This window comes from Nocardia sp. NPDC051463, assembly GCF_040681975.1.
Lineage (GTDB): Bacteria > Actinomycetota > Actinomycetes > Mycobacteriales > Mycobacteriaceae > Nocardia.
Genome location: NZ_JBFBAB010000010.1, coordinates 172,454 through 215,717, shown reverse-complemented (window position 1 = coordinate 215,717; position 43,264 = coordinate 172,454). Strand labels below are relative to the sequence as shown.

Below are 43,264 nucleotides of genomic sequence, written 5' to 3'. Positions count from 1 at the left end.
GAACAAGCAAGTCACAACATTCAACGGCGGCAGCGCCATCGCAACACTCCACGGGGTTCAAGGGGTGGGTGTTGCATCCACCCCTTGAACCCAGGCCCCGAACCAACCACCATTCGACTACCGTCGCCACCGAAATGCTTGGAGCGCAACCACAGCCAGTCCGAACGCTGGAAGCCGTTGCCTGTCTGCCCAGGCTGCGGAAGAGAAGGGCGGGTACGGCACACGACGTGCCCAGCACTGCCCGGAACACCGCTGAGACGTGAGTTTGCTAGTCGAGCCGGGCACGCGACCCAGCTTCCGCTCACCAGTACACGGCACTGTTCTGGGTGGGCTTGCCTTCCGAACCGGAGGCACGCCAAAGGGTCTCCGGACCAGCTCACGGTGATGTCATGGGAGGTGGGCTCGCCTTTCGAACCCCAGGGTGTGCTGTCCAGTTACGGTTGCCCTCCAGGGTTTCGCCGGGGCGGTGTCGGGTGCGTCGGGTGGGCTCCCCGGCTTCCTCTTCCGCAACCTGAGCAGGCAGGCACACGGCTTTCAGGGTGAAGACTGCCCGTGGTTGCGTTCTCGGTCCCAAATCAATCCTGGCAGTCGATCACTCACTGGCCCGGCCTCGATGGCAGCCGCACCCCATCCACAACCCCTGCGTAGCAACCGGGCACTCCGTGTGATGGCTTCCCGTTGTGACACTGGCGTGCGGAAGTGGCGATGGTGATGGCGATGACGGCGGTCGATCCTGTCGAAGGATGTGCGGATTATCGGGTCACATCGCGCGCACCGCGCCGGGGGTGAGCGGTTCGTCGAGGAGGCGACGGAAGCGTTCGACTCGGTCATCGGAGGTCGACGCGCGATCGAGCCAGCCGCCCAGTAGACGATAGCCCTCTACGTAGGTACTGATGTATGCCCGCCACAGCGGCGAGGACAGGAAGCGCAGCGACTGGCGAGCGCGCTCGGGGGTGCTCAGGTTCCAGCGCTGTAGGAATTGTGCGACCTCGTCGGCGTCGCGGTGCCGGTCGTGCAGCAACAGCGCGGCGTCTTGTCGCACGCCGAGCAACTTGCTCGACGCAGTCGCCAGGCGTTCGGCGCGCTCACCATCGAAGCGCAGGCCGAGGTCGGCGTAGATCTCCTGCGCCCATTTCCCCCAGCCGGGCCCGACGATCGCACCGAGCGCGAGATCGGCGAGACCTTCCGCCATGAGGCACTGCGGCGTGTTCACCAGGAACAACGTCTGCTCGGCCTGACCGGCCGCGACCAGGCGTGCCTCCTTGCGGCAATGCTCGGTGTGATGGCCCGGGTAGGACTCGTGCGCGATGAGGTGCGGCAGGTTCGCCATGTGCTGTTTGAGATCGGAGTTGATCGCCACCGTGGACCGGTAGTTGCCCAGGTAGTAGTTGAACCCGGACCACGGCTTGTCGCCGACCACCTCATAGGTGACATGCTCGTTGTCGGGCAGTGGGTAACGCGCACGCACCAGTTCACGCAGGGCGCCGGAGAACTCTTCGACGCAGGCGCGTAGCCGCTCCGGTGGAATCTCGTCGGCCTTGCGATGGGCCGCGACCCGCTCGGCCAGCGATCCCGTGCCTGCCAGCACCTCGTCCATCTGCCGGTGTGCGTCGCGGTAGGCCGCTTCGTCCTCGGGCGCGATGTCGACATCGAAGTACGCCCGCACCTCCTCGACGAATCCGATGTCGTCGCCCGCGAACTTGCGACCGGAACATTCCAGCGCGCGCAGGTGCACATCGAGAAACTCGGTCCGCTCCGGCGCGAGTCCCGCGGTAGGCAGTTCGGCCCGCAACGCTGCGGCCCGGCGAGCCAGCGCACGCGGTTCCGGTGCGGGTGCGTTCTCGACCTCGCGACGCAGCACCGGATCGCCGGTATAGGCGTCGACGAAACCTTCCTCCAACCGGTCGAAGGCCAAACCGAGTCGCAGGTACTCCGTCACGAGCGGATGCGCTTCCATGCCGTCCGACATTAGCCGCTGTCAGCACCGGTTTCGACCCGGTTACCAACGGGTAGTGGCACCCCGCTTTTCGCACGCTGTTGACGCAGAGCAGAATTCGGCTATGCGGCCAGAGCTAGACCGAATCTCACAGCGGCGCCACGTTATGTGTGCGTGTTTGCCTAACAGGAGCGTCGGGTAAGTGGCACGAATGAGCGAGCCGAGCCCATATGTGGAATTCGACCGGAAACAGTGGCGCACGCTGCGGAAGTCGACTCCACTCGTGCTCACCGAGGAAGAACTGATCGGGCTTCGCGGCCTCGGCGAACAGATCGACCTCGAAGAGGTCGCCGAGGTCTATCTGCCGCTCGCTCGCCTGATCCACTTGCAGGTTGCCGCACGTCAGCGACTGTTCGCCGCGACGGCGACCTTCCTCGGCGAGAAGCATCCCGACCAGCAGGTTCCTTTTGTCATCGGCGTCGCGGGCAGTGTCGCGGTCGGTAAATCCACCACGGCACGCGTGTTGCAAGCGTTGCTCGCCCGCTGGGATCATCACCCACGTGTGGATTTGGTCACAACCGACGGATTCCTCTACCCCACATCCGAACTGACCCGACGCGGCATCATGCATCGCAAGGGTTTTCCGGAAAGCTACGACCGCCGTAAACTTCTGCGCTTCGTCACCGAGGTGAAATCAGGCGCACCCGAAGTGTGCGCACCGGTGTATTCGCATATCTCCTATGACATCATCCCCGACAAATTGCACTGCGTGCGGCAGCCGGACATTCTCATTGTGGAAGGCCTCAACGTCCTGCAAACAGGTCCGCGACTGATGGTCTCGGACCTGTTCGACTTCTCGATCTATGTCGACGCCCGCATCGAGGACATCGAGAAGTGGTATGTGCAAAGGTTTCTCACGCTCCGAGAAACCGCGTTCGCCGACCCGAACGCACACTTCCACCACTACTCCGGATTCACCGACGAGCAGGCGACCACCACCGCACAGGAGATCTGGAATTCCACCAACCGCCCCAACCTGGTCGACAACATCTTGCCGACCCGCCCCCGCGCCACCCTCGTGCTGCGCAAAGATGCCGACCACACCATCAACCGGCTGCGCCTGCGCAAGCTGTAACCCGATCGGTGTACCAGCCGGTCGCTAGAGTTTCCAGGCCGCGTCGAGCCGCGCGGCGACATCGATATCGCGCGCCGCGGCGATATGTGGTGTGCGAATTTCCTTGGCGATGTAGCGGGCGACGAAACGACGGATCTCGTGGTCGACGCTGGCGAGGATGCGCAAGAGCTGGCCGCGCTTGGTGGCAGCGGCCACGTTGATCCGGACGTCGCTCGGGCGTGGCTCGGCGATATCGATGATCACCCGAAGCGGCTGCGCTGTGCGTGCGGTCAGGTGCAGATGGACATAACCCTCGACCTGGAAGCGGTGCCGGTCGACTGCCAGGTCGATGAGCATGTCGACGCTCAGCGGGATTTTCAGCTCGAAGGAGATGTACTCGTCGACATCACGACGCACCCGTGGCTGTCCGAGCTGGACCTGGGCACTGGCCTTGACCAGGTGGCCCGGCCCAACTCCGATCGGGCCGAAATCGAATGCCGCACCGGCCAATTGACCGAAGGCGGCGGCGATGCGTGCTTCCGAGGCGGCGTACTCCAGGAACCGCCTGCCGAATTCCTCGTAGCTGATGTGGGATACCGGAGCCCGGCGCTGCCCTGCCGGCTCGTCGAGCGCGAATTCGCGTGGGCCGTCGGGCCGATCGTCGTACGCACTCATAAGACCGCACGGTAGGCGAGAAGCGGCGAGGCGGAACTCGATGCGCGCCGCGATCGAGGCCTCAGGCCCCGAAGCGGCGATGCCTGGCAGCGAAATCGCGCAGGGCGCGCAGGAAATCCACCCGCCGGAACTCCGGCCAGTACGCCTCGGTGAACCATATTTCCGAGTATGCGCTCTGCCACAGGAGAAATCCGGAAAGTCGCTGCTCACCGGAGGTGCGGATGACCAGATCGGGATCCGGTTGGCCGGAGGTGTACAGGTGCTGGCCGATGGCGTTGACGGTGATCGACTGCACCAGGTCCTCGCCGGTCTCGCCCGCCGCCATCTCCTGACGGACCAGCTTGCGGACCGCGTCGGCGATCTCCTGCCTGCCGCCGTACCCGACTGCCACGTTCACATGCACCCCGTCGCGACCGCTGGTGCGTTCGGCGGCGGTGCGCAGGCGCTTGGCGATCAGCTCGGGGAATCCGTCGAGCGAGCCGACAATGCGCACGCTCCAGTTCTGCTCCGGATCCGACAGTTCCTCGACGACATCGGTGATCACCTCGAAGAGGGTCTCCAGCTCGTCGGGATCGCGCTGGAGGTTCTCGGTCGAGAGCAGGTAGACGGTGACCATCTCGATGCCCTCGGCGGCACACCAGCCGACCAGTTCGGCGATCTTCAGCGCACCCACTCGATGCCCGTGGCTGACATCGGTGAAACCGTTCTCCCGCGCCCAGCGCCGATTACCATCGCACATCACCGCGACATGCCGGGGATGTTGTTTGCCGGCCAGCTGCTTGGACAGCCGCGCCTCGTAGATGCGGTATGGCAAACCACGCACCCGACTCGGAAACTCCACGGCGACCTACAGTACGCCTCACCGGCGGGATCCCGGCAGCGACCGCGAATCCAGTACAGTAACGGAGAGCCATAACTTACGGTCCCGTAGGTTACTGGGCGGTACAAACTGGAGGTAACTGGTGTCCGAATCGGTCGCCGCCGACGCGGCATCCAGCACGACCCCGGGCACGGCAGGCGAATCCTTCGCGGTGGCGCTGAGCAAGCCGCGGCTGCGCGGCTGGATCCACACCTGGGCCGTCGGCATCGCGGCGATCGCGGTCATCGTCCTGGTCGCCACCGCCGCGACCATCTCGGCGACAGCAGGCTGGTCGACGCTGGTCTACGGGCTGACGGTGTGCGGACTGTTCGGGATCAGCGCCGTCTATCACCGGGTGACCTGGCCGACCGCGAAGGCGCGCATCCGGATGAAGCGCGCGGACCACTCGATGATCTTCCTGTTCATCGCGGGCAGCTACACCCCGTTCGCCCTACTCGGGCTGCCGGGGCGGACCGGACAGACCCTGCTGCTGGTGGTCTGGATCGGCGCGCTCGCGGGTGTCGCGCTGAAACTGCTGTGGCCTACGGCACCGCGGTGGGTCGGCGTGCCGCTGTATCTGCTGCTCGGCTGGGCCATCGTCCCGGTCGCCGGGCAACTGAACTCGCAGGTCGGTATCGCGCCGCTGATCCTGTTGTTGATCGGCGGGCTCGTCTACAGCGGTGGCGCGATCCTCTATGCCACCAAATGGCCCAATCCGTGGCCCACGGTATTCGGCCATCACGAGTTCTTCCACGCCGCGACCGTGCTCGCCGCCCTATGCCACTACATCGCGATCTGGCTGGTTGTGCTGCGTTGATCGGCCACCACGGCCGAAGTGAGCAATCCGACCGTCCCATTCTCTCGGTTTCAGCAATACAGTCGAACACGAGGTAATCGATTCGGGGCGGCAGAGGATGGCACAACAGACGACCGACACCGACAAACAGACCGCGGCTCGGCCACCGGACCGGCAAGCGGCCTATCGCTGGGGCGTGGCCATGGCGCGACACCGCCGCCCGATCGCGGCGCTCTGGCTGTTGGTCATCGTCGCCTGCGCGATCGCCTACCCGAAACTCGACGGCAGGCTGGAGGCCGCCGAATTCCACGCCGACAATGTGGAATCGACCCGAGTCACCGCTCTGCTCGCCACGCACTATCCCGATCTGGGCGCCGAAGAGCTTGCGCTGGTGTTCTATTCGGCACAGCGGACAGTGGACGACCCGCAGTACCGAGCCGTCATCGAACGAGCGGTCGAGGATATGGGTGGCGTTACGGGTGTCCGGATCGCGCTCGGTCCCTTCCAGGGCGACCAGCAGTCCCAGATCTCCGCGTCCCGGCATGCCGCGCTGGCGGTCATCGGGATCGACGGTGATATCCCGACGCGGGCCCTACTCTCGGCCCAGCTACAGGAACTAGCGGGCCGCCACTCCGATAACGAGGTCACCGTCGGCCTCGCCGGGTTCTCCCCCGGACTGCGCGATCTGATGGAAATCGAGGTCGCCGATTCCGGCCGGGCCGAAGCGATCGGTCTGCCGGTCGCGTTCGTGCTACTGATCGTCGCTCTCGGCACCGTTGTCGCGGCGCTCGTGCCGGTAGTGGTGGCGCTGAGCGGGCTGCTGCTCGCATTCGGCGGGCTTTTCCTGATATCGCATGTGATGGGCACCAGTTCCCTGCTGCTCGCGGTCGCGACCATGATCGGCACGGGCATCGGATTGGACTATGCGATGTTCGTCGCCAGCCGGTTCCGGGAAGAACTCGCCAAGCAGCCTCCCGGTGCCTCGCCAACGGGCATCGCGCATGCCTGCGGCGTAGCCGTCGCCACCGCGGGCAAGACGATCATCGTCTCCGGGCTGATCGTGATGATCTCGCTGTGCTCGCTGATGGTGGTACGCGCGCCCGTGTTTCGTGGGATCGCGGTCGGCGTGGTTGTCGCGGTCATCGCGACGCTCACCGTGGCCTTGACGCTGCTGCCCGCGCTATTGGCGCTGCTGGGTCCGCGGGTGAATCGTGGCGCGCTCCCGGCCCGCTGGCAGCCGCTGGAGACACGGCCGGGTGTGGACGCCGTCGATCCGGCCACCGGCCGGTGGGCGCGCTGGAGCCAGACGGTGATGGCACGGCCCGCACTGTTCGGCATTGCCGCCACAGTGGTTCTGCTGCTGGCGGCGGCACCCCTGGCCGGCGTGCGCTACGGCGTCGACATGGGCACCGCGGCCTTGAGCGAGACCGCCTCCGGGAAAGCCGGTGCCATCGCCACAGACAATTTCGCGCCGGGATTGCTGGCGCCGATCACACTCGTCGCGACCGGCCCCGACGACGCGGCACTCTCGGCCGACGCGGCCGGACAGGTTCAGACTTTCCTGACCGAGCTCGGCCACGACAAGCGTGTCGACCGGGTGCTGCCGTTCCAGCGCGATGGGCGGATCTTCGCGACAGTCATCGCCAAAACACCGTTCGATTCGACCGAAGCTACCGTGCTGGTGCGGGATATCCGCGCCGATGCCGCGGATGTGCCGCAATCGCAGGTGCTGGTCGGCGGCGTGACCGCGGAATTCGCCGATATGTCCGACGAGATCACCAGGAAACTGCCGTTGGTGGTCGCACTGGTTCTATGCTGCTCGTTCGTGTTCCTCGTCGCTGCCTTCCGCAGCCTCGTCCTGCCGGTGAAGGCGATCGTGATGAATCTGCTGGCCACCGGAGCCGCCCTCGGTATCACTGTCGCGGTGTTCCAATGGGGTATCGGTGAGTCGCTGCTCGGGTTTCAGAGCACCGGGTTCATCCAAGTGTTCCTGCCGGTCATGGTGTTCGCCATGCTGTTCGGACTGTCGATGGACTACGAGGTGTTCCTGATCCGGCGGATCAAAGAGTTCTGGGAGAACAGTCCGCGCACCGCCGCCGACAACGAGCACGCGGTCGCGGCGGGGCTACAGCACACGGCACGGCCGATCAGCGCGGCCGCGGCGATCATGGTCGTCATCTTCGGCAGCTTCCTCACCGCGAGCGTGCTGGAGCTCAAGCAGATCGGGCTGGCGCTCGCCGTCGCCGTCGCCATCGATGCGGGGCTGGTGCGGCTGATCCTGGTGCCCGCGCTGATGAAGCTGTTCGGCACCTGGAACTGGTGGCTGCCGGCACCCTTCGGACAAGATTCGCGACAGCGGTGATCGCCAAGCTCGTCGTCTGGGCACTGCGGGCTCGCTGGGGTCTGGCCGCGGTCGTCATCACCTGCAACCTCAGTGGCCTCGCCGTCATCGTCACCGAGCTGTGGCTCAGCGGCTTCTTCAACAGGCTCGGCCCCGACACCCTGCGCGCTATGGCACTGGTGGCCATCTACCCAGCGGTCGGGTTCCTCGCCGGTATCGCACTCGCGATCCGCGATCGGACCGTCTACTTCGGTTGGCTCGACAGCGGACGCACACCCACGCCGGAAGAGGCCCGCCGCCTACTGCGGCTGCCGATCGCCATCACCTCGCGGGCCCTTGCCCTGTGGCTGCCCGGTGTGATCATCTCTGCCGTGGCGCTATCGCGGGTGACGCCGCAGCACGACCTTGCCGTCATGATGGCATTGTTCGTCCTCGGCGGATTCGAATCTGCGGCGTTGACCTTCCTGATCGTCGATCGGCTGATCCGACCAACCATTCCGATCGTGACCGCGGTGCTCGGCGCGACGATGCATTGGAGCTCAACGGTATTCGTCCGGGTCGTGCTCACCTGGGCGGTGTCGGGGGCGATGCCGCTGTTGATGCTCATCGTGGTGCTCGCCGACCCGGTGTCCGGTACGTCCGACCGCATCCGCACCGGCATCTACGTCGCCGCGGTCGGGATCGGCGTCGGCGCGCTCGCCACCGCGACGCTGGCCCGCGCCGTCGCCGCGCCGCTGCGAATGCTGCGCCGGGCGCTGGACCGAATCACCCATGGTGAGCTGGATGTACGAGTGCCGGTCGGCAGCGCGAGTGAGATCGGGCGACTCGAGCATTCGGTCAACGAGCTCGCCACGAATCTGCGCGAACGGATGCGGATGCGGGAAGTGTTCGGCAGGCATGTCGGCGCGGAAGTCGCCGAACGAGCCCTGGCCCGTGGCGTCGATCTGACCGGCGATGTGCGCGTGGTGGCAGCACTGTTCGTGGATGTCACCGGCTCCGTGGAACTCTCCACCGGGCTACCACCGCAGGAGTTCGTCGCCAAACTCAACCGGCTGCTCTCGACCGTGGTCGCGGCGACCGAGGCGAACAACGGGCTGGTCAACAAGTTCGAGGGCGATGCGGCGCTGTGCGTCTTCGGCGCACCGATCGCCTTGCAGGACAACGCAACCCCAGCCTTGCGGGCCGCTCGCCAGATCCGCGACGAAGTGGTCGCCGCCGGCGAACTGGATATCGGCATCGGCGTCGCCCTCGGCCTGGTCTTCGCGGGCGACGTGGGTTCGGATACCCGGCTGGAATACACCGTCATCGGCGACGCGGTCAACGAGGCCGCCCGGCTGACGTCCGAGGCCAAAGCAGTCCCTCGCCGAATCCTGGTGAGCGGCAAGGTGATCGAGTCCGCCGCCGATCACGAGAAGGCCGAATGGACCCTGTACGAATCGATCCGGCTGCGCGGCATGAAGGAACCCACCGCCTGCTGGACCGATATCGGCTCCAGCGGCAGCTCGGGCCACCTCGCCGACGACGGCACCGAACACGCCGCAGCGACGATCACCACCGACGGCGCCACGCCCGTGAGCGCGGTCACCGAAATCCGCTGCACCGCACCGGAGACCACGGTACGCAACGCGGACCCCACGCCGCCGGCACGCAGCATCGACCCGACGGCAGATCGCGGTCCGATCGCCGAGATCTACACGCCGGCAACGGAAGACGGGTCCGACCTGCCCCACGTGCGCGCAGCGGAGTCCGACGCGGTCACCACTAGTCGCACACGCGGCGAAAAGCCCTGACTTCCCTCACTGCCTGCCCAGAGCCGCGTGCACGTCCGCAACGCCGCTGACCGGGAGGTCACAGACCGAGCCGCGACACACGTATACAGCGGCCGCGCCGTCGACCAGAGGGCGGTCGGCCAGCAGCGGCACCGAGTCCGGTTCGCCCGCAACGATTATCGAGCCGCCGGGTGCCGATTTTCGTGCGGCCGACAGCAATCTCCGCTCTTCCTGGAACTCGGCCTCGCCCGGCGCAGCGAGCGCCAGTTCACTGCCGCCGGGATAGGCACCGCTCGGACCGACGATCGCAACCTGAAGCGGACCACGCAGCGCCGCCTCGGCGACTGTCAACCATTGCCCGGCCGAGCGCGGTGCGCGAGCGAGCACCACCGCGCCTCGGGCGAGGGTCTGGTCGGCCAGCTCGCGGTAGCGCACCGCGCGGGCCGGATCGCTTGCGGCGCTCGCGGTCAGGAGTGCTTCGGCAAGCGCGGAGGCGCCCGCCGGGGTAGCGCCGTCGATCGGGTCACGCGGGCGGGTGACGAGCGTTTCCGCATCGTCGGCGGTGTCGAACCAGCTGCCCGGCGCCGCCGGGTCGGCGAAGTGCTCGATGGCCTTGTCCAGCAGGCGTTGTGCGTCGGCGAGCCAATTCGGTTCACCAGTGGCTTGGTGCAGGGCGAGCAGCGCGACAGCCAGCCACGCGTAGTCCTCCAGCACCCCGGGCGCCGTTCCGGCGACGCCACCGAGCGAGGCGCGCAGCACCCGGTCATCGACGACGTGCTGCGCGAGCAGATAGCCTGCGCAACGCGCCGCGGCCGCGATCCAATCGGGGCGCCCGTGCGCGGCTCCCGCTTCGGCGAGCGCGGTGATCGCCATCCCGTTCCATGCGGTCACCACCTTGTCGTCGCGGGCGGGCTGCGGGCGGCGGGCGCGCGCGTCGCGCAGCACGGTCCGAATGCGCTCGAAACGGGCCGGCGCATCCGGATCGACAGGCCCCGTGGCTTTGATGGCGTCGGGATCGGTGTATCGGGTGAGGATCGAGGTGCCCTGCTCGAAGTTGCCCGCGGTGGTTACTCCGAAAACCTCTGCGGCCCAGGCGCCGTCGGTCGGTCCGAGCTCGCCGATCAGCTGGGCGGGTGTCCACACATAGGTGGCGCCCTCGACCCCCGGACCGCCCGGTTCCAGGTGAGTGTCGGCATCCAGCGCGGAGGCGAAACCGCCCTGTTCGGTGCCGAGATCATCGAGCAGGAAGCCTGCGGTCTCCTCCGTGATACGCAGGGCGAGCGGCGACGCGAGGGCGGCTTCGCCCGATGCCGATCCTGTCCGGCGCGCTAGATGCGCGTAGGCGCGCAGCAATTGGGCGTTGTCGTAGAGCATCTTCTCGAAATGCGGTACCAGCCAGGCATCGTCGACGGAATAGCGCGCGAAGCCGCCGCGCAGCTGGTCGTATATGCCGCCACGGGCCATCGCTTCCGCGGTGTGGGATACCGCCTCGAACACCGCGGGATCGCCGGTGCGCTCCCAGCTCCGCAACAACCCCTCCAGCAGCGCCGACGGCGGAAACTTCGGCGCACCGCCGAAACCGCCGTGCTTATCGTCCACCTCGCGCAGCACCGCGGCTACCGCGTGATCGAGCAGTTCGGCGGTAATGCTGAGATCGCCGCCGGGCAGCCCCGCCGCCTGCGCCCGCAGCGCCTCGGTCACCTGCGCGGACGCCTTGTTCACCTCGTCGCGCCGGTTGAGCCAGGTGTCGGTGATCGCAGTGAGCAGTTGGGTGAACGACGGCATGCCGCCACGGGGCAGCTTCGGGTAGTAGGTGCCGCAGTAGAACGGTTCACCGTCCGCGGTGAGGAAGCACGTCATCGGCCAGCCGCCCTGGCCGGTCATGGCGACGGTGGCGTTCATGTAGACCGCGTCCAGATCGGGCCGTTCTTCCCGGTCCACCTTCACGCACACGAAGTTCGCGTTCATCAGGGCGGCGGTTGCCTCGTCCTCGAAGGACTCGTGCGCCATCACATGGCACCAGTGGCAGCTCGCGTACCCTACCGACAACAGAATCGGCACATCCCTGGCCGACGCCTCCGCCAAGGCATCAGCGTCCCACTCCCGCCAATCGACCGGATTGTCGGCATGCTGACGCAGGTAAGGCGATGTCGCACTTTCCAATTGGTTCACACCCATCAACCTCCTGTATCGCGCCGGCTCACAACTTGCTCCACCCATTCGCGTCGGCCTGCGAGACGCCGACTTGCCAGAATGGCAAAATTTGCTCTGCCAACACACCCGCAGACCAGTGGGCCATCACATGCAGAGTAGTGCCCCAGCACATGACGGGGTAGACAGCGAATCGCGGCTCCCTCAGCATCATCGCTCCGAGTGGTACCGCCGTCCGCTTTCATGCCCGGTGATCGCCCGGTCGTGGAAGTGAATCGGCCTGTGTCCCGGAATGCACCATCCAGATCTGGCAGTTCGACCTGATCGATGTCGATGAAGCCCTCGCCGGCTGGAACCGGTGCGGTCGCGGTAGGCAACCTTGCCGACCAAGTGCCGGACACCCCTGCGCTCAGTCGCAGCGATCGACCTGTCGAGCTGGAGGAGATCCGGCGCGCGCAACCCGAAACCCCGTAGGCGGTCGGCGATTGCCGGTGCCGCCCTGGATGCGTCCGCCCAGCGGCTGAACCCGCATCCACCCCGGCTGGCACGCTCAGGTGAAGGTAACCGAACAGTAGCGCCTCGAAACGATGAAAATGTTCGAGATCGATGGAACCGATCCCGCGCCTACGGCGTCAAACCGTATAGAACACAACAGATCCCAGAAAGGGTCTCGCGCTACGGGGTTGCACCCCGGGCAGTCGAGGTTTCGTCGAAATCCGGCGTCAGGGAGCTCGCAACTCCCTGACACCCGAGCTACACGAAACCTGCAGCTGTTCGCGTCGACAACCAACAAATAGGAACTCGCTATGAACCGTTCCCGGAAGGCCGTCGCTGCATGCCCGATTATATATCGTCGACCACCGAGCCCCGCGACAGACCCGGCAAAAATCATATCCTGAGGGAGGAATCAGCAAAATACCGGAATCGGCGCGTTCCAAGAATCTACCCCGCGCGAGTTATAAGCGATGACTGGTTGCGCTGACGCTGGTGGCCGGTTTTTGCGGCAGGAGAAGTGGCATCCGCAGCGATTGCGGCGGCAGCTCCGCCGCCTTGCACCGACTTTCAGTTGGTAACCAATTGGGTAGCGTTAAATCCGAGATCAGGCCCTATGAGAGTGATCCAATCGACTATTACTCTTGGTGGTGGTTCATCAACGACCTCGGCCACAGGCCAGGAAAGTATGACTGTCAAAAATGTTCGTCAGTGGTAAACCTATTACGGCAACACAATCCGCGAACAAGGACGACATGCTCCATTTCGGGCAGCCGCGCTATTCCAATGGGAAATACCTCTGGAAAAGCGGGGACATCATTCATGTTGACGCACTTCACAAGACGCAAGATTCAAAAATCTACCTCACGCCACTCAACCATGACAGAGCGAGAGAATGGGATCGTGGACATAGAAGAAGCAGTCAGAGGCGCGCGCCTCCTCGCGGCCGACATCGAGAGTTCCCTTGGAATGCGGACGCGGGTCGAAACCGAGTATCCCGATGACTGGCAGGAGTTCCATGAGGAGATCGGACGGTCGACACCGAATGCATGGGTGAGTGTCGCGGTACCGGACGCGGGCACTTCGGCCGCCCTCGATCCGAGCGAATCGGTCAGCACCTCGGCGGAAGGTTTCGCGATGGAGCTGGCGCGAATTCTGCAAGATGACATACAGATTCATCTGAGAGAGCCGTGGCCCGAAGACCGCACCAGGACCGGTTCGTCCCTGGCACCATCCGAGGCCGGTTGGCGAAGCCTGGGTGAGCAGAGCTACACCGTTCCGTACGGCCAGTTGAAATGATGGTGGTCCGGAGGGTATTCGGTTGTCTGCGGGCATATCGACCGGCAGCCTCCGTCGGCCTCGGATGATGTCGGTATCCACGCACCGTCAGCCTCGGGGCTGACGGTGCGTACCGGGCCGTCGATGCCGCCGGTCGCATCGAGAGCCGACTACCGGGGCAGGTCTCCACGCGGCCGCGGCGGTGCACACTGAGGCCACATCGGGCAGCAACCGCTCGGGATCCGCTGGTCCAGCGGCGGTGCGGGGAGGTCGATGCCGCCGCCGAGCATGTCCGGGAGCGCGATTCGCCCCGCCTCGAAGCCTCCCAGCCGGAGTGTGACCGGTCACCGCGTGAAAGGTCGTCCGCGATCGACCCAGACGAACCTGCTCACTCGGGAGCTCACCGCCCGCTGCGCGTGAGCTGAGCGCCGACAGCGATATCGTCGCAACGTGGACCCCCTACGCCAACTGCGGTACTTCATCGCCGTCGCCGAAGAACTGCATTTCGGACGCGCGGCGGAGCGCCTGGGCATCGCCCAGCCGCCGTTGAGTCAGCGGATCCGCAAACTCGAGGCCGATCTCGGCGCGCGACTGTTCGATCGCGACAGCCGCCGGGTAGCGCTCACCGAGGCCGGGCAGATCCTGCTCGCCGAATCCCGCGATCTGCTCGCGCGCTGGGAGCGAACGACGGCGCTCGTCGGCAAAGCACATCGGGGCGAGATCGACGCATTGCGCGTCGGGGTGCCGCCCGAGCTGGCCGGGCGGGTGCTTGCCGCCGTGCTGACCGCATTCGAGAGCCGTGACATCCGGGTCGACCTGCAGGAGCTGTCCACTGCCGAGCAGGTCCGATTGCTCGCCGACCGGCAACTCGACGCCGGTCTGTTGCAGCATCCGGTCGACATGATCGGCCTCGAAACAGGACCGGCGGTGGACACACCCCTCGGCGTGGTGCTACCGCGAGATTCACCGCTGGCCATGTGTTCCTCACTCACCCTCGCCGACCTGGCCGGGCATGGACTGGTGATCTTTCCGAGAGCCGCGGCGCCCGGGCTGTACGACGCGACACTGCGCACCTGCTGGGACCACGGTTTCCGGCCGACCTCGGTGCAGCACGCCCGCAATCCCGAGTTCGTACTCGGCATGGTGCTTTCCGGCCGCGGCGTGGCGTTCGACCAGGGCATGGTGGCGCAAAAGGAACCGCGGGTGGTCTGGCGTCCTCTGCCGGAAGGAACATTGAGCTGGCGACTGTCGCTGGCATGGCCCGCTGCGGCACCGCATCCGCGGGTGCGTGAACTCGCCGAGCTGGTTGCGAATGTGGTGCAGGGCGACGGAGCTTCCCGTCCCGCACCTGTTCAGGAAGTACCGCAGCGCCCGTGGAATGTGGTGTACGGCAGGCCGTGAACAATGTTCTCGATCGCGTGCTTCGCCGCCACACCGATCGCGCGGTCCACCTCGGGTAGCCGCTGCTCGAGGGTGTCGGCCCTGGTGAATACCGCCACGGCGTAGCGACTGCCGCCAGGATATTCGACGACGCCGATCTCGTTGCGGACGCCGGGCAGGGTACCGGTCTTGGCCCAGAGCCGCACCTCGGGTGCAAACGCCGCGGCGAGCCGGTGCCAGTTGGCCTGTTGACGCATGAGATCACGCACCCACCGGCAGGTCTCCGCGGTACCGGCGCGATCCGCCCCGATGAGCGTGAGCAGCTCGGTCATTTCGCGCGGCGTGCTCGCGGTGGTCCGCAGCGGATCCAGGGCGCGGGTACCGAGGACCTCTGCGGCACTCAGCGCGGGAAACCGTGCGGCGAAGTCGATCGGGTCGCGGGCTCCGATGTCCTCGGCCATGGTCTGCACGATGTGCCGTGGCGATCCGACGATCCGGGTGGCGGTGAGGCCGAGCTCGCGCACGAGCGAGCGCACATTGTCGAGGCCGACCCGATCGAACAGCAGATCGGCCGCGGTGTTGTCGCTGAGCGCGAGGGCGAAGAACGCGGCGTCGCGCAAACTCAGCTCGACATCGTCCAGGCATCCCGCCGTGCCGACACCGCCGAGACGGTCCCGTGCGGCCGCACGGACCCGATCGGTCGGATCCAACTGACCCACGGCGACCTGGCGGGCGAACTCCAATACCAGCGGCACCTTGACCACCGATGCCAGTACCACCGGCTCGTCGGCGCCCGAGCCCACTTCACCACCGCAGTCGAAACACCTGGCGTGCATCCAGCCTCGCACACCGACCTTCCGGAAGAACTCGTCCACGACTGCCAGCATTCACCGTCGACCCGGCTGCGCGGCAACCCGCCCGCGCCATTCGAACGAGGTATCGAACCGGCGACTTGACTCTCCCGCCGTTGGAGGGTCCACGCTGGCCACCGACAGGCAATCCGACAGGAGGACAACCGGTGAAGATCGATCTGGCCAAGACCGACAGGCACTACTACGACGCACCGCGCGATCCCGCGCTGCGCACGTTCGACGCCTACAACTATGTGACGGTCACCGGCTCCGGCGCACCGGAGAGCCCGGCGTACCTCGACGCCGTCGCCGCGCTGTATCGCGCCGCCTACGGTGCGAAGAAGATCGCCAAGTCCGCCGCGGCGGATTTCGTCGTACCGAAGCTGGAGGGCCAGTGGTGGGTGGAATCCGACGAACCACCACTCACGGTGCCACGCGAGCAGTGGCACTGGAAACTGATGATCCGCATGCCCGACCCCGTCACCGCGGACATGGTGTCGGGCGCGAGCTTCGAGTCGATCACCGAAGGCGACGCGATCCAGGTGCTGCACGTCGGCCCCTACTCGACCGAACCCGAGACCCTCGCCCGCATGGAATCGTTCATGACCGCCGAAGGCCTGACGATGAACGGCCTCCATCACGAAATCTATTTATCCGATCCACGCAAGACCCCGGCCGCGAGCACCAAAACCATTCTGCGCCACCCGGTTCGCCGCATCGACGCCCGACCGAGCGCTACCTGATCGTCATCTCGCCGACGCTGTGATTGCTCATCGGAAGACCGCTCGGGCCTGGACGCTCACCGGTGCGCTCGATACGCCGATGTGGCCGCAAGGCCGGTCGGGCACGTTCGTGCCCGAGCACCGCGGTCACCACGTCCTGCCGACGTAGCCGAGCAGCCGCTGATGAGCGGGCGCGTCGGCGGCGACCGGTACCTCGGCGTCGAACATGCCCGGCTTGCGGAAGCCATCGATGCCGCCCATCGCCTGCATCGCGGCGAGCAATTCGGCACACAACTCGTCGTCGGCGAGATCGGGCCGGTGCACTGCGAGCGCGATGTCGACACCGTGCACCACCAGCTCGGTGAGATGGACCATCGCCGCCGCGGAGCCCGGCAGATCGCCCATCGAGATGTGCACCGTCGCGGTCAGCACGTCCGGCCGATGCCAGGCCGCCCGGTCCACCTCCGCCGCCGCGGCGTACGCCGCTCGCGGATCAATGCCCAGCCAGTCGTCTTCGTGCTCGGCCCCCGCATCCATCCCGGTCAACGCGGCGGCGAACAGGTGCATACCGCCGACGACATGATCGAGCACCGCACGCACATCCCATTCCCGGCACGGCGTCGGAGCGACCAGCCGGTCGTCGTCCACCGTTGCGACGATCGCCCCCGTCATGTCCAGAGCGCGGTCGATCTGGTCGATCACAGAATCCATCTGTCATCCTTCGGTTGTGGGTTCGCTGAATGAGTAGCACACCGCACCGACATTCAAACCGCGACCAGCGCAGAGGCCGCGCGTCGAAAATCTGTCGCCACGGCCGAATTCGGCCTGCGAGAACGCGGGGCACCTCGGGACGGAGCCGCCGCGTTCCGCGCTGTCTCGGGCAACCGATCAGACCTGCTCGGTCCGACCCGAACGGCCGACGAGCGCCTCGAAACGCAGTGCCACCTTCGGCAGCGACTCCGGGTCGCGCTGTGCGGGCCGGCGCAACGACCACGACACGAAGGTCAAGCCGGCGAACACCAGGGGCGAGATCCACTTCGGAGCCGGGTCACCGATCGCCAGGTGCGACGCCGCCGCACCGACATAGACGAAAGTCAGTCCCGCATAAGCCCATTCCTTGAGCCGGGGGAATCCGGGAACCACCGCGGCCGCGACGGCGGCGAGCTTGGAGACGCCGAGGATGGTGGCGAAATACATCGGGTACTGCAGGTCGTCGAAAGTATCGACGACGTATTGGGTTCGGGCCAGATCCCAGTAGGAACCGACCACCGATTCGGTGAGGACCGCGCCGGTGGCGACGGCGAAAGCGGTGAAACGTACCCGCGATGGGAGGGTTTCGCCCGCGACGGCGTTGACGAAGGTAGTGACTCGATTCGAGCCGGTAGTGGTGGCGGTCGAGGTGGCTGGGGCGTTTGCTGTGATTGTCATGCCATTACTCTCAGCGACCCTGTTGATAGAACGACGATGTCTTCGCAATGGACAACCGATAGGCAGGCCACGGGTCACGATGCGCGCCCTACGAATCATTAAGCGCGACAGCGCTCTCCGAGCACCGGATAGTTGGCGCGAATTACGCCGTGCGGTCCCGGACCCGCTCGACCTCGCCGAGGCGCGCCAATGTCGACGCGTCGAACGCGGCCGCCGCACCTTCCTCGGGACCGAGGAAGGTTTAGGGCCCGAGCCCGCCTGATATGACCGCCGATAGCGTCGACGATCTCGGTGCGCCCGGCCTCGACGGCCGTCTCCAGATGCGGCAGTCCGAGGCCGAGCACGGACAGCAGGTAGGGCTCGATGACTGGCCGCGGGCGCCCCTGTCCGCGGTGGCCTCGGCCAGTGCGCCGCCGAGGTGGCCGATCTGAATATCGACCAGCGGTGCGACGGGTACGTTCAGCAGCGTCTTGATCACGGCGTCACCGAGATCGGTGAGCAGTTCGCCGCGTGCGAGCGACGGACTCGGGTCGGTCGGTTCGGCGGTGACGTCGCCGAGACTCGCCACCGGCAGGACGGCGCGCTTGTCGGCGATGGGGCTCTCGATCGCATCCAACCCCGCTAACGAGGCGTGCCTCGGCGTCGCCGAGGCACGGGTGTGGTGGCTCGTGCCGCGACTACACACGACGAAATAGGACCTGCGAATGTCACAACGACCGCCTGCGGGGTGCGGACGGTCGTTGTGACAGGCAGAAAACCTCAGGCTTTGTCGGCTTTGCCGTCGGGCTCGGAGACCTCGGTGGCATCCTCGGACACCCGCCGGGTGATACCGGGCTCGGTGCCTTCGTCCGCCTCCTGATCCGGCTCGGGATGCTCCGGTTCGAAGGTTGGGGGCAGATTCTTCAAGTGCCGGTTCATCGAGCGCACCAGCAACACCGTGCCTGCGAGCAGGATCAGGATGATGACGAGCCCGAGCGGCGACGCCTTACCGAACTCTGGCCCGGTAGGAGTGCCAGGAGTCTGCGCGAGCAGGGCGAGCATCACAGATCCTCGATGCCTGCGAACAGGTCGTTCTCGGGGATCGCGGTGCGCACCTTGGTCTTGGCCAGCTCGAATTCCTCGGTGGGCCACACCCGTTGCTGCATCTCCAGCGGAATCGCGAAGAAAGCGCCGTTCGGGTCGATCTGGGTCGCGTGCGCGCGCAGCGCGTCGTCGCGCTGCGGGAAGTATTTGGCGCATTCGATCTGCGTGGTGACCCGCGACATCACATCACCGCGCTCGACGGCGAACTTGCGAATCCGATCCAGCCACTCCTGCATCGGGAACGGTTCGCCGATCCGCGCGAACTCCGCGGCGAACGCCTCCATTCGCTGCAGGCTGAACCCGTGGTCGTAGTACAGCTTCAGCGGCGTCCACGGCTCGCCGGCATCGGGGAACCGCTCCGGGTCACCCGAGGCTTCGAACGCGGCCACCGACACTTGATGGCACCGGATGTGATCCGGATGCGGGTAACCACCGGTCTCGTCATAGGTCGTGATCACGTGCGGCTTGAACTCCCGCACCACCCGCACCAGCGCCTCGGTGGCCTCTTCCAGCGGAACGAGCGCGAAGCAGCCCTCCGGCAGCGGCGGCATCGGATCGCCCTCGGGCAGACCCGAATCGACGAATCCCAGCCAGGTCTGACGCACACCGAGCGCGGCGGCCGCCGCGGCCATCTCCTCGCGCCTGACCTCATCGATCCGGTCGAGCACGCCGGGGATATCCATCGCGGGATTGAGGATGCTGCCGCGTTCGCCGCCGGTCAGCGTGACAACAAGGACCTCGTTTCCTTCGTCGGCATAGCGTGCGGTCGTCGCGGCACCCTTGCTCGATTCGTCGTCAGGGTGGGCATGGACCGCCATGAGGCGAAGGCCACTCACGTCTCGTTCACCTCATCGCTCTCGCTCGCGGGTGCTTGGGCTTCGTTCCCTATAGTTCCATTCGACAGACTTTTGTTCCGACGTACCCCCCGGGAGCGACCACTCATGACCGAGCCTGCGCCGGAATCCACCGGTGGCGATGCGGCCATCGAGCGGCGCGCCGACCGCTACGGCACCGCGCCACGCCACAGGCCGCGCTGGATTCCACCGGTTCTCGGCGTGGTCGTCGTGCTGCTCGGGCTGGGTGTCGCCTACCTCGGATGGCAGAAATACGGCCCGAAGGACATCGAGGCCGAGCAGCTCGGCTACGTCGTGGTGGACGACTCGACGCTGACCGTCCGGATGAAGATCACCCGCGACGACCCGCAGCGGCCGGTGGTGTGTTTCGTGCGGGCCATGGACAAGGACGGCACCGAGGTCGGCCGCCGCGAGGTCCTGGTAGAGCCGTCCGACAGCGGCACGATCGAGCTGTCCACGACCGTGCGTTCCTCCGCGCGCGCCTCCGCGGGCAGCATCTACGCGTGCAGCGATCGAGTTCCGGAGTACCTTCGCGCAGGCTGAGTACCTCGGCGTACCTCGGCGCGGGCGACCTTTACCCCAGCCAGGGCAAAACAAACTCCGACCTGCATGTTTATGATTCATGCTAAAATGGCTTAATACACGGTTCCGGGGCTCGGAGCCGTGTTTGCTGCATTGGCGGCCAGCGCTGTCGGTTCCGGATTTTCGTATTTGCCCGGAACAGAGGCCTGTCGGGGTTCGACGAACTTCCCCAGGATGGCACTAGCCGTCGGCTGGTGCGTGCCCGCCCCCTGTGGGCACTGCAGCGGTTATCAGGGAATCCCGGCCTGCCGGGAACAACTACTAGGGAGTGATCGAGATGACTGAGACGCAAGTGACTTGGCTGACCCCGGAGTCGCACGACAGGCTCAAGGGTGAGCTCGACGCGCTCATTGCCAATCGTCCCGTCATCGCTGCCGAGATCAATGAACGCCGTGAAGAGGGCGACCTCAAGGAGAACGGTGGATACCACGCCGCTCGTGAGGAGCAGGGCCAGCAGGAGGCGCGCATCCGCCAGCTGCAGGAACTGCTGAACAACGCCAAGGTCGGCGTCGCACCGACGAAGGCAGGCGTCGCGCTCCCGGGTTCGGTCGTCAAGGTCTACTACGACGGCGACGAGTCCGACACCGAGACCTTCCTGATCGCGACTCGCGAAGAGGGTTTGAACGACTCCAAACTGGAGACCTACTCGCCCGCCTCGCCGCTCGGCGGCGCGTTGATCGACGCCAAGGTCGGCGAGACCCGTGAGTACACGCTGCCCAACGGCAACACCATGAAGGTGACGCTGGTCAGCGCGGAGCCCTACCACAGCTGACGCATCCGGCCGAGGCATTGCGCCCGGCCTCCTCGGATAGCGCAACCACGCTCTCCCCCGAACGCAAGCGGCCGCACCCGACTCCGGATGCGGCCGCTTCGTCATGTCCGATACCTCAGCCGGCGAGTGCCTGCTCGACATCGGCGATCAGGTCGCTGATGTCTTCGATACCGGCCGAAAGCCGCACCAGATCGGCGGGCACCTCGAGATCGGAGCCCTCGGTGGACGCGTGCGTCATCGCGGCCGGGTGCTCGATCAGCGATTCCACGCCACCGAGCGATTCGGCCAGGGTGAAAATCTTGGTCCGCGAGCAGAAGTCGCGCGCCGCGTCCGGGCCGCCGTGCAGCCGCACCGAGATCATGCCGCCGAAGCGCTTCATCTGCTTGTCGGCGATGAAGTGGCCGGGATGTTCGGCCAGTCCTGGGTAGATGACCTGTGAGATCGCGGGGTGCCTGGTGAGGAACTCGGCGATAGCCTCCGCGTTGTCGCAGTGCCGATCCATCCGCAACGCGAGGGTCTTGGTGCCACGCAGGGTGAGGAAGGCGTCGAACGGGCCGGGCACCGCGCCCGCACCGTTCTGCAGGAAGGCGAATGCCGCGTCGAGTTCCGGGTCGTTGGTGATCAGCGCGCCACCGACCACGTCGGAGTGCCCGCCGAGGTACTTGGTGGTCGAATGCGTGACGATGTCGGCGCCGAGCAGCAGCGGCTGCTGTAGGTACGGCGTCGCAAAGGTGTTGTCCACCACCAGCTTCGCGCCCGCCGTGTGCGCGACCTCGGCCAGTGCGGGGATATCGCCGATGCTGAGCAGCGGGTTGGTCGGAGTCTCGATCCAGACCAATTTGGTGTTCGGACGGATCGCGGCACGCATCTCGTCGACATTGAACACGTGGGCGGGCGAGTGTTCGATGCCCCACTGGCTGAACACCTTGTCGATCAGCCGGAAGGTGCCGCCGTAGGCATCGTCGGGAATGACGATGTGGTCGCCGGGCCGCAGCGTGGCGCGCAGTGCACAGTCGGTCGCGGCCATGCCGGAGGCGAATGCCCGTCCGAAGCGGCCCGACTCGAGCGCGGCGAGGTTGGCCTCGAGCACGGTCCTGGTCGGGTTGCCGGTCCTGCCGTACTCGTAACCGTCGCGCAGCCCGCCCACCCCGTCCTGGGCAAACGTCGAACTCGCGAAGATGGGCACGTTCACCGCGCCGGTCCGCGGATCGGGATCGAATCCGGCGTGCACGGCCCGTGTAGAGAATCCCAACTCACTCATGGCCCCAGCCTAGATGGCGGTGAATTATGAGCAACTGGCTGGTGCGGCCTCTTACTGCGTATATCGGACGGCCTGTCCCCACCGCCCGTCCGCCAACGGCGGCAGACGGCCGCGGCCCGGGGTCCACAGTGCAACGGTTGATGGGAGTCACGTAGAGATTCTTGCCCGCGGCCTGTGAGGCGATCACCCACTTATCCGCCGGAGCTGAAATCGCCAGCCCGCCAGACCTGACCCGGCGAGGTCAGTTCGACGGTCAAGTTATCGCGCATAGGCCGCGGCTATCTGCGATGACTCCTTAGCGCCGGATTGGGCGGATTTGTTCCTCAACTCCTATACGCACGGCGACACCGGTGGCACCGAGTTGGGCGGCCGCGACGCCGAACTCCGGGTCTCCGTCCTCGCCGGGGAAGCCAGTAGCGATGTCTACCCGCTGGTGATGGTCCGTACTCGAGGGTTGCTCGGCCCGTTGATCCAGGGGCGCAGCGCGTTACGAAAATCGACGAAGACTTTCGCAATGAGACCGGCCCTGTTCAGCTACGTTTTTCGCATGTTCTGTCGGATCTGCTAGCCTTCCGCTGCAGCAGGACACCTGTATCCACGGCCCCAGTCAAGCGACTTGGGGCCTTTTTCGTTCAACCCCAAGCTCATCGACCAAGCCCTCGGCATCCGCCGGGGGCTTTTTTCGTATCCGGAGGCACTGTGCTCACCACTATCCTTTCCGCGGTCGCAGAGTCCGCGGCGGCCGGTGTGTTTCCAGCGACCGTATTTCTCGGCGCCGTCACCCTCGTGACCGTGATTGCCCTGTGCCGGGCCGACCACAACGATGTCCCGAAGATCTTCGATTCGTTCACCTCAGCTTTCGGGTTCCACAATTCGAAGTCCGACAAAGCTGCCACCGCTCGCGGTGCCGATCATTTCTGTCAGAGCGACCCAGATCCCGGGCAGGGCAAAGGGGCGGACAGCGAGGAGGAGGCCGCGTGACCAAGCGTCGCACTCGCACCGGTGGCCCGGTCGAGAACAAGGTCATCGCATCCGCTGTGGCCACCGAGTTCTACTCCACAGTGCTCAGCGCCCTCCGAGATCTTGCCGATGAGGGCACCGTCGACCTGAATCCCGCCGTAGACGGGCGACCAACCGCCTGGAGGTACAGCGCCGAGGCGCACGACGCCGACCTGTTCGAAGACGTTCTCAGCGGGAAGTCGCTGCTGCTCATCGCCGAAACACGACGGGAGACGCTGGAGAACATCCAATGGCGATTCCGTCGCGTACTCGAGTTGGTGGGAGGTATAGCAGACACCGGGCAGAACGAGGGGGCTCTGGTCGATCCCGACGAGTTCGAGCGTTTCATCCAGCAAACCCGCGAAAAGGCCAGAGCGGCCTTACGACTCCAGTGCCGATTTCATGGGTGGACCGAGGTAGGGCCGTTCATGGCAGAGCGATGCCGGATGTGCCCGTGCCCGCTGCCCGAAGTCGAGGAATCCACCCGTGGTCGGGCACGGATCTTCTGCAGCAACGCCTGCCGACAACGGGCATATCGACAGCGCGGCCGCCAACGGGCTGTTCGCAGCGGCAGGTGAGATGTCGGAGGTACCGCCTACTGTCGGGCAGTATGACGACGGAATCGGTTGGGCGCCTGTACCTCACACGGCAAGCCCTCGGAGCGCTGCCGCCAATACTTCGCGGCATCACCCTCGATGTGGTCGAGGGGATCCCGGTCGCGGATATCACACAGATCAGCGATACCGGCTGGCTCGTCGCCGACGCCATCCCAGACGATGACGACGGCAGCAACCACAACAACTGGGTCGAACTACGCCTGCCACCCACAGCGGTTGCGGCATGGCTCCCCAAAAAATCCGAGTCCTCGCGACGGCGCAAGTTCCGCTAGGTGAGCTAGGGCAGAGGTGCAGGTCGACATCCATGCGCCGATCCAGAACGCGCACAACATCGACAACACCGTCGGCGGTCACCCGGTCCAACAGCACACGTGATCCGGCGGCGAGTTCGAGATAGCCGGGGCGGAGCTCATCGCAGGCCTGCCGATAGCCGCGGGTTCGCGACGACGCGCTCGATAGCGTGTTGGAGTTCGCGCAGGTATTCCTCGGCCTAGGTTTCGAGCCTGCCGACACCGCCGGCCGGCGTGCGCCTGGCCGACGCGGTGAAGGTGTTCCTCGACACGATCCCGGCGACGAACACCCGCCGCGGCTACGGCATAGTGTTGAACCGCTTGATCGCCGACTTCGGCGCGGACACGAATGTGGCGCTGCTGGTCCTGGAGCCGGATATACCTTGCGCTGGCTGCGGCACTCGCGATCGCTGCGAACAAGGGCGCGTCCACGCCGGTGCTGATGAAGCTGTCCGGGCACCCTCGGGCGGTCAGCCTGTGTACCTGCCGGAGGCGCAATAGCCCTCGAAGATCCACGGTGCCTCGGTCCTACCGTCTTCGGGCAGCGTGACCGTGCAGGAGTCGATATCGAAGATGAAGCCGGGCGGGCATGGATCGCGCAGGTACAGGTAGGTCTGTGCGACGACGGCCCAGTAGATGTTCGCGAATTGTGCGTGGGGGTGATCCCCGTCGGGCAGGCCAGAGGGATCGGGAGCGTACCGATAGATATCGTCGGTCGACCCCTGGAAGACCGGCAGATCGACCGGCGGCGGTGGCGGGGGTGGCGGTCCAGCCGGCCGGGCGTACCGTGCGGAGATGATGTCATCGAGGCGGTAGGTCTGTTCCTCGGTGACTATGTGGCTCTCTGATTGGTCATTGACCAGAACTCGGTAGACCTGGGTCCGATAGGTAACGGTCAGCACCAGAATCCTGGCACTGAAATCGACGCGGGCGAATTTGCCGCTGTATTCCCATGTGGGCGTGCTGATCGAAGGCACCTTGACGGTGACTTCGACATACTGGCCGGGCCGGAGGTTGGCGAGGTCCTGTTCTTGTGTCACGTCCATGCTTCATGGAAGCACCCGTCACCCGAGTATCGGCTCTGACACGCGAATTGTTCTGCGCCATTCGGTGGTGGTCGGTTCACGTCGTCGGTGATGCGGTGATCGTGCAGGTAGGCGGGCACTACGACAACCGACAAGCGCTGGCGACAGTCAGGGCGCGAGGTCGAAGAGGGCCAATGCATGCGCCGTCGTTGCGGTCTCCAGGTCCAGGAGTTGGTGGATGCCACCGCGCTGACGAGCGGCGGAGCCCGCGGTGACGAGCGGCAGAGCCCGCGGTGATCAGCGTCCGCATATGGCTGTATCGGATCGCGAGGGCAACCACACCACCGGGTCGACGGGCGATGTGCCTGGGGTCGGAGCGAGGTCGGTCTCGGTACCACCGATCCGAATTAGGCTGAGGCCATGGTGACTGTCGAAGAACTGTTCGCGATCGATGCCCTGTTGACCGACGAGGAGCGCGAGATCCGCAATACCGTCGCGGCCTTCGCGAACCGGCGGCTGCGACCGCACATCGCGGACTGGTTCGAAGCGGGCACCTTTCCGGCCCGCGAGATCGCCCCTGAACTGGGCAAGCTCGGACTGCTCGGTATGCATCTGGACGGTTACGGGTGCGCGGGGATGTCGGCGACCACCTATGGGCTCGCCTGCCAGGAGCTCGAAGCCGTCGACTCGGGGGTGCGCAGCATGGTGTCGGTGCAGGGGTCACTGGCGATGACGGCGATCCACAAGTTCGGATCCGAGGAGCAGAAGCAGCAGTGGCTGCCCGAGATGGCGGCGGGCCGCGCACTCGGCTGTTTCGGGCTCACCGAACCCGACTTCGGCTCCAACCCCGGTGGCATGCGGACCCGCGCCAAGCGCGATGGCGCCGACTGGGTGCTCAACGGATCGAAGATGTGGATCACCAATGGCTCGGTGGCCGATGTCGCGGTGGTCTGGGCCCAGACCGAGGACGAGGGCAAACAGGTGGTTCGCGGATTCCTGGTAGCTGCGGACACGCCCGGGTTCAACGCGCGGGAGATGCATCGCAAGCTGTCGCTGCGCGCCTCGATCACCGCGGAACTGGACTTCAGCGATGTCCGGTTGCCCGCCGATGCCTTGCTGCCACAGTCACGCGGGTTGAGCTCCCCGCTGGCCTGCCTGAGCGAAGCCCGTTTCGGCATCGTCTTCGGTGCGCTCGGCGCGGCCCGGGACTGCCTGGCCGCGACTATCGAATACGCGAGGACCAGGGAAGTCTTCGACAAGCCATTGGCCGCCTACCAGTTGACCCAGGCGAAGCTGGCGGATATGGCGCTGGAGTTCGGCAAGGGCCAGCTGCTCGCACTGCATCTGGGCCGGTTGAAGGACCAGGGTGTGGTGAGCCAGGAACAGATCAGCGCGGGCAAGCTGAACAGCACCAGGGAAGCCATCGCGATTGCCCGCGAATGCCGCACCATTCTGGGTGCCAACGGCATCACGCTGGACTATCCGGTGTTGCGTCATGCGAACAACCTCGAGTCGGTGCTCACTTATGAGGGCACGGCGGAGGTCCACCAACTGGTGCTCGGCAAAGCCCTGACCGACGCAAACGCGTTTCGCTGAGAATCGAAAATGCCACGTATGTGCCGGCACGAGTCGCCTTCGATAGTCGACTCACGACCAGCCGAGTGATTTCGCGAGGACATGGCAACCGGTCAGGGAAAGGCAAAACTCGGCCGGCGATGTGACGCTTGTCTGCCGCGGCCGCCGCGACGGGAAAGGAAGCCCAACGGGCGGAAGAGTTAGCATAATGAGGTGTTTTTGCTCGGCCCCGCGTTGCTCGAAGTGTCGGCGCGAAGGACTTTGACCCGCCTGCACAAGACGCACGGGGTACCGGCGCTTGCCGCGGCCGCGACATCGCCCGCGTTGTCAGCGGCGCTGGATCAGCATTCCGCCGCCGTCCGCGACATTCTCGACCTCGGCGTCGAAGACTCCGCGAAAGTTCCGGAGAGCGTGCTGCTCGCCGGTTATGCCAGAGGGCTGCTCGATCATGTCCGGGAAAGCAGTTTCCGAGCGGCAGGCGGTCAGGACGCAGGCGAATTGCGCACGCCCGGTACGCCTGCAGACTGGGCGAACGCCGACTGGTTTCAGTTGCGCTTGGCCGGGGTCTGCCTGCACGCCACCCACCGACTCGCCTGACCTCGTACCGAATCCGATCCGTAAGGCGCGATCCCATGACGCACGTCCGCCGCGAACCGAATCGGCCCGCGGCGGACATTGTGGTCAACTCGGTGGCGGCGGCCTATCGCATGTCGCGCGGATCGCCGTACTGCGAATAGCCGCTCTGCGGATGCCCGCCGTTCGAATACCCGCCCTGCGAATACCCGCCCTGCGAATACGACTCATCCGACGGCTCCGGCTGCCACTGCTGTCCACGGGCGGCCTGCTGGTCCATCCACAGCTGCTCGCGCGAGGCATCCTCGCGGCCACGGTTGTATGCCTCCGCATGCCCCTTCACCGCGAGCATCTCGTCTTCGAGGTCGGTGAGCCAGCTGTCCCAGCGCCGCTGCATCGGACGGACCATGCCGCCGCCGACACCGACCACCAGAATGCCGCCGACGGTGGCGAGGACGGCGATCAGGAGCGGCGTGGTGACCGAGGTCGCCACCCCGATCTGATTCAGTGCCGCGATGATGCCGATGCCCCAGATGAACACCGCGGCGCACCGGCCGAGCATCGGGCCATAGGACAGGCCGCCGAGCATATCCGTGACGATGTCACGTACGGCGTGCGCGATCGCCCCCGCGATCACCACGATGACAATCGAGACCGCGGCCTTCGGCAACCAGGAGACGATTCCGTTCAACATATCGCTGACCGGGTTCGGCCCGAATACGCCGAATCCGAGCTGTAGCGCGATAAGCAGGATCGCGTAGTACGTCAGCTTCGCCAGTAGATCCGAGGCGTCATAGCGGCTGCGCGACAGTATTTGCTTGATCCCGCCCCGCTCGACGAGCCGGTCGAAGCCGACCCGGTCGAGCACACGATTCACGATCGCCGCGAACGCTTTCGCAACGATCCACCCGATCAGCAGGACGACGAGGAATCCGGCCAGCTTGGGGACGAACGTGGCGACGGAACTCCACGCGTCCGAGAACCCTTGCTGGAAATCGATAGCCAAACTGGAGGTATGCACGGCCCTTCCCTTCGCTATCCGATTGCGCCCTGACGATTTGCCAGGACGGCTTCCAGGCCGGTTATACCCCGGCTCCAGCATCGGAATCATTGATTTGCGAACAATTTGCCGAACTAAATTACCGCCGCGAATGTCACCCCTCGCCGCCACCACGAATTCGCCGAACGAAAAGTTCGCATCGATTGCTGGATTGTTCGACGCACACCCGAACATGGCGGCCCGCCGCGGAACACCGCACACCCATTCGATGCGTAACCCTCGGGCAGACGACGGCACCGCGCTGTACCCAACCCCTCGGCCCCTACGACGCACTCGAAGCCGCGCGCCGAGATGCCCCGCAACCCGCGGATCCACTGCCGAGGCCCCACCTCGGCGGCCGATCCGCACGGTTGCGCACTATTGACATTCAATGTGAACTGGATCACACTTCTAACTGTGTTAGGTGAAACTACTCGCAATAGGCAAGCCGAACGGCGTGAGGCGACTCGGCAGGAAATCCTGGAGGTCGCCTGGGAGTTGGCACGGGAACACGGCCTCCCTCAGCTGACGCTGCGCGCAGTGGCAAGTCGGGTCGGCATGCGGGCCCCCTCGCTCTACACCCACTTCGCTTCGAAGAACGCCATCTACGACGCGATGTTCGGACAGGCCTGGCAGGAGTACGAGCGCGTGTCCCAGCGCGCGATCGCGCAGCTGCCCGCATCGCCCCGAGCAAAAATGCGGGCGCTGTCCCGAGACTTCTTCGACTTCGCGGTCGTCGATCTGACGCGCTACCAGCTGATGAACCAGCGGACCATTCCCGGCTTCGTGCCGTCGCCGGAGTCGTATGCGGCGTCCGTGCGAGTGCTGCACCGGGGCCTCGATCTCCTCGCGAACATCGGCGTCACTGATCGCGGCGATATCGAGATCTGGTTCGCCCTCCTGGCCGGACTCGTCGATCAACAACTGGCCAACGACCCGGGCGGCGACAGCAGACGCAGGCTGCTGGATCGCGCAGTGGATATGTGGGCCGACGGTGTCGGCCTGGTACAGGACATCGGATCAACCGAGTGACGGCGCGAGGAAGCGACCATGACAACGATGAGTACCAGCGAACGGACCGGCCTCCGCCGAGCCACGATCGACCATCCCGAGGCGATGCGACTGGCCGCAACGGAATACACGCGCATCGCGCACACAGTGGCCGGGCTTGCCCCCAATGACTGGGCAAAACCCACCGACTGCACGGAATGGACCGTGCACCAACTGGTTTCGCATGTAGTCGGCATGGTCGCGATGGCGGCCTCACTGCGAGAGAACATCCGGCAGAACCGGATCGCGAACAAGCGGCCGGGCGGCGAGGCCGAGATGGTCGACGCGCTCACCGCGCTGCAGGTCCGCGAGTTCGGCGAGCACACGCCAGCGGAGCTCACCGCGCTCCTGGCGAAGCTCGGCCCGCGAGCCGCCCGGATGCGCCACCGCGCACCCGAATTCATCCGCCGTCGGCCGATGCCGGGTTCGCAGCCGGTCAACGGCGTCGCCGAAAGATGGAGCCTCGGCTACCTGATCGACATCATCCTGACCCGGGATCCCTGGATGCACCGGATCGACCTGTGTCGGGCCGCGGGCCAGGACCTCGTGCTCACCGCCGACCACGACGGACGCATAGTCGACAACGTCGTTCGCGAATGGGCCCAGCGTCACGGCATGCCCTACCGATTGACACTCACCGGCCCAGCGGGCGGCACCTGGTCATCCGCCGACGCACCTGATCCGCTCGAACTCGACGCCGTCGAGTTCTGCCGGGCACTCTCCGGCCGCAGCGACGCAAACGGCTTGCTGCGCACCCAGGTTCCGTTCTGACTCGTGCCGACCGAACCCGTTTCGAGGACGCCATGAACATCCACCAGCTCACCGCCGACGTCACCGTGCTCAGTGACTGCGCCGAGGTGCCCGGTCTCGGCTTCATCCCGGTCAACGCTTTCGTTCTGCACGCCGCCGAACCGGTGGTCATCGACACCGGTTTGAGCAACTCCGACAAGGACTTCCGCACCGAGCTCGAGCACGTCATCGATCCCTCCGACGTGCGCTGGATCTGGCTCACCCACCCGGACCGCGATCACACCGGCGGCCTGTGGAGTCTGCTCGAAGCCGCACCGCACGCCCGCATCGTCACGACCTTCGCGGGCGTCGGAATCATGTCCTGCGAATGGACGATTCCGCTCGATCGGGTGTTTCTGCTCAATCCCGGGCAACAATTGGACGTCGGGGATCGCACACTGATCGGTTTCCGGCCGCCGCTGTTCGACAATCCCGCCACGGTCGGCGTTTTCGATACCGGCTCCGGGGCATTGTTCAGCTCCGATTGTTTCGGCGCGCCGTTGCCGAGCTCGGAGCTCGCCATGAGCGCCGATGTGCGGGCCGCTGGACCGGAGTTAACGCGGGCACAGCTACTGTGGGCCACGGTGGACAGCCCATGGGTGCACACCGTTGATCCCGAAAAGTACTCGGCCACCGTGGATCCGATTCGCAAGCTGGATCCGTCCGGCATCTTCAGCACCCACCTGCCGCCCGCCATCGGCATGAACGATCGCATGTTCGACACGATCTCGGCGGCCCCGACGGCTCCCGCATTCGTCGGGCCGGATCAGCAGGCGCTGGAAGCCATGCTCGGAGCCTTCGAACCCTGATCACCGGAGACCCTGCTACGCAACACGTTTCACATCACAGCCGTTCGATGCAATCGCATCGAGTCTTGATGCCGTTGCGCACTAATGGATTTCGCTTGATACAGGGAAGGCTCCAGCGAGTCTCCGCGTTCGACGGTCACCAGAGGAAGAGAGGCGACCGACTGCCGAATCATCCGATGCGGTCACTCGATATCTCAGCTCAGGCCCTGGGATCGCCGGGCCCACATATTCAGCCCGGCGATCGTGACGAAATCAGTAGCCGATGCTGCCCGTGCTCAGGAAGCCGAGGAGGTCGTGGCGGGTGATGACGCCGACGGGCTTGCCTTCCTCCACCACCATGAGCGCGTCGGTGTCCGACAGCGCCTTGGTCGCGGCGGAGATCGGTTCACCGGAACCGATCAGCGGGAACGACGGGCTCATGTGCTTAGCGACCGGATCGGTCAGGTGCGCGCGGCCTTCGAACACCGCGGAGAGCAGGTCGCGTTCGGAGACACTGCCCGCGACCTCGCCCGCCATCACCGGCGGCTCGGCGCCGACGACCGGCATTTGCGAGACGCCGTATTCGCGCAGGATCTCGATGGCGTCGCGCAGGGTCTCCGACGGGTGCGTGTGCACCAGATCGGGCAGCTCGCCCGACTTGCCGCGCAGCACGTCACCGACGAGCGGCTCGTCGGTGGTGCCGTCGAGGCGCTCCCGCAGGAAGCCGTAGGAGCTCATCCACTCGTCGTTGAAAATCTTGGACAGGTAGCCGCGGCCGCCGTCGGGCAACAGCACCACGATGAGCGCGTCCGGATCGCGGCGCGCGACCTCGATGGCCGCCACCACAGCCATGCCGCAGGAGCCGCCGACGAGCAGTCCCTCCTCGCGGGCCAGCCTGCGGGTCATGTCGAAGGAGTCGGCATCGGAGACCGCGATGATCTCGTCGGGGATGGCCGCGTCATAAGCGGACGGCCAGAAGTCCTCACCGACACCCTCGACCAGGTACGGACGACCGGTGCCGCCGGAGTACACCGAACCCTCCGGGTCGGCGCCGATGATCTTCACCTTGCCGCCGGAGACCTCCTTGAGGTAGCGACCGGTGCCGGTAATGGTGCCGCCGGTGCCGACGCCCGCCACGAAATGGGTGACCTTGCCGTCGGTGTCGCGCCAGATCTCCGGGCCGGTGGTCTCGTAGTGGCTGTCGGGTCCACCGGGATTGGAATACTGATCGGGCTTCCATGCGCCGTCGATCTCGCGCACCAGCCGGTCGGAGACGTTGTAGTAGCTGTCCGGGTGATCCGGCGGCACGGCGGTCGGGCACACCACGACCTCGGCGCCGTAGGCCCGTAGCACGTTGCGCTTGTCCTCACTGACCTTGTCCGGGCAGACGAACACGCACTTGTAGCCACGCTGTTGGGCGACGAGTGCGAGGCCGACGCCGGTGTTGCCCGAGGTGGGTTCGACGATCGTGCCGCCGGGCCGCAACTGCCCGGATTTCTCGGCGGCCTCGATCATCTTCACCGCGATCCGGTCCTTGGAACTGCCGCCAGGATTCAAGTACTCGATCTTGGCGGCTACCACGCCGGCGTTCGGTCCCACCACAGAGTTCAACCGGACCAGCGGTGTATTACCGATGAGGTCCACGACATGATCCGCGATGCGCATGGCACCCATCGTTGCAGAACCGTCGTCCGGGCAGCCCACCGCCATGTTCTCTACTCCCCGTCACCCGGCCGAACACCCTTGGCCCGCACCGCAGGGGCCGGTCGATGTGAATTCGGGCACGCCACGTCTGTCGTGTGCTACCGGCGATCCGTCGCGCTCGCGCCTAGGATCTCCGAGCATGAGGCAGCCGATCATCACCCGTGCCGCCGCGGCTCTCGCCGGATCGGTGGTGGCCGTGGTCGTCGGATCCGGTGCGCAGGCGAACGCGACGACCATCGAGTTCCCCCAGGTGCCCACGCTGGCCACCGGCGGACTGTGCTGGACGAATATCAGGACCTGGGTCGAGACCGACCAGCAATGGCCTGGCCGCGCCATTTTCAATGTCCGTGCCCTACCGGTCTCCGGGATCGGTCCCGGCGGCTACCCGTTTGCGCCGCTGTGCGAGGTCTACACCACCGTCGCCTGGCGCAATATGACCACCGGCGCGGCGGGCGCGTACAACAACATCGTGGTCACCGGCATCTACGGCAGCATCCAATACTCGCTGTTCCAGGACACCGGTCCCGGCCGCGTCGAGGTCACCGTCACCACCAACAACCTCAGCATCCCGGCCCGCGGCTGGTTCGACGTGCCTGCCTGAGGTCACCGAGTGGACCGCCCGGCGGGCATTGTGTCCGCTGCGACGGTCCGTAAAATTTCTCACCGTGAGCACACCACGGATCAGCTGGCGGATCGCGGCAGTCACCAGTGCCGCAACCGTGCTGGCCGGTTCCGGCGCGGGGACGGCATCCTGGGCGGCGTATCGCCTGCTCATGGCACAGGCGGGGGTGGCTAGGGGCGTCATCGGGCGCGACACCTCGAAACCACCGGAGGCCGACGGAATCTACACCGCGGGATGCCTCGCGCCGCAACCATGGCGGGCCGGTGTGCACGCGGATCTGCACGTGATGATCTTCGGCGATTCCACCGCCGGTGGCGTCGGCTGCGACAGTGCCGAAGAGGTGCCCGGCGTGCGCATCGCCCGCGGTCTCGCCGAGGCCACCGGACAGCGAATTCGGTTGAGCACCAAGGCAATATCGGGAGCCACCTCCAAGGGACTCGCAGGCCAGGTCGACGCGATGTTCGTGGCGGGGCCGCCGCCGGACGCCGCGGTCATTCTGATCGGCGCCAACGACATCACCAAGAAGCATTCCATCCGGGCTTCCGCACGCAGACTGGCTAGCGCGGTGGCGCGGCTGCGCCGAGCCGAGGCCATCGTGGTGGTCGGCACCTGCCCGAATCTCGGCATCGTCACCGCGATTCCGCAGCCACTGCGGACGGTGGTGCAGAACTGGAGCGCCCGACTGGCTCGGGCCCAGACGGTGGCGACCACCGTCGCGGGCGGGCGCCCGGTGCAGATGGGCAATCTGCTGGCGCCCGAGTTCCGCGCCGCGCCCGAGTTGATGTTCGCGGCCGACGGATTCCACCCTTCGGCGGCAGGCTACGAACTGGCCGCGAAACTGCTGCTGCCCGCGTTGATCGGCGCGCTGAACGAGTCGACCCCCGCTTCCCGCCCAGCAGGACGCGACGTAGATTCGATGAGAACGCACTAGTAACAAACGGTTCGCGGAGTGTGCTCGGACAACGTCTGAACGCCAACACTTACCGTCCCAACAAAGGAGTCCTCATGCCCGAGGCCGTCATCGTTTCGACCGCCCGCTCCCCGATCGGCCGCGCCGCCAAAGGCTCGTTGGTCGATATGCGGCCCGACGATCTGACGACGCAGATCGTGCGCGCGGCGCTCGACAAGGTGCCTGCGCTGGACCCGGCCCAGATCGACGACCTGATCCTCGGCTGCGGTTCGCCCGGCGGTGAGCAGGGCTTCAACCTCGCCCGGATCGTCGCCGTGCAGCTCGGCTACGACTTCGTGCCCGGCACCACCGTGCACCGCTACTGCGCCTCGTCGCTGCAGTCCACCCGGATGGCGTTCCACGCGATCAAGGCCGGCGAGGGCGAGGTGTTCATCTCCGCGGGTGTCGAGACCGTGTCCCGCTACAAGAACGGCTCGGCCGACAGCTGGCCGAACACCCAGAACCCGCTCTTCGACGAAGCGAAAGCGCGCACCGCGAAGGCCGCCGAGGGCGGCGCGGGCATCTGGCACGACCCGCGCGAGGACGGCCTGATCCCGGACGCCTACATCGCGATGGGCCAGACCGCGGAGAATGTCGCCTCCATGACCGGCATCACCCGGGAGGACCAGGACCGCTGGGGTGTGCGCTCGCAGAACCGGGCCGAGGCGGCCATCAAGGCCGGCTTCTTCGAGCGCGAGATCACCCCGATCACGCTGCCCGACGGCTCCGTGGTCTCCAAGGACGACGGCCCGCGCGCGGGCGTCACCTACGAGGCGGTCAGCCAGCTGAAGCCGGTGTTCCGCCCGGACGGCAGCATCACCGCCGGTAACTGCTGTCCGCTCAACGACGGCGCCGCCGCGCTGGTCATCATGAGCGACACCAAGGCCAAGGAGCTGGGCCTGACCCCGCTGGCCCGCATCGTCTCCACCGGCGTCTCCGGCCTGTCCCCCGAGATCATGGGCCTCGGCCCGATCGAGGCCGTCAAGCGGGCGCTCGCCCTCGCGGGCAAGTCGGTGGACGACATCGACCTGTTCGAGATCAACGAGGCGTTCGCGGTGCAGGTGCTCGGCTCGGCCCGCGAGCTGAAGATCGACGAGGACAAGCTGAACGTCTCCGGTGGCGCCATCGCGCTCGGCCACCCGTTCGGCATGACCGGCGCGCGCATCACCACCACGCTGCTCAACAACCTCCAGACCTACGACAAGCAGTTCGGTGTGGAGACCATGTGCGTCGGCGGCGGCCAGGGCATGGCGATGGTCATCGAGCGCCTCAGCTGAGCTGAGGCGACAACCGAACGGCTCCCTGCCCGACCGGTAGGGAGCCGTTCGGTCTTCACGTCCCGCCTCAGCATCGAGGCATTTCGGCGGCGCGAGTGGGCCACCCGACTTCCCATGCGCAGGAATAGCACACAATGGCGCCACAGGGTTGTTGCACATCGAGGTTTTCTTGCTCTCTGCCACACTCGTCCGGTTGGCCGAGCGGATCAAGACCGCTGTCGTCAATACAGGCAGCGCAGTGCACAGACACGTGTCCGACACCTCGGGCGATCTTCGCAGATTCGCCGACACCATGGTCGCGAACGATGCCAGACACCGGCTCGCGTTCCATCGAATCGAACGCGCGAACCCGCCGCGCTTTACCGGTCGCGAAGAACTCGGAGACGGAATCTACAGAACTCACGAGTTCACGCCTGACAAAATTCTCAGCGCCCCGATCAGAGACCCCGAAAGAAATGTCGTCGGAGTTAATTTTCCGTCGAATGAGCATGACAGCAAACTATCTTTGCGTTTCACGCCAGAGGCATACGAGGCAGTACACCGCGAATACCGCCAAGGCTTGAAGATAGATGCCGAGAAGGAAGGCGACCCGCCCATATGGAAACTTGGTAAGCGAATTCGCGCCCCTTGGGCGAAAAAGGAACAGTTGGTTTTCGCGAAAGCCCACGGCAACAGAGACGGATATGACATCAAGATCAAGGTAAGATCACCGGGAAAGATTCGGGCCAGGTGGATAACCGTGGGAATCGACGGCCCGACGCATGGTCTGATTCTCGCTTCCAATAAGCATTTCAAGGATGCCGTCAAGAACAAACCGACGGCCACGCTGATACGTTGGGACTGCTCAACTGCCGCCGGTTCTGCTGCGCCGCTGTCGGCTCAATCTTTACATTCGGCCGGAATACTATTCGATTCATGGGCAACCCGGGAGATACATCTCACCACCTTCCGAGAAGAATTCGGTGGTCGCACCATCCTCGGCCACGGCTCCCTCATGAAGGTCGATGAACACGGAAATCCGACGGAGTCACCGTGGGGAGTAAACAGAGCGCCCAGAATACCTCCGGACACACCGGATTGACACCCTCGACAAGCCTGGATCACCAACCGTCGCCGACCTGCCAGGTTGAGCAAACAACGAGATGAGCAGTCGTCGCGAACACAACGATCAGCCTTCGTCGGTGCCGTATCCGGCCTCGAGTCGTTGTTGAAGTAACGCGGCCGACGCAGAATCCCGAAGTAGAGCCGGACCAGGATGACGGTCAGGCCGAGGGGACACCCCGGGCGACCTGCTCGAGTGCCTGGGCACGGATCAACTGTTCGCGACGGCCTGGGATGGCGATGGTCACCGAGCGCCTCAACTGAGCTGAGTCGACTGACGGATCGCCCGCTCCCCCCACGGGTGGGGCCATCGGGTTCCCCACCTCGCGGTATAAATATGACTTATGGAAACACCGGCGTCACATGACAATTGGTTTGTCATGGTCGATCCGAGCTGGCAGGCGACCACGCCGGACGCAGGTCCGCCGCCGGAATTGATTCTCGGTGGATGGCATGTCGACGAGAACGGCAACCAAGGTCTGTTCGAGCCCAATCCGGACTATGTCCCTACCGACGACTCGGCACCCACCGATCCCACCGACGCCGTGCTACAGCGAGCCATCAATGGTGACGATGTGGGAGGCGACATCATTCCGACCCTCCGTAACGCAGTGGTGGAGATCGCGGGCAACGATCGCGGCGAGCTGCTGATAGGAACGGCGCCCAACGGGGCCCGCTGCGTGTGCGTGGCGACGGCGGCCGTGCACAAGCGCCGAATCGAAGCGGAACGATGGATATCGATACCGGGGACCGAATTGTCGAAACTCGTCCCGGAAGGCGCGGACATCTTCCTCAATCCAGGCAGTCACGCGCAATTCCTACTCCACACCGACGCATTACGCCAGGCCGGGTAGGCAGTTCGCTCTACCACGAGCAAGAATCGCGAATTTCTTATGATGGCAGCCGAGATGGTGCAGTTGACAGAACGCGTGAGTGTCGCAGTGGTGAAAGCGGGCTCGGCATTACATAAAAGCAGATCCGGAACCGCGAATACTTTGGAACAGAATGCCGCTGAGTGGGTTTCATCCGACGCCGATAACGCACATGACCTCTCACGTCTCGAGCCAGGACTACGCGCTGATCCGACAGAATTCCAAGGCGTGGACAGCACCGGCAGAATTCACACCTTTACGTCCGATAGAATCCGAAGTGCCCCGATCACCGATCCTGATGGCAATACCGTGGGAGTGCACTTCCCGGTCGACTACCAAGACGGTCCGGGACCGATTCGATTCACACCCGAGGGATACAGTTCGATACACACCACGTACGTCCAATCCAATAATCGAGGGCGAACGGAGAGGGCCCCATGGCATAGCTATGATCGAGACGCCCCCGACTCCGAGTTGATCTTCGTGCGAGCCCACTCCACCGGCGACGGATACAGTCTCGCGATCGATGTGAGTGCACCGGGCGCGAGTAAACCCGAATTTGTTGAAATCATGACCAGCGGCACAGACTTCGGGCGAGCCCTTGCTGACAATGAGCACTTCGAACTAGCAGTTGGCAATAAACCAGCAGCAGCCCTGCTCCAGATTTGTTGCAGACCCGCAAGTGGTCCAGCTGCTCGAGAATCGGCGGAGGCGTTGCATGCCGCCGGAATAAAGATTGATGTATGGGCTTCGAAGGCGACAACTTACCTTTACCGCACATCGCACGCTGACGGCATGGAGGTCGAAGAAAAAGGGATCGGCACCGATGTGAGGGTCAGTAGACACGGCTATGCGATGAATAATCCATGGGTGAGGTTCAAAGCGCCGAGCGATTCCCCCGAAACCTGATCGTCACCGTCCAACGACAAACGGCTCCCGTCCGAGATCAGATGGGGGAGCCGTTACTTGTCAGGGTCAGTCGTTGTTGAAGCAACTCACCAGGCGCAGGATCTCGACGGCGCCGCCTTCTGACGGATCGACCGACATTCGCCACAGTGACAACGCGCCTCCCCTATCCTTTTCGGGATGGGAGCCGTTCGTTGCTCTCCTGACTGAAACAAGGATGGGTATGAAAACACTGACATCGGCCTCGATCCGGATGGCCGCGAGCAATCCCGACTTCGCACCGATGCGCCACAGAAAGCCGAATAGTCGGTTCGTTTTATCGGGGGTAGGGATCGCGAGCTAATAGTTCATGCTCTCAGCCACACTGACCAGGTTGACGGCGCGGATTTGCGCCGCAGTGGTGAAGGCCGGCGATAAATTTCGTCATAACATGTCCGATATCGCGGAAGATCTTCGTCGGAATTCCAGGTGTCTCGTGTGGGAAGATGCCAGATACGCGCGTGCACTCCAGCAATTCGAGCTACGACAACGGGAGAATCCGGAAATATTCGCCGGTGTGGACGGCAATGGCGAAGCCCGCCGGTTCACCGCCGATCAAATACGAAATGGCCCGATCAGAGACCCCGAACAGAACATCGTCGGCGTGCATTTTCCGATTCACCCGGCCGAAGGTACAGGTAGCATGACCTTCACACCGGAAGGATGGGCAGCCGTACACAAAGACTACTTTCGGGCTGTACTCGCGCCAGGCGGAAAGAAATGGATTCCAGGCCGCCGTAGGTACGCCGCCGAATGGGCGAAGCAGAATCCGGAGGATCCCGATCCCGAGTTGGTCTTCTCGTCGGGACACGGCGATGAGGAGGGGTACGGGATCCAGATCGACACCAGGGCGTCGGGCGCAAGTGATGCCACCTGGACCACCCTGTTCGTTGATGGACGCGATTTCAGCCGGATTCTCGCATCGAACAAGCATTTCCAACAAGCAGCTAGAAACAAGCCGACAGCACAACTGATCCAATTTTCGTGTCTAACTGGCAGTAGTCGAGTGGCTACCGAAATGGCGCAAGGGTTGCACTCGGTCGGAATACGCTTCCGCGTCTGGTCTCCGACCGATCTACATATGGTTTCCCCTCTCAAAGTCCGAGACGAAACGGGCGGCATTACAATCGTCGACCATGGTGTCGCAATGAAGGTCGATGCTTCGGGCAATCCGATAGCACCTGCATGGGCAGTGTCCGAAGCATCCAGGGGAGCGTGACCACCCACCCGCGACAGGTTCAGCCACCGCTTGACCGCGCAACCACACGTCGCTCCGACGACAAAACGGCTCCCCACCCGTAATCGGGATGGGGAGTCGGTGCTTGTCGGGGTCAGTCGTTGTTGAAGTAACTCATCGAGCGCCTCAGCTGGCGACACCACTCGAACGGGTCCCTGTGCTCACAGGCAGGGACCCGTTCGGCGTTTCAGAGCACCGCGTCCGACCAGTCCGAATGCCGGTTCAGCGCGGCGATGTCACACTGCCCGGCCGGGCTCCGTCTTCCAAGCGAACATCCAGTTGAACCAGCTACAAGGAGCCCACTCCCATGCACACCGCCTACGTCATCGTCACCGTCCTCGCCGCCGCCTGGGTCGGCTTCTCCGGCTTCTCGCTGCTGCGGCGCGCCAAGTTCGTGGTGGATCCGCTGGTCGAATACGGCGTCCCCGAGTCCTGGTGGACCTGGCTCGGCTTGGCCAAGACCGCAGGCGCGATCGGCCTCGTCGTCGGTCTGTGGATCCCGGTCATCGGATACGCCGCCGCGGTCGGCATCGTGCTCTACTTCCTCGGCGCCATCATCACCAACATCCGGGCCCGCGCCTACTCCAGCATCCCCTTCCCGCTGCTGTACATGGTCCCGGTCATCGTCGCGGTGGGGCTGGGCGTCGCCGCCTGATGGCGACCGATCGTCGCCACAATGACAAACGGCTCCCCATCCGGGATCGGATGGGGAGCCGTTGTCTGTCAGGGTCAGTCGTTGTTGAAGTAACTCAGCAGGCGCAGGATCTCGACGTAGAGCCAGACCAGGGTGACGGTCAGGCCGAGCGCGACGCCCCAGGCCGCCTTCTCCGGTGCCTGTGCGCGGATCAGCTGATCGGCGGCGTCGAAGTCGAGCAGGAAGCTGAACGCGGCGATCCCGATGACGACGAGGCTGAACACGATGGCCAGCGGGCCGCCGTCGCGCAGTCCGAGGCCGCCGTCGATGAAGAAGCTGGCGATCAGGTTGCCGAGCGCCAAGACCAGCACGCCGATCATGGCGCCGACGATCATCCTGGTGAAGCGCGGGGTGACCCGGACCGCCCCGGTCTTGTAGACCACGAGCATGCCCGCGAACACACCGAAGGTACCGAGTACCGCCTGCGCGATCATCGCGCTGCCGCCGACTCCGCCGAACTCGACGTTCGTGAACATGAACGACAGCGCGCCGACGAACAGACCCTCGAACACCGCGTAGGACAGCACGATGACCGGGTTGTCCATCTTGCGGGCGAAGGTGGCGACCAGCACCAGGACCAGGCCGACGAGGCCACCGCCGATGACGAACAGCGGCGCGAGGGAGTTGTTCGCGTTGGTCAGGCCATAGGAGATGATCGCCGACAGCGCGAGCACGCCGAGCGTGACCGCGGTCTTGGTCACCACATCGTCGATGGTCATCGCGCGCGTGGCGGGGGCCTGCTGGTAGGGCTGCTGGTACGGCTGGCCGTACTGGTTACCCAACTGCTGACCGAACTGGCCCGCGCCAGTCATCCCTGACCCGAAGTTGGCATAGCCACCGCCCTCTTGCCGAGGGAGATTTCTGAATACCGGATTGCTTGTGGTGCGCAAAGCACGCCTCCTTGTTGTCTCCGCTGACGCCGATGCTACCGGCGGCCGAATCCCAGGTCATCACGCCGGAACTACCCGTTATGTCCAGTTCAACGTACGTCCATGTCAGGTTGGTTCCCGAGATTCGCCCGGCCTGTCGGTAACTCCCGTCACGATCAGTGGATGGCCGCCGACTCTGAGCAAACATCGGCGACGGTATCGACGTCGCAGGTGAAGGTACCGTCGGCATGTGAGCACCCAGTGGAAGATCCACGGCGAGCGCGTGGTGGACGAGAACCGGCACATCAAACTCTCGACCGTCGATGTCGAACTACCCGACGGTGTCCGGTTCACCCAATATGTTGCGCGCATGCCGCGTTGCGCGATGACCCTTGTGCTGAATGAAAGCCGTGAGGCACTGCTGATGTACCGGCATCGGTTCATCATCGACAAATGGGTGTGGGAGTTGCCTGGCGGCTACGTGGATCACGCAGAGGATATCGCGGTGGCAGCGGCCCGCGAAGTCGAGGAGGAGACCGGCTGGCGGCCGAGGACCATGCGCCACCTGGTGACTTACCAGCCGTCGATCGGGACCCTCGACCAGCCACAGGAAATCTATCTCGCGGAGGGCGCCGACCTGACCGACAGCGCCCCCGACATCAACGAGGCCGAAGAAGTCCGGTGGGTGCCGCTACCCGACGCCCTCGACATGATCGACCGAGGCGAGATTCTGGGGGCGGCAACGGTTGTCGCGTTGTACCGGGCGCTCAACCTGTCTGCTTAGTCGTCGTCAGCACCTGGCGTCGGAAGTATTCGACCTCGCGAGCAGACACAGGTTGAAGGTCCGGCCACGTAGGTATCCGTCGGACATGTCGAGAGATCGCTCGGCGAAATGTGCCGCCCGCTCGTTGTCGCCGAGGTCCCAGAAACAATGCGCAGTCTGGCAGACATATACGCGTCATCGAAGTAGTTCAACCAATCCGGCCACACCATCCGATCGAGTGAATGCGCGCTCGGCGGCGTTTATCGCGCTCGCGCACGAGGATCTGTCAGTCCGAGCGGCGTGCCCATGAGCCCCGACCATGTGACATTCGGACTCCAGTGCGGGCAGACCCGTGGTGCGCGGCGATCTGGGCTGCACGTGCCAAGTCGACCGCATCGCCTGGCCTACCAACATAGGTAGCCTGATGGCTCATCGACCCGTTGGGTCAGGCAACGCCTACGCGCTGGCTCAGCTCTCGCACGTCTTCGCGCATCCCCGACGGCGGCCGCCTCATCAGCTGGTGCAGCATTTCTCGCGCGTAGCCGTTGTATCGAATGGTCTCCGGTGCGGTGCGTTCCGACTTCGCAAGCAATGCGAATGCTGCGACGAACTCGTCGCGCTGGAAGTGAGCACGAGCAACTTCGATGAAGTGCCTGCTCCGGCGCGGCAGGGAAACAATGGTTTCGGCGTCGAACCTGTTCGCGGCACGCACTGCTTCACCAGATCGGCGCAGCTCCACGCCCAATGTGGTTGCGTGAGCGGCCATCACCGGAATCGAGAACGACGTCTGCACATGCCGATAGTCCGCTCCCAGATTGCGGGCGGCCCGGTCCGCGCGCTCCCACGCCGACCAAGCCTCGCCGTACCTTCCCCGGCGAGCATAAACGTAGGCGACCTCGGCTTCCAATGCGCCTGCGATGCCGCGCCATTCGTCGGAGGTCTCTTCTCGATCGAGGTATGGGCCCAACCGTTCGATCGCGCTGCGCGCCAACTCGACCGCTTCTCCCCAACGCCCCGAGTCCCGCAGGGCCTGCACCATCGCCCACGCACTGCACGCGATCACATACGGATCGTCGGCTTCGTAGCTTTCGTTCAGCGCCCGGTCGGCCACGAGCCATACCAATTCAGGCGCAGGCTGATAC

General features: G+C 65.0%; 43 protein-coding genes and 1 pseudogene (1 of these 44 only partly in view). 27 read left to right on the top strand and 17 right to left on the bottom strand.

Features of this window, described 5'->3' with window-relative positions; all coding sequences use genetic code 11:
• Positions 1 to 760: 760 nt before the first annotated feature.
• Entirely contained in the window at positions 761 to 1,957 is a 1,197-nt protein-coding gene (locus tag AB0M74_RS16545; protein WP_366527088.1) for a DUF885 domain-containing protein, read from the bottom strand.
• A gap of 181 nt (positions 1,958 to 2,138) precedes the next feature.
• Here AB0M74_RS16545 and coaA point away from each other — a divergent pair, with 181 nt between their 5' ends.
• Positions 2,139 to 3,071, top strand: a complete 933-nt coding sequence (coaA, locus tag AB0M74_RS16540; RefSeq protein WP_366527087.1) for a type I pantothenate kinase — start codon at positions 2,139 to 2,141, stop codon at positions 3,069 to 3,071.
• A 24-nt stretch (positions 3,072 to 3,095) separates the two neighbouring features.
• Here the strand turns inward: coaA and AB0M74_RS16535 are convergent, their stop codons facing one another.
• Both AB0M74_RS16535 and AB0M74_RS16530 read right to left on the bottom strand, forming a co-directional pair.
• Positions 3,096 to 3,725, bottom strand: a complete 630-nt coding sequence (locus AB0M74_RS16535; protein ID WP_366527086.1) for a hypothetical protein — start codon at positions 3,723 to 3,725, stop codon at positions 3,096 to 3,098.
• A gap of 61 nt (positions 3,726 to 3,786) precedes the next feature.
• The gene (locus AB0M74_RS16530) at positions 3,787 to 4,566 is read right to left on the bottom strand and encodes an isoprenyl transferase (protein ID WP_366527085.1); all 780 of its coding nucleotides are present in this window, start codon (positions 4,564 to 4,566) and stop codon (positions 3,787 to 3,789) included.
• 190 nt (positions 4,567 to 4,756) lie between these two features.
• Here AB0M74_RS16530 and AB0M74_RS16525 point away from each other — a divergent pair, with 190 nt between their 5' ends.
• The 3 genes from AB0M74_RS16525 (at position 4,757) to AB0M74_RS16515 (ending at position 9,511) form a co-directional block, all read left to right on the top strand.
• Positions 4,757 to 5,401, top strand: a complete 645-nt coding sequence (locus AB0M74_RS16525; RefSeq protein ID WP_366527104.1) for a hemolysin III family protein — start codon at positions 4,757 to 4,759, stop codon at positions 5,399 to 5,401.
• Positions 5,402 to 5,498: 97 nt separating this feature from the next.
• The gene (locus AB0M74_RS16520; protein WP_366527084.1) at positions 5,499 to 7,742 is read left to right on the top strand and encodes an MMPL family transporter; all 2,244 of its coding nucleotides are present in this window, start codon (positions 5,499 to 5,501) and stop codon (positions 7,740 to 7,742) included.
• Positions 7,739 to 9,511, top strand: a complete 1,773-nt coding sequence (locus AB0M74_RS16515) for an adenylate/guanylate cyclase domain-containing protein (RefSeq protein ID WP_366527083.1) — start codon at positions 7,739 to 7,741, stop codon at positions 9,509 to 9,511. The genes AB0M74_RS16520 and AB0M74_RS16515 overlap by 4 nt, the downstream gene beginning before the upstream one ends.
• A 6-nt stretch (positions 9,512 to 9,517) precedes the next feature.
• Here AB0M74_RS16515 and AB0M74_RS16510 read toward each other — a convergent pair whose 3' ends face one another.
• Positions 9,518 to 11,662: a thioredoxin domain-containing protein gene (locus tag AB0M74_RS16510; RefSeq protein WP_366527082.1), complete on the bottom strand. Its 2,145-nt coding sequence runs from the start codon at positions 11,660 to 11,662 to the stop codon at positions 9,518 to 9,520.
• A 1,257-nt stretch (positions 11,663 to 12,919) separates the two neighbouring features.
• Between AB0M74_RS16510 and AB0M74_RS16505 the strand changes: the two genes are divergently transcribed.
• Both AB0M74_RS16505 and AB0M74_RS16500 read left to right on the top strand, forming a co-directional pair.
• Positions 12,920 to 13,432 carry a hypothetical protein gene (locus tag AB0M74_RS16505; RefSeq protein ID WP_366527081.1) on the top strand — a complete coding sequence of 171 codons (513 nt, stop codon included), beginning with the start codon at positions 12,920 to 12,922 and terminating at the stop codon, positions 13,430 to 13,432.
• A 429-nt stretch (positions 13,433 to 13,861) separates the two neighbouring features.
• Entirely contained in the window at positions 13,862 to 14,812 is a 951-nt protein-coding gene (locus AB0M74_RS16500) for a LysR substrate-binding domain-containing protein (protein ID WP_366527080.1), read from the top strand.
• Here AB0M74_RS16500 and AB0M74_RS16495 read toward each other — a convergent pair.
• Positions 14,764 to 15,666 (bottom strand): serine hydrolase, encoded by a 903-nt coding sequence (locus tag AB0M74_RS16495; RefSeq protein ID WP_366527079.1) that lies wholly within the window; start codon positions 15,664 to 15,666, stop codon positions 14,764 to 14,766. The two genes, AB0M74_RS16500 and AB0M74_RS16495, sit on opposite strands and share 49 nt — an antisense overlap.
• A gap of 143 nt (positions 15,667 to 15,809) precedes the next feature.
• Here AB0M74_RS16495 and AB0M74_RS16490 point away from each other — a divergent pair, with 143 nt between their 5' ends.
• Positions 15,810 to 16,385 (top strand): GyrI-like domain-containing protein, encoded by a 576-nt coding sequence (locus AB0M74_RS16490; protein ID WP_366527078.1) that lies wholly within the window; start codon positions 15,810 to 15,812, stop codon positions 16,383 to 16,385.
• Positions 16,386 to 16,511: 126 nt separating this feature from the next.
• On the opposite strand, the gene AB0M74_RS16485 is transcribed toward AB0M74_RS16490, so the two are convergent.
• The 5 genes from AB0M74_RS16485 to mca all read right to left on the bottom strand — a co-directional run bounded on the left by AB0M74_RS16485 (position 16,512) and on the right by mca (position 19,711).
• Positions 16,512 to 17,075 (bottom strand): TIGR03086 family metal-binding protein, encoded by a 564-nt coding sequence (locus tag AB0M74_RS16485; protein WP_366527077.1) that lies wholly within the window; start codon positions 17,073 to 17,075, stop codon positions 16,512 to 16,514.
• Between the two features lie 177 nt (positions 17,076 to 17,252).
• Positions 17,253 to 17,792, bottom strand: coding sequence for a DoxX family protein (locus AB0M74_RS16480; protein ID WP_366527076.1), 540 nt, complete (start codon positions 17,790 to 17,792; stop codon positions 17,253 to 17,255).
• A gap of 241 nt (positions 17,793 to 18,033) precedes the next feature.
• A complete protein-coding gene (locus tag AB0M74_RS16475; protein WP_366527075.1) occupies positions 18,034 to 18,408 on the bottom strand; it encodes a hypothetical protein in 375 nt (124 codons plus the stop codon).
• Between the two features lie 143 nt (positions 18,409 to 18,551).
• Positions 18,552 to 18,833 (bottom strand): hypothetical protein, encoded by a 282-nt coding sequence (locus AB0M74_RS16470; RefSeq protein WP_366527074.1) that lies wholly within the window; start codon positions 18,831 to 18,833, stop codon positions 18,552 to 18,554.
• Entirely contained in the window at positions 18,833 to 19,711 is an 879-nt protein-coding gene (gene mca, locus AB0M74_RS16465) for a mycothiol conjugate amidase Mca (protein ID WP_366527073.1), read from the bottom strand. The genes AB0M74_RS16470 and mca overlap by 1 nt, the downstream gene beginning before the upstream one ends.
• Before the next feature lie 105 nt (positions 19,712 to 19,816).
• Here mca and AB0M74_RS16460 point away from each other — a divergent pair, with 105 nt between their 5' ends.
• A complete protein-coding gene (locus AB0M74_RS16460) occupies positions 19,817 to 20,272 on the top strand; it encodes a DUF4307 domain-containing protein (protein ID WP_366527072.1) in 456 nt (151 codons plus the stop codon).
• Positions 20,273 to 20,588: 316 nt separating this feature from the next.
• A complete protein-coding gene (gene greA / locus AB0M74_RS16455; protein WP_328405951.1) occupies positions 20,589 to 21,083 on the top strand; it encodes a transcription elongation factor GreA in 495 nt (164 codons plus the stop codon).
• 115 nt (positions 21,084 to 21,198) lie between these two features.
• On the opposite strand, the gene AB0M74_RS16450 is transcribed toward greA, so the two are convergent.
• Complete coding sequence (locus tag AB0M74_RS16450; RefSeq protein WP_366527071.1) at positions 21,199 to 22,344, bottom strand: cystathionine gamma-synthase; 1,146 nt, start codon at positions 22,342 to 22,344, stop codon at positions 21,199 to 21,201.
• Between the two features lie 699 nt (positions 22,345 to 23,043).
• Here AB0M74_RS16450 and AB0M74_RS16445 point away from each other — a divergent pair.
• From AB0M74_RS16445 to AB0M74_RS16435, 3 genes are read left to right on the top strand one after another with little or no spacing between them, the layout of a single operon-like run.
• The gene (locus AB0M74_RS16445; RefSeq protein ID WP_366527070.1) at positions 23,044 to 23,325 is read left to right on the top strand and encodes a hypothetical protein; all 282 of its coding nucleotides are present in this window, start codon (positions 23,044 to 23,046) and stop codon (positions 23,323 to 23,325) included.
• On the top strand, positions 23,322 to 23,921 hold the full coding sequence (locus AB0M74_RS16440; protein WP_366527069.1) for a hypothetical protein: 600 nt from the start codon (positions 23,322 to 23,324) through the stop codon (positions 23,919 to 23,921). The genes AB0M74_RS16445 and AB0M74_RS16440 overlap by 4 nt, the downstream gene beginning before the upstream one ends.
• Before the next feature lie 32 nt (positions 23,922 to 23,953).
• On the top strand, positions 23,954 to 24,232 hold the full coding sequence (locus tag AB0M74_RS16435) for a hypothetical protein (protein ID WP_366527068.1): 279 nt from the start codon (positions 23,954 to 23,956) through the stop codon (positions 24,230 to 24,232).
• A 13-nt stretch (positions 24,233 to 24,245) separates the two neighbouring features.
• Here the strand turns inward: AB0M74_RS16435 and AB0M74_RS16430 are convergent.
• A pseudogene (locus tag AB0M74_RS16430) lies at positions 24,246 to 24,450 on the bottom strand (type II toxin-antitoxin system RelE/ParE family toxin); the annotation flags it as partial.
• A gap of 34 nt (positions 24,451 to 24,484) precedes the next feature.
• Between AB0M74_RS16430 and AB0M74_RS16425 the strand changes: the two are divergent.
• Entirely contained in the window at positions 24,485 to 24,751 is a 267-nt protein-coding gene (locus AB0M74_RS16425; RefSeq protein ID WP_366527067.1) for a hypothetical protein, read from the top strand.
• Here AB0M74_RS16425 and AB0M74_RS16420 read toward each other — a convergent pair.
• Positions 24,721 to 25,290, bottom strand: coding sequence for a hypothetical protein (locus AB0M74_RS16420; protein ID WP_366527066.1), 570 nt, complete (start codon positions 25,288 to 25,290; stop codon positions 24,721 to 24,723). The two genes, AB0M74_RS16425 and AB0M74_RS16420, sit on opposite strands and share 31 nt — an antisense overlap.
• Positions 25,291 to 25,695: 405 nt before the next feature.
• Here AB0M74_RS16420 and AB0M74_RS16415 point away from each other — a divergent pair, with 405 nt between their 5' ends.
• Both AB0M74_RS16415 and AB0M74_RS16410 read left to right on the top strand, forming a co-directional pair.
• Complete coding sequence (locus AB0M74_RS16415) at positions 25,696 to 26,871, top strand: acyl-CoA dehydrogenase family protein (RefSeq protein WP_366527065.1); 1,176 nt, start codon at positions 25,696 to 25,698, stop codon at positions 26,869 to 26,871.
• 192 nt (positions 26,872 to 27,063) lie between these two features.
• A complete protein-coding gene (locus tag AB0M74_RS16410) occupies positions 27,064 to 27,447 on the top strand; it encodes a DUF6401 family natural product biosynthesis protein (RefSeq protein WP_366527064.1) in 384 nt (127 codons plus the stop codon).
• 103 nt (positions 27,448 to 27,550) lie between these two features.
• Here AB0M74_RS16410 and AB0M74_RS16405 read toward each other — a convergent pair whose 3' ends face one another.
• Positions 27,551 to 28,444, bottom strand: a complete 894-nt coding sequence (locus AB0M74_RS16405; RefSeq protein ID WP_366527063.1) for a hypothetical protein — start codon at positions 28,442 to 28,444, stop codon at positions 27,551 to 27,553.
• A gap of 435 nt (positions 28,445 to 28,879) precedes the next feature.
• On the opposite strand from AB0M74_RS16405, the gene AB0M74_RS16400 reads away from it, so the two are divergent.
• Genes AB0M74_RS16400 through AB0M74_RS16390 form a run of 3 tightly spaced genes read left to right on the top strand, consistent with a single transcriptional unit; the run spans position 28,880 to position 31,110 of the window.
• Positions 28,880 to 29,494: a TetR/AcrR family transcriptional regulator gene (locus AB0M74_RS16400; protein WP_366527062.1), complete on the top strand. Its 615-nt coding sequence runs from the start codon at positions 28,880 to 28,882 to the stop codon at positions 29,492 to 29,494.
• Positions 29,495 to 29,521: 27 nt separating this feature from the next.
• Positions 29,522 to 30,283, top strand: a complete 762-nt coding sequence (locus AB0M74_RS16395; RefSeq protein ID WP_366527061.1) for a maleylpyruvate isomerase family mycothiol-dependent enzyme — start codon at positions 29,522 to 29,524, stop codon at positions 30,281 to 30,283.
• 32 nt (positions 30,284 to 30,315) lie between these two features.
• Positions 30,316 to 31,110 (top strand): MBL fold metallo-hydrolase, encoded by a 795-nt coding sequence (locus AB0M74_RS16390; RefSeq protein ID WP_366527060.1) that lies wholly within the window; start codon positions 30,316 to 30,318, stop codon positions 31,108 to 31,110.
• Positions 31,111 to 31,362: 252 nt separating this feature from the next.
• Here AB0M74_RS16390 and AB0M74_RS16385 read toward each other — a convergent pair whose 3' ends face one another.
• On the bottom strand, positions 31,363 to 32,754 hold the full coding sequence (locus tag AB0M74_RS16385; RefSeq protein ID WP_366527059.1) for a cystathionine beta-synthase: 1,392 nt from the start codon (positions 32,752 to 32,754) through the stop codon (positions 31,363 to 31,365).
• Between the two features lie 178 nt (positions 32,755 to 32,932).
• Between AB0M74_RS16385 and AB0M74_RS16380 the strand changes: the two genes are divergently transcribed.
• From AB0M74_RS16380 to AB0M74_RS16345, 8 genes are all read left to right on the top strand, one after another.
• A complete protein-coding gene (locus tag AB0M74_RS16380; RefSeq protein ID WP_366527058.1) occupies positions 32,933 to 33,394 on the top strand; it encodes a hypothetical protein in 462 nt (153 codons plus the stop codon).
• Positions 33,395 to 33,458: 64 nt separating this feature from the next.
• Positions 33,459 to 34,346, top strand: coding sequence for an SGNH/GDSL hydrolase family protein (locus AB0M74_RS16375; protein WP_366527057.1), 888 nt, complete (start codon positions 33,459 to 33,461; stop codon positions 34,344 to 34,346).
• A gap of 74 nt (positions 34,347 to 34,420) precedes the next feature.
• On the top strand, positions 34,421 to 35,641 hold the full coding sequence (locus tag AB0M74_RS16370; protein ID WP_366527056.1) for an acetyl-CoA C-acetyltransferase: 1,221 nt from the start codon (positions 34,421 to 34,423) through the stop codon (positions 35,639 to 35,641).
• Positions 35,642 to 35,834: 193 nt separating this feature from the next.
• Entirely contained in the window at positions 35,835 to 36,722 is an 888-nt protein-coding gene (locus tag AB0M74_RS16365) for a hypothetical protein (protein WP_366527055.1), read from the top strand.
• 364 nt (positions 36,723 to 37,086) lie between these two features.
• On the top strand, positions 37,087 to 37,596 hold the full coding sequence (locus tag AB0M74_RS16360) for a type VII secretion system-associated protein (RefSeq protein ID WP_366527054.1): 510 nt from the start codon (positions 37,087 to 37,089) through the stop codon (positions 37,594 to 37,596).
• A gap of 546 nt (positions 37,597 to 38,142) precedes the next feature.
• Positions 38,143 to 38,523, top strand: coding sequence for a hypothetical protein (locus AB0M74_RS16355; RefSeq protein WP_366527053.1), 381 nt, complete (start codon positions 38,143 to 38,145; stop codon positions 38,521 to 38,523).
• A 370-nt stretch (positions 38,524 to 38,893) separates the two neighbouring features.
• Entirely contained in the window at positions 38,894 to 39,778 is an 885-nt protein-coding gene (locus tag AB0M74_RS16350; protein ID WP_366527052.1) for a hypothetical protein, read from the top strand.
• A gap of 325 nt (positions 39,779 to 40,103) precedes the next feature.
• Complete coding sequence (locus AB0M74_RS16345) at positions 40,104 to 40,451, top strand: DoxX family protein (protein ID WP_366527051.1); 348 nt, start codon at positions 40,104 to 40,106, stop codon at positions 40,449 to 40,451.
• 74 nt (positions 40,452 to 40,525) lie between these two features.
• Here the strand turns inward: AB0M74_RS16345 and AB0M74_RS16340 are convergent, their stop codons facing one another.
• Positions 40,526 to 41,380, bottom strand: coding sequence for a Bax inhibitor-1/YccA family protein (locus AB0M74_RS16340; protein WP_366527050.1), 855 nt, complete (start codon positions 41,378 to 41,380; stop codon positions 40,526 to 40,528).
• 229 nt (positions 41,381 to 41,609) lie between these two features.
• On the opposite strand from AB0M74_RS16340, the gene AB0M74_RS16335 reads away from it, so the two are divergent.
• Positions 41,610 to 42,143: an NUDIX hydrolase gene (locus tag AB0M74_RS16335; RefSeq protein WP_366527049.1), complete on the top strand. Its 534-nt coding sequence runs from the start codon at positions 41,610 to 41,612 to the stop codon at positions 42,141 to 42,143.
• A gap of 424 nt (positions 42,144 to 42,567) precedes the next feature.
• Here the strand turns inward: AB0M74_RS16335 and AB0M74_RS16330 are convergent, their stop codons facing one another.
• Positions 42,568 to 43,264, bottom strand: the 3' portion of a protein-coding gene (locus AB0M74_RS16330; protein WP_366527048.1) for a helix-turn-helix domain-containing protein. Its footprint extends 494 nt past the window's final position; the window shows 697 of its 1,191 coding nt (coding positions 495–1,191); the start codon falls outside the window, past its right edge — the gene reads right to left on this strand; its stop codon occupies positions 42,568 to 42,570.

Excerpts from the sequence above, each read along its gene's own strand:
- AB0M74_RS16370 (WP_366527056.1), top strand. The coding sequence starts at position 34,421 with ATGCCCGAGGCCGTCATCGTTTCGACCGCCCGCTCCCCGATCGGCCGC.
- AB0M74_RS16435 (WP_366527068.1), top strand. The coding sequence starts at position 23,954 with ATGACGACGGAATCGGTTGGGCGCCTGTACCTCACACGGCAAGCCCTC.
- AB0M74_RS16470 (WP_366527074.1), bottom strand. The coding sequence starts at position 18,833 with ATGCTCGCCCTGCTCGCGCAGACTCCTGGCACTCCTACCGGGCCAGAG.
- AB0M74_RS16535 (WP_366527086.1), bottom strand. The coding sequence starts at position 3,725 with ATGAGTGCGTACGACGATCGGCCCGACGGCCCACGCGAATTCGCGCTC.
- AB0M74_RS16450 (WP_366527071.1), bottom strand. The coding sequence starts at position 22,344 with ATGAGTGAGTTGGGATTCTCTACACGGGCCGTGCACGCCGGATTCGAT.
- AB0M74_RS16360 (WP_366527054.1), top strand. The coding sequence starts at position 37,087 with ATGGAAACACCGGCGTCACATGACAATTGGTTTGTCATGGTCGATCCG.
- AB0M74_RS16460 (WP_366527072.1), top strand. The coding sequence starts at position 19,817 with ATGACCGAGCCTGCGCCGGAATCCACCGGTGGCGATGCGGCCATCGAG.
- AB0M74_RS16385 (WP_366527059.1), bottom strand. The coding sequence starts at position 32,754 with ATGCGCATCGCGGATCATGTCGTGGACCTCATCGGTAATACACCGCTG.
- greA (WP_328405951.1), top strand. The coding sequence starts at position 20,589 with ATGACTGAGACGCAAGTGACTTGGCTGACCCCGGAGTCGCACGACAGG.
- AB0M74_RS16480 (WP_366527076.1), bottom strand. The coding sequence starts at position 17,792 with ATGACAATCACAGCAAACGCCCCAGCCACCTCGACCGCCACCACTACC.
- AB0M74_RS16345 (WP_366527051.1), top strand. The coding sequence starts at position 40,104 with ATGCACACCGCCTACGTCATCGTCACCGTCCTCGCCGCCGCCTGGGTC.
- AB0M74_RS16520 (WP_366527084.1), top strand. The coding sequence starts at position 5,499 with ATGGCACAACAGACGACCGACACCGACAAACAGACCGCGGCTCGGCCA.
- AB0M74_RS16395 (WP_366527061.1), top strand. The coding sequence starts at position 29,522 with ATGAGTACCAGCGAACGGACCGGCCTCCGCCGAGCCACGATCGACCAT.
- AB0M74_RS16390 (WP_366527060.1), top strand. The coding sequence starts at position 30,316 with ATGAACATCCACCAGCTCACCGCCGACGTCACCGTGCTCAGTGACTGC.
- AB0M74_RS16380 (WP_366527058.1), top strand. The coding sequence starts at position 32,933 with ATGAGGCAGCCGATCATCACCCGTGCCGCCGCGGCTCTCGCCGGATCG.
- AB0M74_RS16415 (WP_366527065.1), top strand. The coding sequence starts at position 25,696 with ATGGTGACTGTCGAAGAACTGTTCGCGATCGATGCCCTGTTGACCGAC.
- AB0M74_RS16545 (WP_366527088.1), bottom strand. The coding sequence starts at position 1,957 with ATGGAAGCGCATCCGCTCGTGACGGAGTACCTGCGACTCGGTTTGGCC.
- AB0M74_RS16485 (WP_366527077.1), bottom strand. The coding sequence starts at position 17,075 with ATGGATTCTGTGATCGACCAGATCGACCGCGCTCTGGACATGACGGGG.
- AB0M74_RS16505 (WP_366527081.1), top strand. The coding sequence starts at position 12,920 with ATGGGAAATACCTCTGGAAAAGCGGGGACATCATTCATGTTGACGCAC.